42 protein-coding genes and 1 riboswitch (1 of these 43 running past the window's edge) are annotated in these 57,671 nt (G+C 68.4%); of the genes, 21 read left to right on the top strand and 21 right to left on the bottom strand.

Translation table 11 applies throughout. The annotated features are described in order from the left end of the window. From F3J18_RS12915 to F3J18_RS12900, 4 genes are all read right to left on the bottom strand, one after another. Positions 1 to 8,389, bottom strand: part of the annotated coding region (locus F3J18_RS12915) for a non-ribosomal peptide synthetase (RefSeq protein ID WP_166913025.1) (this coding region is incomplete at its 3' end). 5,195 nt of the annotated region lie to the left of the window's left edge; 8,389 of its 13,584 annotated nt are in view. Between the two features lie 753 nt (positions 8,390 to 9,142). Further along, positions 9,143 to 9,394: a hypothetical protein gene (locus tag F3J18_RS12910; RefSeq protein WP_166913024.1), complete on the bottom strand. Its 252-nt coding sequence runs from the start codon at positions 9,392 to 9,394 to the stop codon at positions 9,143 to 9,145. A 63-nt stretch (positions 9,395 to 9,457) separates the two neighbouring features. Then, complete coding sequence (locus F3J18_RS12905) at positions 9,458 to 9,832, bottom strand: DUF4148 domain-containing protein (protein WP_166913023.1); 375 nt, start codon at positions 9,830 to 9,832, stop codon at positions 9,458 to 9,460. Positions 9,833 to 9,849: 17 nt separating this feature from the next. Then, complete coding sequence (locus F3J18_RS12900; protein WP_166913001.1) at positions 9,850 to 10,080, bottom strand: hypothetical protein; 231 nt, start codon at positions 10,078 to 10,080, stop codon at positions 9,850 to 9,852. Between the two features lie 240 nt (positions 10,081 to 10,320). Between F3J18_RS12900 and F3J18_RS12895 the strand changes: the two genes are divergently transcribed. Beyond that, positions 10,321 to 10,593 (top strand): DUF4148 domain-containing protein, encoded by a 273-nt coding sequence (locus tag F3J18_RS12895; RefSeq protein ID WP_025100856.1) that lies wholly within the window; start codon positions 10,321 to 10,323, stop codon positions 10,591 to 10,593. A gap of 39 nt (positions 10,594 to 10,632) precedes the next feature. Here F3J18_RS12895 and F3J18_RS12890 read toward each other — a convergent pair whose 3' ends face one another. Together F3J18_RS12890 and irlR are read right to left on the bottom strand one after the other, a co-directional pair. Further along, positions 10,633 to 12,057 (bottom strand): heavy metal sensor histidine kinase, encoded by a 1,425-nt coding sequence (locus F3J18_RS12890; RefSeq protein WP_166913022.1) that lies wholly within the window; start codon positions 12,055 to 12,057, stop codon positions 10,633 to 10,635. Next, entirely contained in the window at positions 12,054 to 12,737 is a 684-nt protein-coding gene (irlR, locus tag F3J18_RS12885; RefSeq protein ID WP_025100854.1) for a heavy metal response regulator transcription factor IrlR, read from the bottom strand. Before irlR ends, F3J18_RS12890 begins: the two co-directional genes overlap by 4 nt. A 220-nt stretch (positions 12,738 to 12,957) precedes the next feature. Between irlR and F3J18_RS12880 the strand changes: the two genes are divergently transcribed. The 6 genes from F3J18_RS12880 to F3J18_RS12855 all read left to right on the top strand — a co-directional run bounded on the left by F3J18_RS12880 (position 12,958) and on the right by F3J18_RS12855 (position 22,219). Beyond that, positions 12,958 to 14,229, top strand: a complete 1,272-nt coding sequence (locus tag F3J18_RS12880) for a TolC family protein (protein WP_166913021.1) — start codon at positions 12,958 to 12,960, stop codon at positions 14,227 to 14,229. Positions 14,230 to 14,239: 10 nt separating this feature from the next. Continuing rightward, positions 14,240 to 15,700 (top strand): efflux RND transporter periplasmic adaptor subunit, encoded by a 1,461-nt coding sequence (locus F3J18_RS12875; protein WP_240154637.1) that lies wholly within the window; start codon positions 14,240 to 14,242, stop codon positions 15,698 to 15,700. Between the two features lie 40 nt (positions 15,701 to 15,740). Continuing rightward, on the top strand, positions 15,741 to 19,004 hold the full coding sequence (locus F3J18_RS12870; RefSeq protein ID WP_166913019.1) for a CusA/CzcA family heavy metal efflux RND transporter: 3,264 nt from the start codon (positions 15,741 to 15,743) through the stop codon (positions 19,002 to 19,004). A 207-nt stretch (positions 19,005 to 19,211) separates the two neighbouring features. Further along, positions 19,212 to 19,520, top strand: a complete 309-nt coding sequence (locus F3J18_RS12865) for a helix-turn-helix transcriptional regulator (RefSeq protein WP_017919460.1) — start codon at positions 19,212 to 19,214, stop codon at positions 19,518 to 19,520. 71 nt (positions 19,521 to 19,591) lie between these two features. Then, positions 19,592 to 20,653, top strand: a complete 1,062-nt coding sequence (locus F3J18_RS12860; protein WP_025100850.1) for an alkene reductase — start codon at positions 19,592 to 19,594, stop codon at positions 20,651 to 20,653. Positions 20,654 to 20,878: 225 nt separating this feature from the next. Beyond that, complete coding sequence (locus F3J18_RS12855; protein ID WP_166913018.1) at positions 20,879 to 22,219, top strand: carotenoid oxygenase family protein; 1,341 nt, start codon at positions 20,879 to 20,881, stop codon at positions 22,217 to 22,219. Positions 22,220 to 22,327: 108 nt separating this feature from the next. Here F3J18_RS12855 and F3J18_RS12850 read toward each other — a convergent pair whose 3' ends face one another. Next, entirely contained in the window at positions 22,328 to 24,613 is a 2,286-nt protein-coding gene (locus tag F3J18_RS12850; protein ID WP_166913017.1) for an NADP-dependent malic enzyme, read from the bottom strand. Between the two features lie 144 nt (positions 24,614 to 24,757). On the opposite strand from F3J18_RS12850, the gene F3J18_RS12845 reads away from it, so the two are divergent. Both F3J18_RS12845 and F3J18_RS12840 read left to right on the top strand, forming a co-directional pair. Further along, positions 24,758 to 25,759 carry a LysR substrate-binding domain-containing protein gene (locus tag F3J18_RS12845; protein WP_043217010.1) on the top strand — a complete coding sequence of 334 codons (1,002 nt, stop codon included), beginning with the start codon at positions 24,758 to 24,760 and terminating at the stop codon, positions 25,757 to 25,759. Positions 25,760 to 25,852: 93 nt separating this feature from the next. Then, entirely contained in the window at positions 25,853 to 26,272 is a 420-nt protein-coding gene (locus tag F3J18_RS12840) for a cupin domain-containing protein (RefSeq protein ID WP_025100846.1), read from the top strand. Between the two features lie 106 nt (positions 26,273 to 26,378). Here F3J18_RS12840 and F3J18_RS12835 read toward each other — a convergent pair whose 3' ends face one another. After that, the gene (locus tag F3J18_RS12835) at positions 26,379 to 26,513 is read right to left on the bottom strand and encodes an entericidin A/B family lipoprotein (RefSeq protein ID WP_025100845.1); all 135 of its coding nucleotides are present in this window, start codon (positions 26,511 to 26,513) and stop codon (positions 26,379 to 26,381) included. 251 nt (positions 26,514 to 26,764) lie between these two features. On the opposite strand from F3J18_RS12835, the gene F3J18_RS12830 reads away from it, so the two are divergent. The 8 genes from F3J18_RS12830 to tssF all read left to right on the top strand — a co-directional run bounded on the left by F3J18_RS12830 (position 26,765) and on the right by tssF (position 39,539). Further along, positions 26,765 to 28,057 carry an aspartate carbamoyltransferase gene (locus tag F3J18_RS12830; protein WP_098182729.1) on the top strand — a complete coding sequence of 431 codons (1,293 nt, stop codon included), beginning with the start codon at positions 26,765 to 26,767 and terminating at the stop codon, positions 28,055 to 28,057. A 244-nt stretch (positions 28,058 to 28,301) separates the two neighbouring features. Continuing rightward, positions 28,302 to 30,173, top strand: a complete 1,872-nt coding sequence (locus tag F3J18_RS12825; protein WP_166913016.1) for a penicillin-binding protein 2 — start codon at positions 28,302 to 28,304, stop codon at positions 30,171 to 30,173. Between the two features lie 295 nt (positions 30,174 to 30,468). Continuing rightward, positions 30,469 to 32,925 carry a type VI secretion system Vgr family protein gene (locus F3J18_RS12820; RefSeq protein WP_166913015.1) on the top strand — a complete coding sequence of 819 codons (2,457 nt, stop codon included), beginning with the start codon at positions 30,469 to 30,471 and terminating at the stop codon, positions 32,923 to 32,925. Between the two features lie 13 nt (positions 32,926 to 32,938). After that, positions 32,939 to 33,682, top strand: a complete 744-nt coding sequence (locus tag F3J18_RS12815; protein WP_166913014.1) for a DUF4123 domain-containing protein — start codon at positions 32,939 to 32,941, stop codon at positions 33,680 to 33,682. Between the two features lie 42 nt (positions 33,683 to 33,724). Beyond that, positions 33,725 to 36,292 carry a T6SS effector BTH_I2691 family protein gene (locus F3J18_RS12810; RefSeq protein ID WP_166913013.1) on the top strand — a complete coding sequence of 856 codons (2,568 nt, stop codon included), beginning with the start codon at positions 33,725 to 33,727 and terminating at the stop codon, positions 36,290 to 36,292. Positions 36,293 to 36,296: 4 nt separating this feature from the next. Further along, complete coding sequence (locus tag F3J18_RS12805; protein WP_166913012.1) at positions 36,297 to 37,391, top strand: DUF6708 domain-containing protein; 1,095 nt, start codon at positions 36,297 to 36,299, stop codon at positions 37,389 to 37,391. Beyond that, positions 37,388 to 37,648: a PAAR domain-containing protein gene (locus tag F3J18_RS12800; protein WP_166913011.1), complete on the top strand. Its 261-nt coding sequence runs from the start codon at positions 37,388 to 37,390 to the stop codon at positions 37,646 to 37,648. Before F3J18_RS12805 ends, F3J18_RS12800 begins: the two co-directional genes overlap by 4 nt. Before the next feature lie 4 nt (positions 37,649 to 37,652). Continuing rightward, a complete protein-coding gene (gene tssF, locus F3J18_RS12795) occupies positions 37,653 to 39,539 on the top strand; it encodes a type VI secretion system baseplate subunit TssF (protein WP_166913010.1) in 1,887 nt (628 codons plus the stop codon). A 120-nt stretch (positions 39,540 to 39,659) separates the two neighbouring features. Here tssF and F3J18_RS12790 read toward each other — a convergent pair whose 3' ends face one another. The 3 genes from F3J18_RS12790 to F3J18_RS12780 form a co-directional block, all read right to left on the bottom strand. Next, positions 39,660 to 41,393: a cation:proton antiporter gene (locus F3J18_RS12790; protein WP_166913009.1), complete on the bottom strand. Its 1,734-nt coding sequence runs from the start codon at positions 41,391 to 41,393 to the stop codon at positions 39,660 to 39,662. Between the two features lie 124 nt (positions 41,394 to 41,517). After that, entirely contained in the window at positions 41,518 to 42,417 is a 900-nt protein-coding gene (locus tag F3J18_RS12785; protein WP_240154653.1) for an alpha/beta hydrolase, read from the bottom strand. Positions 42,418 to 42,470: 53 nt separating this feature from the next. Further along, a complete protein-coding gene (locus tag F3J18_RS12780; RefSeq protein WP_166913000.1) occupies positions 42,471 to 42,725 on the bottom strand; it encodes a hypothetical protein in 255 nt (84 codons plus the stop codon). A gap of 162 nt (positions 42,726 to 42,887) precedes the next feature. On the opposite strand from F3J18_RS12780, the gene F3J18_RS12775 reads away from it, so the two are divergent. Further along, positions 42,888 to 43,769 carry an alpha/beta hydrolase gene (locus F3J18_RS12775; protein WP_205195416.1) on the top strand — a complete coding sequence of 294 codons (882 nt, stop codon included), beginning with the start codon at positions 42,888 to 42,890 and terminating at the stop codon, positions 43,767 to 43,769. Then, positions 43,759 to 44,436 carry a DUF2878 domain-containing protein gene (locus tag F3J18_RS12770; RefSeq protein ID WP_166913007.1) on the top strand — a complete coding sequence of 226 codons (678 nt, stop codon included), beginning with the start codon at positions 43,759 to 43,761 and terminating at the stop codon, positions 44,434 to 44,436. The genes F3J18_RS12775 and F3J18_RS12770 overlap by 11 nt, the downstream gene beginning before the upstream one ends. 31 nt (positions 44,437 to 44,467) lie before the next feature. Here F3J18_RS12770 and F3J18_RS12765 read toward each other — a convergent pair whose 3' ends face one another. From F3J18_RS12765 to F3J18_RS12745, 5 genes are all read right to left on the bottom strand, one after another. Next, positions 44,468 to 45,451 (bottom strand): iron ABC transporter permease, encoded by a 984-nt coding sequence (locus tag F3J18_RS12765; RefSeq protein WP_166913027.1) that lies wholly within the window; start codon positions 45,449 to 45,451, stop codon positions 44,468 to 44,470. A gap of 212 nt (positions 45,452 to 45,663) precedes the next feature. Next, entirely contained in the window at positions 45,664 to 46,689 is a 1,026-nt protein-coding gene (locus F3J18_RS12760) for an ABC transporter substrate-binding protein (protein ID WP_166913006.1), read from the bottom strand. Positions 46,690 to 46,698: 9 nt separating this feature from the next. Then, positions 46,699 to 47,487, bottom strand: coding sequence for an ABC transporter ATP-binding protein (locus F3J18_RS12755; RefSeq protein ID WP_166913005.1), 789 nt, complete (start codon positions 47,485 to 47,487; stop codon positions 46,699 to 46,701). A 13-nt stretch (positions 47,488 to 47,500) separates the two neighbouring features. Continuing rightward, positions 47,501 to 49,783, bottom strand: a complete 2,283-nt coding sequence (locus F3J18_RS12750) for a TonB-dependent receptor (protein WP_166913004.1) — start codon at positions 49,781 to 49,783, stop codon at positions 47,501 to 47,503. Between the two features lie 125 nt (positions 49,784 to 49,908). After that, entirely contained in the window at positions 49,909 to 50,058 is a 150-nt protein-coding gene (locus F3J18_RS12745) for a hypothetical protein (RefSeq protein WP_166913003.1), read from the bottom strand. A gap of 63 nt (positions 50,059 to 50,121) precedes the next feature. After that, a riboswitch (cobalamin riboswitch) is annotated at positions 50,122 to 50,200 on the bottom strand. 290 nt (positions 50,201 to 50,490) lie between these two features. Between F3J18_RS12745 and F3J18_RS12740 the strand changes: the two genes are divergently transcribed. Next, complete coding sequence (locus F3J18_RS12740) at positions 50,491 to 52,578, top strand: EAL domain-containing protein (RefSeq protein ID WP_025102182.1); 2,088 nt, start codon at positions 50,491 to 50,493, stop codon at positions 52,576 to 52,578. Positions 52,579 to 52,619: 41 nt separating this feature from the next. Here F3J18_RS12740 and F3J18_RS12735 read toward each other — a convergent pair whose 3' ends face one another. The 4 genes from F3J18_RS12735 to F3J18_RS12720 all read right to left on the bottom strand — a co-directional run bounded on the left by F3J18_RS12735 (position 52,620) and on the right by F3J18_RS12720 (position 54,692). Next, on the bottom strand, positions 52,620 to 53,039 hold the full coding sequence (locus F3J18_RS12735; RefSeq protein ID WP_025102183.1) for a VOC family protein: 420 nt from the start codon (positions 53,037 to 53,039) through the stop codon (positions 52,620 to 52,622). 296 nt (positions 53,040 to 53,335) lie between these two features. Beyond that, positions 53,336 to 53,680: a hypothetical protein gene (locus tag F3J18_RS12730; protein ID WP_013689825.1), complete on the bottom strand. Its 345-nt coding sequence runs from the start codon at positions 53,678 to 53,680 to the stop codon at positions 53,336 to 53,338. A gap of 104 nt (positions 53,681 to 53,784) precedes the next feature. Next, complete coding sequence (locus tag F3J18_RS12725) at positions 53,785 to 54,279, bottom strand: hypothetical protein (RefSeq protein WP_025102184.1); 495 nt, start codon at positions 54,277 to 54,279, stop codon at positions 53,785 to 53,787. Positions 54,280 to 54,284: 5 nt separating this feature from the next. Further along, complete coding sequence (locus F3J18_RS12720; RefSeq protein ID WP_013689823.1) at positions 54,285 to 54,692, bottom strand: hypothetical protein; 408 nt, start codon at positions 54,690 to 54,692, stop codon at positions 54,285 to 54,287. Positions 54,693 to 55,056: 364 nt separating this feature from the next. On the opposite strand from F3J18_RS12720, the gene F3J18_RS12715 reads away from it, so the two are divergent. Continuing rightward, entirely contained in the window at positions 55,057 to 56,235 is a 1,179-nt protein-coding gene (locus tag F3J18_RS12715; RefSeq protein WP_166913002.1) for an iron-containing alcohol dehydrogenase, read from the top strand. Between the two features lie 77 nt (positions 56,236 to 56,312). Here F3J18_RS12715 and F3J18_RS12710 read toward each other — a convergent pair. Further along, the coding region (locus tag F3J18_RS12710) for a cytochrome c (RefSeq protein ID WP_240156394.1) at positions 56,313 to 57,671 on the bottom strand (1,359 nt) is incomplete at its 5' end.

Raw genomic sequence — 57,671 nt, 5'->3', positions numbered from 1 at the left:
CATAGGCCAGGCTGCGCGCGTCGAGCCCGGCGATCTGCGGATCCGCATCGGGATAAGCGTCGAGGTCCTCCGCATCGATCCTCATGACGGGAGAGGGCGCCTGCCCCACCAGGCCCTGCGTTGCAGCGTGGACGAGGATCGCCGCCGGGGCGCTGTCCTCCAGCATGTAGGCGAGCCGCTGCGCCGGATAGCCGGGATCGACCGGCACGTAGGCGGCGCCCGACTTGAGGATCGCCAGCAGGCCCACCACCATGTCGAGGCTGCGCTCGACACAGATCGCCACGCGATCCTCGGGCCGGATGCCCTGCTCGACCAGGCGATGCGCGAGCCGGTTGGCGCGCGCGTTCAGCTCGGCGTAGCTCAGCGTTTGCGCTTCGTGGCACACCGCCGTCGCGTGCGGCGTGCTGCGCACCTGCGCCTCGAACCACGCATGCAGCGTCGCCTCCTCCCGCGCATGGCTCGCCGCCGTCGCGTTGAAGCTTTCGAGCAGTTGCGCGCGCTCGGTCGACGGCAGGATCGACAGCTCATGCAGGGGTGCTTCGGGTCGATGTTCGAGCGCATCGACGAGCTGCTCCAGCGCCGTATGCGCGTAAGCCGCGACGCGCCGCGCGTCGACGCTCGACACCGCCTGCACCGTCAGCACGAAGCCTTCGCCGAGATCGTCGACGCTCAGGCACAGCGGATAGTTGGTGCGCTCCAGGACATCCAGCACCTCGATTCCGCTCCAGGAGGCACTTGCCCGATCACGCTGCATCGATTCGGCGCTGCTGTGACGATAATTCAGCAGCGCGCTGAACAAGGGCGCCGGCGCGGCCACGCCGCTGCAACGCTGGGCCAGCGCCAGCGAGGCATGCTCGTGGCCGAGCAGCGCGGCCAGCCGCGCATGCGTGGCACGCACGCCGTCCCTGGCGCCCTGCCCGCCGACATCGACGCGCAGCGGCAGCGTATTGATGAACATCCCCAGCGCGCGATCCGCGCCCGTGCCGCCTTGCAGGCGCCCCAGCAGCACCGTGCCGAACACGACATCCTCGCGCCCGGCAAGCTCGCCGACCACTCGCGCCCAGGCCAGGTGCGCGAGGCTCGCGGCGCTCACGCCGAGCAGGCGCGCCTGCGCGCGGATCCGGCCGGCCAGCGCGGCATCGACATCGCGCCGCGCTTCCTCGATGCCGTGGCCGTCGCCCTGCACGTCCACCAGCCCGAACGGCAGGCAAGGCTGGTCCACCGTCGCCAGCATCTCGCGGAAGAAGGCCTCGTGCGCCGCCTGGCTCACCCCCAGGCGCGTCTGGGCGACATAGTTGCGATACGGCTGCGGCGCGGGCAGGCTCGCGCTCGCCTCGCCGCCTTCCAGGCAGGCCAGCATCTCCTGCTGCATCACGTCGAGCGCGGTGTGATCGAGCGTCATGTGGTGGATCAGCAGCACCAGCAGCCAGCGATCGTTCGCCTCGTCGCGCGCGTAGGCGACCCGCATCAAGGGCGCCTGCCGCAGGTCGAGCCGGTAATGGCGCGGATCGAAGCGCGCCTGCAACTGCCGGCCGATATCGCCCTGCCGCGCATCCAGCACGAGTTCGCTCGCCGCCAGCGGCGCCTGCCGGCAGACCACCTGCAAGGCTTCGTCGAGGCCGGTCCAGACGATGCGCGTGCGCAGGATGTCGTGCCGGTCGATCACCTGCTGGAACGCATCGAGGAAGCCCGCCACGCGCTCGCGGCTCGGCAGGCTGAACAGCGCCTGCAGCAGGTAGGGATCGCCCTCGCTGGTCGACACGTGGTGATAGAGGATGCCTTCCTGCAGCGGCGCGAGCGGATAGATGTCCTGCACGTTGCGCGCGCCGCCCGGCACGCCGGCCACGGCCGCGTCGATCTGTTCCTGCGTGAGCATCGCGAGCGGCAGCATCGAGGGCGTGATCCGCTCGCAATCGGCCGGGATCGCGTTGGCCGGCGCCGCCACCTCGGCCCGGCCGCTCGCGGCGGCCGCCAGCGCGGCCAGCGTCGGCTGGCCGAACAGCACGCGGATATCGGCATCGAGCCCGGCCCGGCGCATCCGCTCCACCAGCTTCATGGCCAGCAGCGAATGGCCGCCCAGCTCGAAGAAATGATCCTGGCGGCCCACCCGCGCCACGCCCAGCAGGTCCTGCCAGATCGCCGCCAGGGCTTGCTCGGCCTCGCCGACCGGCGCCTCGTAGCGCCGGCTCACCAGCGCCTGCGCATCGGGCTCGGGTAGCGCGCGGCGGTCCAGCTTGCCGTTCGGCGTGAGCGGCAGCGCCGCCAGGTGCATGTAGCGCCCCGGCACCATGTAGTCGGGCAGGCTCGCTTGCAGCGCCGCGTGCAGCGCGTCGGCCGCGATCGCCTCGCCCGTGTAGTAAGCCACCAGCCGCCGCCCGCCCGCCGCGTCCTCGCGCGCCACCACGGCCGCGTCCTTCACGCCCTCGAGCTGCTCGAGCTTCGCCTCGATCTCGCCCGGCTCGACACGGAAGCCGCGGATCTTGATCTGCTGGTCGTTGCGGCCGAGGTATTCGATGCTGCCGTCGGCCAGCCAGCGGCCCAGGTCGCCGGTGCGATAGACGCTCGCCCGCGGCTCGCCGCCGAACGGATCGTCGAGGAAGCGCTCGGCCGTCAAATCCGGCCGGTTCAGGTAGGCGCGCGCCACGCCCGCGCCGCCGATCCAGATCTCGCCGGCCACGCCTTGCGGCACCGGGCGGCCTTGCTCGTCCACCAGATAGACCCGCGTGTTGGCGATCGGCCGGCCGATCGGCGGCAGCGTGCTCCAGGCCTCGACCGACTCGGGCAGCGAGAAGGCGATCGTCACGTGGGTTTCCGAAGGCCCGTAATGGTTGTAGAGACGCGCCGGCCTCAGGCGAGCGAAGAAGCTGCGGATCTCGTCGGTGATGCGCAACTGTTCGCCGGCCGTGATCACCTCGCGCAGGGCGCAGCCCGACAGCGCCGCCCCGCTGCCGACCACCGCTTCCGCCAGCCCCTGCAAGGCGATGTACGGCAGGTAGATGCGCTCGATGCCGCGCGCGCGGATGTGCTCGAACAGGCGCGCGAAATCGAAGCGCAGCGATTCGGGGATCAGCTCCAGCGTGGCGCCCGTGCAGAGCGTGCTGAAGATTTCCTGGAACGCCACGTCGAAGCCGAGCGCCGCGAATTGCAGGGTCCGGCCGCCGCGATAGCCCTGGCGCTGGCTGTCGCTCGCCTGCCAGTGCAGCAGGTTCACCAGCGCCCGATGCGGCATGGCCACGCCCTTGGGCCGGCCGGTGGAACCGGAGGTGTAGATCACATAGGCCAGCGACGCGGCATCGGCCGCCTCGGCTCGCGGCGGCGGCGCTTCGTCATCGGCATCATCCGGAGCCGTCTCGATGTCGATGGCGATCTCGGGCACGCCGGTGTCGCCGGCCACGCCGGCCGTCGGCGCGTGCGTGAGCACCGCCAGCGGCGCGCTGTCGGCCAGCATCCAGGCCAGGCGATCGGCCGGGTAACCCGGGTCGAGCGGCACATAGGCCGCGCCCGACTTCAGGATGCCGAGCAGCCCGACCACCATCTCCAGGCTGCGGCCCACGCAGATCGCCACGCGCGCATCGCGGCCCGCGCCGCGCCGCGCCAGTTGCCGGGCCAGACGCTCGGCGCGCTGGTCGAGCTCGCGGTAGCCGAGCTGCCTGCCCTCGAACACCGCCGCCACCGCCTCGGGCGTGCGCCGCGCCTGCGCCTCGAACAGGGCGTGGACCGTGGCCTGGTCCGGCCAGTCGGCCTGGGTCGCGTTGAAGCCATCGAGCAGGCGCGAGCGCTCCTGCGGCGGCAGGATCGTGAGGCTTTGCAGCGGCGCCTCGGGCCGCTGCTCCAAGGCTTCCACCAGTTGCTCGAGCGCCGTGTGCATGTAGGCGCAGATCCGCGCCGCGTCCACCTGCTCGACAGCCTGCACCGCCAGCCCGAAATCCTCGCCGCGATCGTCGACCGACAGCATCAGCGGATAGTTGCTGCGCTCCTCGCCGCCCAGCACCGTCACCTCGCGCCAGGCATCCGCGCTGGCCTGCTCGGCGCCGGCCTGCACGGCATCGTGCCGGTAGTTCAGCAGCGCGCTGAACAGCGGCGCGGGCGCCGCCACGCCGCTGCAGCGTTGCGCCAGCGACAGCGACGCATGCTCGTGCTCGAGCAGCGCGCTCAGGCGCTGGTGCATCCGCACCACCGCGGCACGCGCGCCGGTCGCGCCCAGTTCGGCGCGCAGCGGCAAGGTGTTGATGAACATGCCCAGCGAGCGCGCCGCGCCGGCGCTGCCTTGCAGGCGCCCCATCAGCACCGTGCCGAACACCACGTCCTCGCGGCCCGAGACGGCGCCCACCACCTGCGCCCAGGCCAGGTGATGCAGGCTCGCGGCGCTCACGCCGAGGCGCCGCGCCTGCGCGCGAAGCCGCGCCGACACGGCCGGCGCCACGCCCAGGCGCGCCTCGCGCAGCTCGGCCTCGCTGCTCAGCACGTCCACCAGCCCGAACGGCAGCGTCGGCTCGTCGACACCTTGCAGCATTTCGCGGAAGAAGGCTTCCTGCGCCGCGCGATCCGCGCCCAGGCGCGTGCGGGCCACGTAGTTGCGGTACGGCACCTGCTCGGGCAGCGCCTGCGCCTGCCCACGCAGCAGCGCGTCCACCTCGATGCCCATGTAGCGCAGCGAGGTGGCATCGTCGATCAGGTGATGGAACAGCAGCAGCGCGACATGGCGCTGGTTGGCCGGGTCCTCGGCGTGGACCAGGCGCATCATCGGCGCGCGCCCGAGATCGAGCCGCGCGCCGCGGAAATCGTGACGCTCGCGCAGTTGGGCTGCGATATCGCCTTGCACGGCGTCGAGACGGACTTCCTCGACCGGCAGCCGGGCCTCGCGCCACACCACCTGCATCGGCTCGTCGAGCCCTTCCCATCTCACCGCGGTGCGCAGGATGTCGTGGCGATCCACCACGCCCTGCAGCGCGGCCGCGAAGGCGTCGAGCCGTGCCCGGTCGGGCAGGCTGAACAGCGCCTGCAGCACATAGGGATCGCCCCGGCTCGCCGACAGATGGTGATAGAGGATCCCTTCCTGCAGCGTGGCGAGCGGATAGATGTCCTGGATGTTGCGCATGCCGCCCGGCACGCCGGCCGCGATCGTCTCGATCTGCGCCTGGCTCAGCGTCGCCAGCGGCAGCATGTCGGGCGTGATCCGCCCGCAATCGGCCGGAATCCGGTTGGGCGGCACCGTGAAGGACTCGCCCTCGCCGCCCTGCGCCGCCAACGCCAGGGCCGACAAGATCGGCTGGCCGAACAGCACTCGCACGTCCGCGCGCAGCCCCGCCTCGCGCATCTGCTCGACCAGCTTCACGGCCAGCAGCGAATGGCCGCCCAGCTCGAAGAAATGATCGTGGCGGCCGACGCGCTCGATGCCGAGCAGCGCCTGCCAGAGCCGCGCGAGGGTCTGCTCCACCTCGCCTTGCGGCGCCGCGTAGGCGCGGCTCGCATAGGCCTGCGCCTGCGGCGCCGGCAGCGCGCGGCGGTCGAGCTTGCCGTTGGCGGTCAGGGGCAGCGCGTCCAGGTGCACGAAGGCGGCCGGCACCATGTAGTCCGGCAGCCGCGCCTGCAACGCGGCGCGCAAGGCTTCCGCCGCCTGCTCCTCGCCCGTGTAGTAGGCCGCGAGGCGCTTGTCGCCGGGCACGTCCTCGCGCGCCAGCACGACCGCGGCCTCGATGCCCTCGATCGCCGCCAGCCGCGCCTCGATTTCCCCCAGCTCGATACGGAAGCCGCGGATCTTCACCTGGTCGTCGTTGCGGCCCAGGTAGTCGAGCGTGCCGTCGGGCTGCCAGCGCCCGAGGTCGCCGGTGCGATACAGCCGCGCGTGAGGATCGTCGCTGAACGGGTCGCGCACGAAGCGCTCGGCGCTCAGCTCGGGGCGGTTCAGGTAACCACGCGCCACGCCCGCGCCGCCGACGTACATCTCGCCGGTCACCCCGGCCGGCACCGGCTGGCCCCAGCGGTCGAGCACATGCACTCGCAGGTCCGGGATCGGCACGCCGATCGGGCTTCGGCCGCCATGCCGCGCATCCTCCGCGCCCAGCGCGCGATAGGTGACGTGCACCGTGGTTTCGGTGATGCCGTACATGTTGACGAGCTGCGTGTGCGCATTGCCGGCGCGCGCATACCAGGGCTGCAGCATGCTCGGCTCCAGCGCCTCGCCGCCGAAGATCACCTGCCGCAGGCGATGCGCGCCGGCATCGTCGCCCTGCGCCGCGATCAGTTGCTGGAACGCACTTGGCGTCTGGTTCAAGATCGTCACGCCCTGCTCGCGCAGCAGCGCGTAGAAGGCTCGCGGCGAGCGGCTGACCGGCGCCGGCACCACCACCAGGCGGCCGCCGTGCAGCAGCGCGCCCCAGATCTCCCAGACCGAGAAGTCGAAGGCGAAGGAATGGAACAGCGTCCACACATCCTGCTCGTCGAAGCCGAACCAGGGCGCGGTGGCCTCGAACAGGCGCGGCACGTTGCGATGCTCGACCATCACGCCCTTGGGCAGGCCGGTCGAGCCCGAGGTGTAGATCACGTAGGCGAGATGATGCGGCTGCAGATCGGCGCGCGCGGGGTTGCCGGTCGGCTGCCCGGCCCAGGCGCTCTCGTCGAGTTCGATGACAGGGACCGACCGGGCGCTCGCCGCCGCCACCTCACGGCCGGCGCCTTGAACGAGGATCGCCACCGGCGCGCTGTCGCCCAGCATGTGATCGAGCCGCTCGGCCGGATAGGCCGGGTCCATCGGCACGTAACCCGCGCCCGCCTTCAGCACCGCGAGCACGGCAACCAGCATCTCCAGCCCGCGCTCGGCGCAGATCGCCACGCGCTGGTCGGGCTGCACGCCCATTCCGATCAGGCGATGCGCGAGCTGGTTGGCGCGCGCGTTCAGTTCGCCGTAGCTCAGTTGCCGACCCTCATGCACCACCGCGATCGCATCGGGCGCGCGCGCGGCCTGCGCCTCGAATCGCTCGTGGATCGTGCGCTCCCGCGCCGTCTCGACGCCGGCCGCGCCCCAGCGGGCGATTCGCGCGCTTTCCTCGGGCGTGGCGATCGCCAGGCGATGCACGGGCGTGTGCACCGCGTCGAGCACCTGGTCCAGCAGGTGGCGGAAGCGCTGCTCCAGCGCCTCGATCTCCGTGCCGTCGAAATAGGCCTGGTTGTGGATGAAGTGGATCCAGACCTGCTCGTCGTAGCGGTTCTCGCGCACGTAGATGGCCAGCGGCGTCTGCTCGTGGTTGTTGGAGCGCTTGACCGCGCGCGCCGGCCAGTCGCCGAAGCGCAGGTTGTTGTCGTTGCGCTCGTAGGACAGCGAGATGTCGAACACCTGGGCACGCTGCGCGCGCCACAGGCCCAGCTCGCGATTGAGCTCGCTGATGGGGAAGCGCTGGTAGCGATAGTCCTGCTTGAGCATCGCGCCCAGCGCCTTCACCAGTTCGTCGAACGGCAGTTCCTGGTCGAAGCGCAGGCGCATCGCGCTGACGCCGGCGAACATGCCGAGCGTGGCCTTGAACCCGGCATTGGCGCGGTTCAGGATCGGCAGGCCGATGCTCAGGTCCTCGCGCTGGGCCGTCCTCGCGAAGTAGACGTAGAGGATCGCGAGGATCACGTGGAACGGCGTGGCATCACAGGCGCCGGCGAGCGCGACGATGCGCTCGTAATGGCTGCGCGGCAGGCTGAACTGGTGATTGCGGCTGGGCACCACGGCATCGCCGAAACGCGCCTTGAAACGCGGGCTGAACAGCGGCTCCGGCACCTCGCGGAACTTGTCGAGCCAGTAGGCGCGATGCTGCTCGAACTTCGGCGACTGGCGATACAAGCGATCCTGCTCGACGAAGTCGAGGTAGGAAGGCGCATCGAGCCCGGGCGCCTGCCCGGCTTCGAGCTGCCCATAGATCCTGCCCAGCGATTCGAGCATCAGGCCGATCGCCCAGCCGTCGACGATCAGGTGATGCAGGACCAGCACCAGGTCGAAACAGGCCTCGCCCAGCTTCAGCAGCTCGAAGCGATAGAGGGGAGCGCCGCGCAGCACGAAGGGCGTTTCGAGTTGGCGATCGACATGCGCGAGGGCCGCGGCTTCGGGATCGTCGCTAGCGGAAAGATCGTGCAACGGCAGCACGAAGGGCTCGGCCGGCCCGATTTCCTGCCGCGGCACGCCTTCCTCGTCCTGCTCCCGCGACAGCACGATGCGCAAGCCGTCGTGCCCGCGGATCAGCAGTTCGAGCGCGCGTGCCAGCAGCGCCGCGTCGACGCGGCCCGAGATCCGCACATAACCGCCGATGTTGTAGACCGGCGCCTCGCCATGCATTTCCTGGTCGAACCAGATCTCGCGCTGCGAACTCGTCAGGCCGTGGTGCTCTTGATGCGAAGTGGGATTGTTCATGGCTTTGGGCAGCGAATCGAACGGCCGGGCGCTCTCGTCGGGACATCCCGTCACGCGATTCGACATGGAATGGATGAGCCAGGTGCCGGCGGCGGCCCGCGCATGCGCGATGCCCGTCGCGGCGCCTGGAGGGTCAGGCGCCGGATGCCCGTTCAGGCTCGGGGGAGCAGGCGACGGCGGTCGATAAAGGAGGGAGGGTTTGCGCCCGGCACGAGCCGCCCTCGCCCATCGCCGCGCGAGGCGGCGGAATGTGGCGGAATCGGCATGGCCCTCGCGCAGCGGCGTGTCTCGGAGGCGCTGGTCTCAGCACGTTTCTCTCGCTTTGGCGTCGCCGGCCCGGGCGTTGCGGCCAGGCCGGCGGCTTGTTCTGGTATGGCCGCCGCAACGACAGATGAGTCGAATTCAGCAGGCCCAGTCCGCCCGAGCGTAGTCAGGCCGCTTCAGCGTGGCAATAAAAAAATAAAGATGGGGATCGCGAAACTCGCGCTGTCGAACATGAATTCGTAATCGTGTCGAACGAGCCTGCGCGGCGAGTAAGAAATACGCTGGCGTGGCGGGCGGGATCGGTCAAAAAAGCGAGGCGACGGGACCGGGATGCGTGGATTCGTGGCAATGATGCAGGGCCGATTATTGCACGCCATGCAGGCATCGAATCACATAGTGGGAAAGTATCGGGCAGGCGCGATTACGACGCAAGCCGATCGGCGCGGGAGTCTTCCCGGCACGCGCCGGGAAGAAGCTTCGACGCGTATATCACGGAAGCGGCGGGCTCGCCGGCGCGCCGGATCGCGACAGGCTCTGCGTGACGGTGATCGACGAATCGCCGGGGACCGGAACGGGTTCCCGCTTCGCCTGCCGCTCCGGCACGGCCTGGTCGCCCGCCTTGGCATCCAGGTTTCGCCAATGCGTCGGCTCGTGATCGATCCAGCGCTCCGGCCAGCCCCCCGCCATCGCGCTCATCGACACGGCCAGCATCGACAGGCTCATCCACTTCGACATGCGCATGCTCGACTCCTGAGTGATTCGGTACGTCGCCCGCCATCGCGGGTCCATTCGCGCTTGCATCGCTCATTGCGCGGGCTGGGCCGCCGGATCGCGCGTATCGTGCTCGTCGAACCGCGGCGAGCTTTCGCCGCGATGGATCGTGAGGCGATGCAATTGCCGGCTTCGCGCCACCATCGACGCATCGGGCGGGAAATTCGTGCGTCGATTGGGAAGGTAGCCGTCGTGCTTGGCCTGCAGGAGCTCCTGCCGGACTTCGGCGCGAGTCTTCGCTTGGGCCATCGCCTGCCCGCCCAGGCACAGGCCGGCCAGCGCAATGCCCATGCCGAGCAAAAGGCGCAATGCGTTCTTCATTCCTCGTGTTTCCGGTTCGGTATCGATGGCTTGATTCTGGCCGCGCGCTGCTGCGCGGGCGTGATCCGAACATGAGAATTCCGTCATGTCGGCCTCGCTCCAGGCTAGGGACGCGGGAAGACACAAGGGTGGATCTTGACGTAGGCATAAGGGCTGCCGCAGCGATGCCCGGCGTAGTCCACCTGCTGGTTCGGCATCCCCTGCCGCTCGCGGTATTCACCGCCGCTTCCCTGCGCCGGCCCGCCTGCGCTCGACGCGCATCCGGCCATCGAGAGCAGGGCAATCGGGACAAGCAGAGTAAGCAGGACAAGGCAGCGAAAATCGATTCGGGACATGATCCGTATCCGGGAGATGGGCGATTCGGGTCGCGTGGATTCGCGGGCAGGCGCCCCGCCACACGGCATGAGGCTGGATTGTCGACTTCCGCTCCGGCATGGACATGAGCCCCGCATGAGATTTTCCTCATCGCCGCTTCATGACGCATTTCTCATGTTCGAATCACGATCACGCACGGCTGCCTGCCCATACTGGCCACACGACTCGCCACCCGGCGAGCCCATCCCAAGGAGCCAGTCATGAAGTCGATTCGTTATGCAGTCCTGTTCGTCACCGCCGCCATGTCGATCGGCGCGGCCAGCCAAGCCGCGCAGGCACAAGGCAAATCGCGCACGGACGTCGTCGACGAGCTGAAGGTCGCGCAACACGAGGGCGCCGTGCCGGCGGGCAAGACGCAATATCCGCCGAGCACGGACATGGTCGAGCGCAACAAGGACCTGCACGGCATGACCGTGCATCCCCGCGAATCCGATCCGAAGGTGGACGCGCACGACAAGCTCGGCTCGCGTTGAGCGCCGCCCCGCGGGGGACGCTCGCGACATCGCCCGGCCTCAGGCCGGGCGGCCCGGGCCCGAGGCGGCCTCGCCCGTCGCGCCGGGAAAACGAAGCCAGAAGGTGGTGAGCGTTCCCGGCAGGCTGTCCACGCCGCATTCGCCGCCGTGGTTGTCCATGATCGATTTCACGATCGCCAGCCCCAGCCCCGTGCCCGAGGCGGAATTCTGCCGCGAGGGATCGATGCGGTAGAAGCGCTCGAAGATCCGCGCGAGATGCCGCGGATGAATGCCCTCCCCCAGGTCCGAAACCTCGATCAGCGCCGCCTCGCCTTGCTGCCGGCATTCGATCGTGATCGCGCTGCCGCGCGGCGCGTATTTCAAGGCGTTCGACAGCAGGTTGCTGAGCGCGCGCTGATACAGGCTCAGGTCCGCCTCGACGCTTGCCCGGCCCCGCACCACGATCGACACCCCCGCATCCTCCGCGAGCGCCTCGTAATAGCCGGCCACGCGTTCGGCCTCGTCCGCCGCATCGAGCCGGCGGATATCGAGCGACTGCCCGGCCTGCTCGGCGCGCGCGATGAACAGCATGTCCTCGATCATGTGCGACAGGCGCTGGTATTCGTCGATGCTCGACTCGATCACGGCCTGGTATTCGTCCGCGCTGCGCGGCTGCGAGAGCGCCACCTGCGCGGCGGCCTGCAGGTTGGTGAGCGGCGTGCGCATGTCGTGCGCCAGGTTCGACGAGAACTGGCCCAGCCGCGTGAACGACTCGTCGAGCCGCGCCAGCATGCCGTTGAAGGCATGTTCCAGTTCCCGAAGCTCGCCCGACACATGCAGCTCCTGCACGGGATGCGCGAGCCGGCTGGTCGACATCTGCTCGGCGCGCACCGCGAAGCGGCGCAGGGGGTTCAGGCCGAGGCCGGCGATGCCGTAGGCGAGCACGGCGGCCAGCACCACGCCGCAGACTTCGATCACGACGATCGTGTAGGCATGCGCGCGCAGGGTCGACAGGTCCTCGGCGCGATCGTATTGCACCACGACGCGAACCACCGGCGCGCCGGGGCCGGCCAGCCGGACCGTGGAAATCGAATAACGCAGGCTGGAGCGAGCCGGTTCGACGCTGACGGCCGCCGAGGCAGTGGCCGCGGACAGCAGCGAGGCGTCGAAGCGCAAGCCCTTCGTGCCGACCAGCACGTTGCCGGTCGAATCGAGGATGGCCAGATCCATGTCCGAATGCCCGTGAAGCTGGTCGATCCAGAGGTCCCGGTTCAGCCGCACATCGGTGAGGGTTCCGACCTTGGCCAGGTGCTGGCGCAAGGCGGCCGTGATGCCGTCGATCTGCTCGGCGGCCGAGGATTCGATGCGGCTGCGCAGGGCCTCGTAGAGCGCGAGGCCGCTCAAGGCCAGGATCACCGAGGTCGACAGGATGATGAGGACCGTCAGGCGCCCGCGCAGGGTGTGAGGGACGACGCGCTGCATCATCGCGAAACCGGGTCGCGCACTTCGAGCACGTAACCCATGCCGCGCACGGTGTGGATCAGCTTCGGTTGGTAGGCGTCGTCGATCTTGGAGCGCAGGCGCCGGATCGCCGAATCCACCACGTTGGTATCGCTGTTGAAGTTCATGTCCCAGACCTGCGAGGCGATGGTGGCGCGCGGCAGGATCTCCCCCTCGCGTCGCATCAGCAGCCACAACAGCGCGAACTCCTTGGCGGTGAGCAGGATCGTATCCGCGTGTCGCGTCGCCTTCCGGCGCGTCAGGTCGAGTTCGAGATCGGCGACCTTCAGGGTATTCGTCTCGCGCGCCTGGCCGCGTCGCAGGATCGACTTGATGCGCGCGGTCAGCTCGACGAAATCGAAGGGCTTCGCCAGGTAGTCGTCGGCGCCGAGCTCGAGCCCCTTCACGCGGTCCCCCACGTCGTCGCGCGCGGTGAGAAACAGCACCGGGGTCGACTTGCTGCGCCGCAGGTTCTGCAGCAGGGTCCAGCCGTCCTGCCCGGGCAGCATCACGTCGAGCACCAGCAGGTCGTAATCCTCGGTTTCGGCCTGGTGCTGGCCGGTGGTTCCGTCCTGCACCCAGTCGACCACGTAGCCCGCCTCCGTCAGCCCCTTGCGCAGATAGGCGCCGGTCTTGGGCTCGTCCTCGACGATGAGAATACGCATGATTCCTTTCCTTGCAAGGTTCGGGTGGAGACGCGCCGGCCAGCGTCGGCGCAGTCGATCCGGCCCGGATGATCGCGCCCGGCGCGATCGGGATTGCGCCAAGCATCGCACGAGAAACGCCCCCTGGCGGCAAGATGACGGAATTCTCATGTTTCGCGCATGTTTGCGCTGCAACAGGCATCTAGCATGGTGGCCAAGCTACTCGATGCCTCTTTCACTCATGCGTCTCGAACCCCTGGCCATCCTCGCCGTCGCCCTGCTGCTTCCCAATCTCGCCGGCGCGCAGCAGAACGACACGGCACCGCCGCCCGCCCCGCCGCTGTCGCTGGGCGAGGCATTGCGCATCGCCAACGCGAACAGCCCGCTGCTGACCAGCGCCCGCGCATCGGCCAATGCCGCCGCCGGTGCCCAGTTGCAGGCCGGCATGCGCCCCAATCCCGACCTGTCGTTCCTGCAGGAAAGCTTCAAGCGCTATGACCGCACCAGCACCGCGATGATCAGCCAGCGCATCGAGACGGCCGGCAAGCGCGGCTATCGCGTCGACGTCGCCGCCTACGGCCGCGAGGCTTCGCTGGCGGCGATGGACGCCCAGTCCGCCGCCGTGCGCGGCAGCGTCGTCCAGGCATTCTACGGACTCCTGTCCGCCCAGCGCACGCTCGCCGTCAGCGAGGAATCGGCCGCGATCGCCGAGCGCTCGACCGAGCTGGTCGCCAAGCGCGTCAGTGCGGGCAAGGTGTCGCCGGTCGAGGAGACCAAGGCGCGCGTCGCGCTGGTGGCCACCCAGATCGCGCTCACGCGCGCCGCGGCGGACCTGAGCGCCGCGCGCGCCCGGCTTGCCGGCGCGCTGGGCGGCGGCTGGCCGGGCGGCGGCGCCAGCGAGGACGGCTTCGAAAGCCTGCCGGAGATGCCCGCGCTGCCGGCGCTCGACGCCCGCCTGGAGGACGCGCCGCTCACGCGCGAGGCGATGGCCCGGGTCAGGCAATCGAATGCCCGCATCTCGCTGGAGCGCGCGCGGCGCATCCCCGACCTCACGATCAGCGCCGGCTACAAGCGCGTGACGACAGGCGGCATCGCCGACAACCAGGCGGTGGTCGGCATCTCGATCCCGCTGCCGATCTTCGACACCAATCGCGGCGCCATCGACGAAGCCACCCACTCGTCGGAACAGGCCAGCGCCGATCTCGACGGCACGCGCCTGGCGCAGCGGCAGGCGCTGGCGCAACGCTACGCGGACTATCGCAGCTCGGCGCTGGAGGCCGAGCGCCTGAAGCGCGACGTGCTGCCGGCGGCCCGCTCGGCGCTGGAGGCCATGTCGCGCGGTTATGCGCTCGGCAAGTTCCAGTTCCTGGACGTGCTGGACGCGCAACGCACGCTGTTCGACAACCAGACCCGCTACATCCGCGCGCTGACCGACGCGCATCTCGCCGATGCGGATCTCGGCCGCCTGCTCGGCACCCCGCTCGACGCCGCGGCCCCGACCGTCCAACCCTGAGGAACCCCTTATGCCGAGCCAACCGAAGCGCGTCGCCCTGGCGATCGCGCTGGCCTGCGGGCTTGCCGTCGCCGCGGCGCTTGCCTTCGCCGCGCTGCGCACCACCGCGAGCACGCCAGCCGATGCCGCCACGTCGGCGCCCGCCGCGGTACGCGGCGGCACCGTGCTGACCGACGGCGCCTACGCGCTGGAAATCGTGCAGGGCGAACGCGACGGCCAGGCCACGCTGGCCGTCTATCCCTCGCTGCGAGGCAAGCCGGTCAAGCCCGCCGGCAACACGCTCACGGCCACCATCGAGCGCTACGACGGCACGCGCGGCCCGTTGGCGCTGCTGCCCGGCGCGGACGGCTACCGCAGCGCCGCCGCGATCCCGAAACCGCATGTCTTCGAGGTGAAGCTCGACTGGCAGGCTGAAGGCGCGACGCGGACCTTCGACTATCGCCAGAACCAGCATGCCGTGCCCCTGGACGACCAGCAACTGGCCGAGGCGAGGATCGGCGTCGATCCGGCCGGGCCGGCGGCGATCGCCGATTCGTTCCAGCTTCCCGGCGAGATCCGCTTCAACGCCGATCGCACCGCGCAGGTCGTGCCGCGCGTGGCCGGCGTGGTGGAGAAGGTGGCCGTGTCGCTCGGCCAGCAGGTGAAACGCGGCGAGCTGCTCGCCGTGCTGGCCAGCCCGGAGCTGTCCGACCGGCGCAGCGAGCTGCTGACCGCTCAGCGCAGGCTGGTCGGCGCGCGCCAGGTGTACGAGCGCGAGCGCAGGCTGTGGCAGGAGCGCATCTCCGCGGAACAGGATTACCAGGCCGCCCAGGTGCAACTGCGCGAGGCGGAAATCGCCGTGCAGAACGCGCGGCAGAAGCTGTCCGCCATCGACGCGTCCGCCGGCGGCACGCTCAATCGCTACGAGCTGCGCGCGCCGTTCGACGGCTCGATCGTCGAGAAGCGCGTCACGCCGGGCGAGGCCGTGGCGGCCGACACGAGCATCTTCGTGCTGTCCGACCTGTCGAGCGTGTGGGCCGAAATGGCCGTGCCCGCCCAGCGCCTCAAGGAGGTGTATGTCGGCAAGCAGGCCAGCGTGTCCGCGACGGCATTCGACTCGCAGGCGCGCGGACAGGTCGCCTATGTCGGCGCCCTGCTCGGCGCCCAGACCCGCACGGCACCCGCGCGCATCGTGCTGCCCAATCCGGGCGGCACCTGGCGGCCGGGCATGTTCGTCAACGTCACGGTCGATACCAGCGCGCACACCGTGCCGCTCGCGGTCAGGACCGACGCGCTGCAGACCGTCGACGGCGCGCCGGCGGTGTTCGTGGCATCGAAATGGGGGTTCGTCGCGCAACCCCTCAAGACCGGCATTCGCGATGCCCGGTTCACCGAGGTGCTGGACGGGCTGAAGCCCGGCCAGCGATACGCGGCGAGCAACAGCTTCGTGCTCAAGTCGCAGCTGGAAAACAGCGCGGCCGACAGCGATTGATCCCACCCGTGCCCGCCCGCCGCTCAATCTGGACTCCTCCATGTTCGATCGCCTGATCCGCTCCTCCATTGCCCATCGCTGGCTCGTCCTGCTCGCGATCCTCGCGCTGGCCGCGCTCGGCATCTACAGCTACCAACGGCTGCCGATCGATGCCGTGCCCGACATCACCAACGTGCAGGTGCAGATCAACACGCCCGCGCCGGGCTACTCGCCGCTCGAGGTCGAGCAGCGCGTCACCTATCCGCTCGAGACCGCGATGGCGGGCCTGCCGCACCTGGAGCAGACGCGCTCGACCTCGCGCTACGGCATCTCGCAGATCACGGTGATCTTCAAGGACGGCACCGACATCTACTTCGCGCGCCAGCTCGTCAACGAGCGCCTGCAGCAGGCCAGGGACCGGCTGCCCGAAGGCGTGGCGCCAATCATGGGGCCGACCTCGACCGGGCTCGGCGAGATCTACATGTGGACGGTCGAGGCCGATGCCGGCGCGCGCAGGCCCGATGGCGGCGCCTACACGCCGACCGACCTGCGCGAGCTGCAGGACTGGGTGATCCGCACGCAATTGCGCAACGTGCCGAGCGTGACCGAGGTGAACTCGATCGGCGGCTACGTGAAGGAGTATCAGATCGCGCCCGATCCGGCCAAGCTGATGTCCTACGGGCTGTCGCTGGCGGACGTGGTGCGCGCGGTGCAGTCGAACAACGACAACGTCGGCGCGGGCTACATCGAGAAGCGCGGCGAGCAGTACCTGGTGCGCGTGCCGGGGCAGGCGCGCTCGCTCGACGACCTGGCCAACATCGTGCTCGCCAACGCGGGCGGCGTGCCGGTGCGCATGCAGGACATCGGCCAGGTGCAGATCGGCCGCGAGCTGCGCACCGGCGCGGCCACCGAGAACGGCCGCGAGGTGGTGCTGGGTACCGTCTTCATGCTGATCGGCGAGAACAGCCGCACGGTGGCCGAGGCGGTGGCCGCCAGGATGAAGGACGTCAACCGCTCGCTGCCGCCGGGCGTGCGCGCGGTGCCGGTCTACGATCGAACGGTGCTGGTCGAGAAGGCCATCGCGACGGTCAAGAAGAACCTGCTGGAAGGCGCGCTGTTCGTGATCGCGATCCTGTTCCTGTTCCTCGGCAACCTGCGCGCGGCCCTGATCACCGCGCTGGTGATCCCGCTGGCGATGCTGATGACCTTCACCGGCATGGTGAACCTGAAGGTCAGCGCCAACCTGATGAGCCTGGGCGCGCTCGATTTCGGCATCATCATCGACGGCGCGGTGGTGATCGTCGAGAACTGCGTGCGGCGCCTCGCGCATGCGCAGGCGGCGGCGGGCCGCCCGCTCACGCGCGAGGAACGCCATGCCGAGGTCTACCAGGCATCCCAGGAAGCGCGGCGCGCGCTGATCTTCGGGCAGGTGATCATCATGGTGGTGTATTTGCCGATCCTGGCGCTCTCGGGCGTGGAGGGCAAGATGTTCCATCCGATGGCGATCACGGTGGTGCTCGCGCTCGCCGCGGCGATGGTCCTCACCGTCACCTTCATCCCCGCCGCGGTGGCGCTGTTCATCGGCGAGAAGGTCGAGGAGAAGGAGAACCGCCTGATGTCGTGGGCGCGCTCGCTCTACGCGGTGCTGCTCGATCGCTGCCTGCGCCGCCCCGGCCCCGTGCTGGCCGGCGCCACGCTGGCGGTGGCGGCCACCCTGCTGATCGCCACCCGGCTCGGCAGCGAATTCATCCCCAGCCTCAACGAGGGCGATTTCTCGATCTCCGCGCTGCGCATCCCGGGCACCAGCCTCACGCAATCGCTCGAGATGCAGCGGCAGATCGAGGCCACGCTCAAGGCGCGCATCCCCGAGATCGAGCGCGTGTTCGCGCGCACCGGCACGGCCGAGGTGGCCACCGACCTGATGCCGCCGAACCAGTCCGATGCCTACATCATGCTGAAGCCGGCCAGGGACTGGCCCGAGCCGAGCAAGCCGCGCGAGCAGTTGCGCGACGAGATCGAGGCGGTGCTCGCCGCGATACCGGGCAGCGTCTACGAGTTCTCGCAGCCGATCCAGTTGCGCTTCAACGAACTGATCTCCGGCGTGCGCAGCGACGTGGCGGTCAAGCTGTTCGGCGACGACATGGGCACGCTCGAGGCCACCGCCAGGCGGATCGCCGACGCGTTGCAGCAGGTGCCGGGCGCGATCGAGGTCAAGGTCGAGCAGACCGCCGGCCTGCCCGTGCTGAGCATCGATCCCGACCGCGAGAAGCTGGCCCGCTACGGCATCAATATCGCCGACGTGCAGGCCCCGGTGGCCGCGGCGCTCGGCGGGAAGACCGCCAGCACGCTGTTCCAGGGCGATCGCCGCTTCGACATCGTGGTGCGCCTGCCCGAGACGCTGCGCTCGGACATCGACGCGATCCGGCGCCTGCCGATCGCGCTGCCCGTCACGGCGGCTCCAGGTGCCCTCGCCCCCGCCGCCGCGGCAACGCCATCGCCGGCTGCCAGCGGCGCGAACCCGGCGGGCGCCGCCTTCGTGCCGCTTTCCGAGCTGGCGAACATCGAGCTGGCGCCGGGGCCGAACCAGATCAGCCGCGAGGACGGCAAGCGCCGCATCGTGGTCAGCGCGAACGTGCGCGGGCGCGACGTCGGCTCCTTCGTCGCCGATGCGCAGGCGAAACTGCAGGCCGAGGTCGCCATCCCGCCCGGCTACTGGCTCACCTGGGGCGGCCAGTTCGAGCAGTTGCAGAGCGCGACGGCGCGCCTGAAGCTGGTCGTGCCGCTGGCGCTGCTGCTGGTGTTCGTGCTGCTGTTCATGATGTTCAACAATGCCAAGGACGGCCTGCTGGTGTTCACCGGCATCCCGTTCGCGCTGTCGGGCGGCATCCTGTTCCTGTGGCTGCGCGGCATTCCGCTGTCGATCTCGGCGGCGGTGGGCTTCATCGCGCTGTCCGGCGTGGCGGTGCTCAACGGGCTGGTGATGATCTCCTTCATCCGCAACCTGCGCGAGGCCGGCAGCCCGCTGGCCGAGGCGGTGCGCGAGGGCGCGCTGACCCGGCTGCGCCCGGTGCTGATGACGGCGCTGGTCGCCTCGCTCGGCTTCGTGCCGATGGCGATCGCCACCGGCACCGGCGCCGAGGTCCAACGCCCGCTGGCGACGGTGGTGATCGGCGGCATCCTGTCCTCGACGATGCTGACCCTGCTGGTGCTGCCGGTGCTTTACCGGCTCGTCTACAGCGGATCGCCGCGCACAACGCCGGCAGACCTGGCAGGCGCGGCGAGCCGGCTGCTCGACCGGCTGCCCTTCCGGCGCGGGCGGGGCTGACCCCGGCCCCCCCTCCCGAACCCCAAACCTCCGACGATTGCCGGCGCGAAAACCGCGCCGGCATCGCCGCGTCATGGCGCCCTTTATTACCGCATCGTTATTAACCCGCCTTCCCACAAGGTTAATTCTATATATCGCGATATTCCGATATATGCTTCGTCCGACGACGTTACAATCGGGTCCCGCCGTTCCACCGATTCATCACCCATGACGCTCGACATCGACGCGATTCACAAGGCCCTGGCCAACCCTGTCCGGCGCGAGATCCTCGCCTGGCTCAAGGAGCCCGAGCACCACTTTCCGGACCAGGCCCTGCATGCCTCGTTCCAGGAAGGCGTGTGCGCCGGCCAGATCGACTCGCGTTGCGGCCTGTCGCAGTCGACCGTGTCGGCCCACCTCGCCACCCTGCAGCGCGCGGGGCTGGTGCAGAGCTCGCGGGTCGGCCAGTGGGTGTTCTTTCGGCGCAACGAAACGGTGATCCGGGCCTTCGTCGATCAATTGCAAACCAGCCTGTAGCGTCGATATCGCCGCCGCGAGGCTTGCCGGGTTCTTGCCCGGCCCAACTCATTCGATAAGGAGTCCCTGCCATGCCAACCCTGTTCGATCCGCTGGTCGTCGGCGACCTGACGCTGCCGAACCGTATCGTGATGGCCCCGCTCACGCGTGCCCGCTCGGGCGACGAGCGCGTGCCGAACGCGCTGATGGCGCGCTACTACGCCGAGCGCGCCTCCGCCGGCCTGATCCTGACCGAGGCCACCTCGGTCACGCCGCAGGGCGTGGGCTACGCCAAGACGCCGGGCATCTGGTCCGACGAGCAGGTCGAGGGCTGGAAGCTGGTGACCCAGGCCGTGCACGAGGCGGGCGGCAAGATCTTCATGCAGCTCTGGCACGTGGGCCGCATCTCGGACCCGATCTTCCTGGACGGCCAACTGCCGGTGGCGCCGAGCGCGATCGCGGCCGGCGGCCACGTCAGCCTGGTGCGCCCGGAGCGCGCCTTCGTGACGCCGCGCGCGCTCGAACTCGACGAGATCCCCGGCATCATCGCGGCCTATCGCAAGGGCGCCGAGAACGCCAAGCTGGCCGGCTTCGACGGCGTGGAAATCCACGGCGCGAACGGCTACCTGCCCGACCAGTTCCTGCAGGACAGCACCAACCATCGCACCGACGCCTACGGCGGCTCGATCGAGAACCGCGCGCGCTTCCTGCTCGAGGCGGTGGATGCGGCCATCGAGGTATGGGGCGCCGAGCGCGTCGGCGTGCACCTGGCACCGCGCGGCGATGCGCACACGATGGGCGATTCGAACCCGGCGGCCACCTTCGGCTACGTCGCGCGCGAACTCGGCCGCCGCAAGATCGCCTTCATCTTCGCGCGCGAAAGCGAAGGCGATAACCGCCTCGGCCCGCAACTGAAGGCAGCCTTCGGCGGCCCCTACATCGCCAACGAAGCGTTCACGCTCGACAGCGCGCAAGCCGTGCTGGCCAAGGGCGAGGCCGATGCGGTGGCGTGGGGCAAGCTGTTCATCGCCAATCCGGACCTGCCGCGCCGCTTCCAGCTCAACAGCGAGCTGAACGCGCCGGTGCCGTCGACCTTCTACGCCGAGGGCGAGACGGGCTACACCGACTATCCGTCGCTCGAAAACGTCGCCTGACGACCGGGCGGGCGCTTGCCCGTCCTCGCGGCCGCCGCTCGCGCCCGATGCGTGAGCGGCGGCCGTTTTGCTTTCGGGCGCCCGAAAACGGGATCGGATCGATTCGCGGCACCACGCGCCGAGGAACCGGCGCCCTATTTATACCCGGATGATATTGACGATCGATTTACATCCGGGTATAAATTCGCTCCTTGTCCACAACGGCCCCCTTGCCTGCCCCGAATCATGTCTTCCGCCATCGACCTCAATGCCGGCGCGCTCGCCCCGGTAGCCCGCGAATCCGACCTGGGCGCCTTGCCCGTGAGCGGCACCTTGCCGCCGGAGCTGGACGGCTGGCTGGTGCGCAATGGCCCGAATCCCGTGACTGGCCGCTTCGCCGGCCAGGACCTGCTGTCCTGGTGGCCCGAGGCCGCGATGCTGCATGCGGTCGGCTTCGCCGACGGCCGCGCGAGCGGCTATCGCAATCGCTGGCTGCGCACGCGCCGCTGGGCCGAGCACCACGCGCCCGAACAGTTCGAGGCGATGCCGGACACCAATCCCAACATCAACGTGATCCGCCATGCGGGCAGCACGCTGGCGCTGGCCGAGGGCGGCATGCCGCTGGAAATCTCGCCCGGCCTCGACACGCTCGGCCCGGCACACCACCTGCCCGCCTTCGCGCAGGGCATGGGCGGGCATCCGAAGGTCGATCCGGAAACGGCGGAGCTGGTCGGGTTTCGCGCGCACTGGATGCAGCCCTACCTGCGCTACATGGTGGCCGCGCCCGACGGCACCACGCGCGTGGACCTGCCGATCGAGCTGCCGCGCCCGTCGATGATCCACGACCTCGCGATCACGGCCAGCCACAGCCTGCTGCCGGACCTGAACGTAATCTACGATTTCTCGATGCTCAAGCGCGGCCATCGCATGCCGCTGCGCTGGGAGGCGGACCGGCCGGCGCGCATCGGCGTGCTGCCGCGCCATGCCGGCGACGCCGACGCCCTGCGCTGGTTCGAGATCACCCCCTGCTTCATCCAGCACGTGATCAACGCCTGGGACGCGGATGCCTCGACCATCGTGCTCGACGTGATCCGCTATCCCTGGTTCCTGCGCCTGTCGCCGGACGGCCAGGCCTTCGAGCCGAACCCGGTCGGCACGCCGTGGCGCTACCGCTTCGATCTCGAGGCCGGCACGGTCGAGGAAGGAGCGCTGTCGGACCTGGCGCTGGAGCTGCCGCGCATCGACGAGCGCCGCACCGGCCGCGCCTATCGCTATTGCTACGCGGCCGAGCAGCCGGGCCTGGACGAGATGCGCGGCATCGTTCGCCTCGATGTCCTCACAGGCGAGGTGATGCGCCACGCGGTGCCGCCCGGCGACCAGAACAGCGAACCGGTGTTCGTGCCGCGCGCGGGATCGAGCGAGGACGACGACGGCTGGGTGCTCGCCTGCGTGTACCGCGCGGCCACCGACACCAGCGACGTGGTGGTGCTCGACGCGCGCCGGCTCGATGCCGAACCGGTGGCGACCGTGCATCTGCCGGTGCGGATCCCGGCGGGCTTTCACGGTGCCTGGTTGCCGCGCGACTGAAGCCGCGGCGCCGCGCAAGCAAAAAAAGGCACGTCGGGCGGCGTGCTTGCACACACCGCCCGACGTGCCTGTCAGCCGGCCATCAACCGGCCATCAGCCGGCGGGGGTTCAGTCCCGATTCGCCTGCAGCACCGTGAGGGCCGTCATGTTGACGATCCGGCGCACGGTCGAGCTGGAGGTCAGCACGTTGACCGGCGCGTTGACGCCGAGCAGGAACGGCCCGACCGCCACGTTGCTGCCCGCGCTGGTCTTCAGCAGGTTGTAGGCGATGTTGCCGGCGTCCACGTTCGGGCAGACCAGCAGGTTGGCCTCGCCCTTGAGCCGCGAATGCGGCAGGATGCGCTGGCGCAGCGCCTCGTCGAGCGCGCAGTCGCCGTGCATCTCGCCCTCGATCTCGAGATCGGGCGCGCGCTCGCGCACCAGCTCCAGCACCTCGCGCATCTTCGCCCCCGAGGCCGAGCTGCCCGAGCCGAAGTTCGAGCGCGACAGCAGCGCCACCTTCGGCTGCAGGTTCAGCCAGGCCATCTGCGAGGCGGCCGAGACCGTGAATTCGGCGATCTGCTCGGCGTTCGGGTTGTCGTTGACGTGGGTGTCGACCAGGGCCACCGTGCGCTTGTCGAGCAGCAGGATGTTCATCGCCGCGTAGGTGCGCGCGCCGCGCTGCTTGCCGATCGCCTCGTCGACGAAGCGCAGGTGGTCGTGATAGGCGCCCACCGTACCGCAGATCATCCCGTCCGCATCGCCGAGCCGCACCATCATCGCGCCGATCAGGGTCAGGCGGCGGCGCATCTCGACGCGCGCCATCTCCTTGGTGATGCCGTCGCGGCAGCGCAGCTCCCAGTAGGTGGTCCAGTATTGATGGAAGCGCTCGTCGTACTCGGGGTTGGTGACTTCCACGTCCTCGCCCAGGCGCAGGCGCAGGCCGAACTTCTCGATGCGCGCCAGCAGCACCTCGGGCCGGCCGATCAGGATCGGCCGCGCCAGCTTCTCGTCGACGATCACCTGCACGGCGCGCAGCACGCGCTCCTCCTCGCCTTCCGCGAACACGATGCGGGTCTTCGCGCCGTCGCGCACGAACTGCTTGGCCGCCGCGAACAGCGGCTTCATGAAGGCGCCCGAGTGATAGACGAACTGCTGGAGCTGGTCGGTGTAGGCCGCGAAATCGGTGATCGGGCGCGTGGCCACGCCGTCCTCGATGGCAGCGCGGGCCACCGCCGGCGCGATGCGCAGGATCAGGCGCGAGTCGAAGGGTTTGGGAATCAGGTACTTCGGCCCGAACGACAGGTCGTAGGCGCCGTAGGCGGCCGCCACCGCGTCGTTCGCCTCTTCCTGGGCGAGGCCGGCGATCGCGTGCACCGCCGCGATCTCCATGCGCCGCGTGATGGTGGTGGCGCCCACGTCGAGCGCGCCGCGGAAGATATACGGGAAGCACAGCACGTTGTTGACCTGGTTCGGGAAGTCCGAACGGCCGGTGGCGATCACCACGTCCTCGCGCGTGGCGTGGGCGAGCTCGGGGAAGATTTCCGGCGTCGGGTTCGCGAGCGCCAGGATCAGCGGGCTGGCGGCCATCTTCTTGAGCATCGCGGCGCTCAGCACGCCGCCGGCCGACAGGCCGAGGAACACGTCGGCGCCCTCGATCACCTCGTCGAGCGTGCGCGCCGAGGTGTCCTGCGCGAAGCGCGCCTTGTCCGGGTCCATCAGCGTGGTGCGGCCCTGGTAGACCACGCCCTCGATGTCGGTGGCCCAGACGTTCTCGATCGGCAGGCCCAGGTCGACCATCAGGTCCAGGCAGGCCAGCGCCGCGGCGCCCGCGCCGGAGGTGACCACCTTGACCTGCTTGATGTCCTTGCCGACCACCTTCAGGCCGTTGATGAAGGCCGCGCTCACCGTGATCGCGGTGCCGTGCTGGTCGTCGTGGAAGACCGGGATCTTCATGCGCTCGCGCAGCTTGCGCTCGACCGTGAAGCACTCGGGCGCCTTGATGTCCTCGAGATTGATACCGCCGAAGGTGGCCTCCAGGCTGGCGATGATGTCGACCAGCTTGTCCGGGTCGGATTCGGTGATCTCGATGTCGAACACGTCGATCCCGGCGAACTTCTTGAACAGCACCGCCTTGCCTTCCATCACCGGCTTGGAGGCCAGCGCGCCGATGTTGCCCAGGCCGAGCACCGCGCTGCCGTTGGTGATCACGCCCACCAGGTTGCCGCGGCTGGTGTAGTTGAAGGCGTTGGCGGGATCGGCGGCGATCTCCTCGCAGGCCGCCGCCACGCCCGGCGTGTAGGCCAGCGCCAGGTCGCGCTGCGTGACCAGCGGCTTGCTCGCGGTCACGGAAATCTTCCCCGGGGTCGGGAACTGGTGGTATTCCAGGGCGGCCTGGCGGTCGGTCTTGTTCATCGTCTCCACTCGCTGTGTTGGCGCCGGGCCTGTCCCGGCGGCTTGGGCATATCGAGGAAGCGATTCTAGGCAGCCGCAATCGGCGCCCTATTTTGAATTAGTATGGGCGCATCACGTTTTCATAATGACCAGGAAGCCGGCACCGTGGCCTTCGATACGGAAGAGGTGATCCGGCGGCTCAGCAGCCGCCTGAAGATCCGCCATCTGATCCTGCTGCTGCAGATCCGCCAGCACGGCTCGCTCACGCGCGTGGCCGAGCAGATGGCCAGCAGCCAGCCGGCCGTCACCAATGCGCTGGCCGAGCTGGAGGGCATGTTCGGCGGGCCGCTATTCGAGCGCAGCTCGCGCGGCATGACGCCCACCGCGCTCGGCAAGGTAGTGCTGGCGCGCGCCCAGGCCATGCTGCACGACCTCGACCACCTGACGCGCGATATCGAGGCGGTGGTGGCCGGGCATGCCACCCGCATCCATATCGGCGTGATTCCCTTCATCTCGGGCAGGACCCTGGCCGCGGCGATCCGCCAGACCCAGGCCGAGGTGCCGCAGCGCCTGACCATGACGATCCACGAAGGCACCAGCGAGCAGTTGATCGCGCAGTTGCGCGAGCACCAGCTCGACGTGGTGATCGCGCGCGCCACCTCCACCGTGGATCTGTCCGAGCTGCATTTCGAGGTGGTCCACCAGCAGAAGCCGCGCCTGATCGCCAGCCGCCGGCTGGCCGCCCGGCTCGCGCGCAACAAGCTCAACTGGCAGAAGCTGGTGGAGCTGGACTGGATCCTCGGCGCGCCGCACACGCCGATCCGCGAGCAGATCTCCGACCTGTTCCTGCGCGCCGGCGTGGCGCCGCCGGTGCCGATCGTCGAAAGCTATTCGTCACGCCTGATCGGCGAGATCCTCGCCTCCAACGAGAACGCCGTCTCGATCGTGCCGGCCGATATCGCCGAGGAACTGGTGCATATCGCCGGCGTGGCGATCGTCCCCTACACGCTCGACTGGACCCTGCCGCCGGTCGCGATCCTCACGCGCGACGGCGCACCGCGCGAGGTGGACACGCTGCTCGCCCGCGCCCTGCGCGCGCTCTACCAGGAGCCCGAGGCCGGCAAGCCGGCGGCGGCCGAGGCGCTGGCGCGCCGCGAGGAAGACTGAAGCCGCGGCCGCCGCGCGCTTCAATTATTTACAAGCGGCGCGCGCGATCCGGGCTTAAGCTGGGTTTCCCCATCCCAACCACAGGAACCCGGCATGAGCTCGTATGCCACCGGCGACAGCCCCAAGCATCCCGCCGCCACGCGCGGCCAATCCGTCACGATCCCGCTGCTCGACAAGGCCGGCCGCGTCGACGGCCACTGGCAGCCGCGCGTGATCGCGGAAATGAACGACTACCAGTTCAAGGTGGCGAAGCTGTTCGGCGACTTCGTCTGGCACAGCCACGCCGATACCGACGAGACCTTCCTGGTGCTGGACGGCGAGCTGCGCATCGCCCTGCGCGACGGCGAGATCGTGCTGCGCGCCGGCGAGATGGCGGTGGTGCCGCGCGGCGTCGAGCACAAGCCGTATGCGGCCGCCGAGGTGCGGGTGCTGCTGATCGAGCCGCGCGGCGTGGTCAATACCGGCGACGGCGACAAGCTCGAGCGCACCGCGCCGAACGACGTCTGGATCTGAGCACGCTCCGGGCACGCGGCGGCGCCCCAAGTAAAACGGGCTGCCCGCAGGCAGCCCGTCGATGATCGCGCTGCGCGCCTCACGGCGCGCGATGCTTATTTGGCCCTTATTTGGCTTTTTCGGCCGTGTTCGAGATGGCATTGCCGCCACTCGAAATATCCTGGCCGGCGCCGGCGATCGTGTTGCAGCCGGCGAGCGCGGCGGTCAGGATCAGCAGAACTGCAGCAATCGAACGAGTCATCGTGATTCTCCTTGGAAGTCGAGCCCGAGCGTAGCGGGCACATCACACCTTGTCGAACGGCCGCCACCCCTGACGGGGCGGGGACTGGTCCCGATTATACAAATGCCGCGAAACGCCGCCAGCAAATGATTGGCGGGCGTGGCGACCGAGGCACAGCACATGCTAGCCCGGAACCGCTCCGCCATGGTGCTTGACTTTGATGAACGGCGCACTATTATACGCATCGCGTATATTTTGAGATCGAGCCCGCCATGACCGTTCCCCAGCAAGCCTTCCTGCGCGACGCCATGCGCCGCCTCAACATGACCCGCGAAGCCTTCGCGAACCGCATCGGCGTGAGCCGCCGGGCGCTGGATACCTGGCTGCTGCCCGACGATTCGCAGGAATCGCGCTCGATGCCGGAGATCGTCGAGCGCTATGTGAGCGAGATCGTCGAACGGGCTGGGGATGAAGCCAACCATACGCAGAGCGTAGATAAGAACTCGCTGAGCAGCCAGATCCTGTTCGAGGGCCGCCCGCAGTTGCTGTCGGTCGACCAGTTCTCGCGCGATTCGGTCGAGGCGCTGTTCCGGGTGGCCGACGTGATGCAGCCGATCGCGCGCCGCCGCAAGATCTCGCGGGTGCTGGAGGGCGCCGTGCTCGGCAACCTGTTCTTCGAGGCCAGCACGCGCACGCGCGTGTCGTTCGGCGCGGCCTTCTGCCGGCTCGGCGGCTCGGTCTGCGACACCACCGGCTTCACCTTTTCCTCGATGGCCAAGGGCGAATCGATCCACGACACCAGCCGCGTGATGGCCGGCTACGTGGACGCGCTGGTGATCCGCCATCCCGAGCAGGGCTCGGTGGCCGAGTTCGCGCGCGCCATCAACCTGCCGGTGATCAACGGCGGCGACGGCCCCGGCGAGCATCCCAGCCAGGCCCTGCTCGACCTCTACACGATCCAGCGCGAGTTCTCGCGGCTAGGCAAGATCGTCGACGGCTCGCACATCGCCTTCGTCGGCGATCTCAAGTACGGCCGCACGGTGCATTCGCTGGTCAAGCTGCTGGCGCTCTATCGCGGCATTCGCTTCACCCTGGTGGCGCCGCCCACGCTGGAGATGCCGCGCTACATCGTCGAGCAGATCTCGCGCAACGGCCATGTGATCGAGGAAACCTCCGAGCTCGCCAAGGGGCTGGCCGGCGCCGACGTGGTGTATGCCACGCGGATCCAGAAGGAGCGCTTCACCGACGAATCCTTCGAGGGCTACACGCCCGACTTCCAGATCAACCAGGCGCTGATGGATACCGTCTGCGGGCGCGACACGCTGATCATGCACCCGCTGCCGCGCGACAGCCGGCCCGGCGCGAACGACCTGTCGATCGACCTGAACCGCGATCCGCGGCTGGCGATCTTCCGCCAGACCGACAACGGGATCCCGGTGCGCATGGCGATCTTCGCGGTGCTGCTCGGCGTCGATCACCTGGTGCAGCACTCGATGCGCGACGCGACCTGGCGGCCGCCGGTCTATCTCGGGCCGGAGGATGCGGTGTTCCACGGGATCGATTGAGGGGAAATGGTGGGCGGCGCCTCGGGCGAGGCGCCGGCTTGCGACCCGGGCCGACGGCAGCGCCGCATCCCGCGCAAGCCAAGGTCCTTATCAAAAGAAAAAAGCCCCTCGATTCCTGCCTCGCCCGCCCTCCTCCCCCACACCAAAAAACCACGCTTCCCCCGCTTTTCTCGCGCCCCACCTCGACATTCATTACAATTCGCCTATCATTTCTTTCAATTTCGAAATCGCCGCCGCGCCGCCCATGACGCAGAAAAATCAGTCGAAGCACGCCGATCCCTATCTCGCCGTCGCGCGCAGCCCGATGCTCGGGTCGAGCCTGCCGATGTGGCGATCGAAATTCGTCGTGATCCTGATCTTTCTGGCGTTCGCCGCGCTGATCGCGCGGGCCTTCTGGGTGCAGGTGGCGAACCAGGACTTCTATCTCGGCCAGGGCGAGAAGCGCTACCAGCGCACCATCGAGCTCGACGCGATGCGCGGCCGGATCGTCGACCGCAACGGCGCGATGCTGGCCGTCAGCCTCAACACCTACGAAATCTGGGCCAATCCCAAACAGGTCGATTCGGCCGCCTACGGCCCGCTCGCCAAGCTGCTCGAGATGCCGGCGGCCGAGGTCAAAAGGCGCTTGTCGGTCGACAAGCAGTTCGTGCTGCTCAAGCGGCAGATCGATCCCGAAACCGCCGCGCGCCTCGACAAGCTCGACCTCGCCGGCATCACCCAGATCGCCGATTCCAAGCGCTTCTACCCGGAAGGCGAATCGGCCGCCCACGTGGTGGGCTTCACGAATATCGAGGATCGCGGCCAGGAAGGCGTGGAGCTGGCCGCCAACGGCCTGCTGCTGGGCACCGCCGGCCAGCGCGAGGTGATCCGCGACCGGCTCGGCCGGATCATCTCCGACACGCGCCCGCAGGTGCCGGCGCGGCACGGCGCCACCGTCGAGCTGACCATCGACCGCCGCGTGCAGCAGCTCGCCAATGCGCAACTGAAGGCGGCGGTGCTCGCCAATCACGCGCAGGCCGGCAGCGTGGTGGTGCTCGACGCGCGCTCGGGCGAGATCCTCGCGCTCGCCAACTACCCCACCTTCGATCCCAACGACCGCAGCCGCCTGACCGGCGCGCAGTTGCGCAACCGTGCCGTGATCGACACCTTCGAGCCGGGCTCGACGGTCAAGCCGCTGGTGGTGGCGCTGTCGATCGACGAAGGCAAGGTGCGCCCGCAAAGCCTGGTCAACACGTCGCCGGGCACCTGGAAGATCGGCCCCGCCGTGATCCACGACACCTCGAACCACGGCACGCTGACGGTTGCCCAGGCACTGCAGAAGTCGAGCAACGTCGCGCTCGCCAAGCTGTCGCTGAACCTGTCCGCGCAGACCATCTGGGACAAGTACCAGGAATACGGCATCGGCCATGCGCCGGACCTGACCTTCCCCGGCGTCGCCTCGGGTCGGCTGCGCCCCTACCAGCGCTGGCGCCCGATCGAGCAGGCCACCATGGCCTATGGCTATGGGCTGTCGATGTCGCTGCTGCAGATCGCGCAGATGTACACCGCCTACGCCGGCGACGGCACGCTCCACCCGGTACGCCTGCTGCGCGACGACCAGGCTCCCGCCCTGCAGGGGCATCGCGTGACGCGGCCGGAAACGGCCGCCGCGATCCGCTCGATGCTGGAGATGGCGGTGGGCGAAGGCGGCACCGGGCGCGCGGCGCGCGTCGACGGTTATCGCGTCGGCGGCAAGACCGGCACCGCGCGCAAGCAGGTCGGCGCCTCCTATGCGCAGGGCAAGTACCGCGCGCTGTTCGCCGGCATGGCGCCGATGAGCGATCCGCGCGTGATCGTCGCCGTGATGATCGACGAGCCCGGCGGCAGGGGGTATTACGGCGGCACCGTGGCCGGGCCGGTGTTCTCCTCGGTGATGGGCGGCACGCTGCAGTTGCTCGGGGTGCCGCCGGATGCGCCGGTCAAGCCGGACGCGGTGAAGCAAGCCAGCGGCGCGCGGCCGGCCGCGCCGGGCAAGCCGGCGGCACGGCCCGCGGTGCGTCCCGCGCCGGCCATGGTGACGCAGCGCGTGATCAACTCCGTGGCCAGCCAGGAAAAAACAGCCGCGCCGCGATCCTGAAAGCCTGAACCGGGTTCATTCCTACCCGGTCGATTGCATGCCTCGATTGCCTATCCAAAATAAAATCAACCCGGCATTGATCGCGCAATCAAAATCCGCATTCTGATTATTCATATATCGGCGATTCTCGCTTCCTGATAAAGCCGGGCATTTTCTGATATTTCGATATCCGATCGATACGATCGGCCGCATGGCATTGCCTGCTCGCCATGGCTATATTTCCTCGCACATCAAGCTCATGACGCTGCCGTAGCGTTTATCGAAGCTCCGGCTCGAGGGACTGGCCATTATCCTTATGTCGAATTCCAAGCACGACCTGACAAGACTGGCGCTCGATTTCCAGCATAATCGTCTGTTGCGATTCGAATTCGACGGCGAAGCGCCTTATCCGCTTTTGCTGGCGAATCGCATCGACGGCACGGAATCGTTATCGCGCGACTTTCAATTCACGATCGAAATCCTTTCCGATCATGCCGCACTGCCCGCCCGGGATTTCATCGGCAGGAAGCTCACGCTCAGCCTGCTGCGCGGCGACGGCAGCCAGCGTTATTTCAACGGTTATGTCTTTTCGTTCCGGCAACTCGGCAGCGACGGCGCCTGTGCCTGCTACGAAGCGGTGATCGGGCCGTGGCTGCGCTACCTGCGATACGGCCGGCACAACCGTCTGTTTCTCGACCGCAACCTGCAGGCGCAAACCGAAGCCGTATTCCACGATTACGGCGCCCTGCCCGATTGGGCCTGGCATGTCGGCGAGGACGATCCGCCGGTGAAGATGGCCTGCCAGTTCGGCGAACCCGATCACAACTACGTGCATCGGCGCTGGGAACAGGCGGGGTTGCGCTACTGGTACGAGCACCGCGAGAACGGGCATAGGCTGATCGTCGCCGACCCGGGCAGCCCCGCGCCGCCGATCGACGGCGATACCCACGAGATCCGCCTTCACAGCGGCATGGGCGCGCAGGAAGCGGACAGCATCCTGAGCTGGTCGCCATGCCAGCAAACCACCTCCACGCACGCGGAACTGTCCCGCTTCGACTTCAAATCCCCGATTCCCGCCCACGTCCGGACCAGCCTGCAGACGGATGCCGCCCTGCCCATCCTCGAATGGAACGAATACGCGGGCGCGCATGGCTATCGCAACATGGAGCACGGCTATCAGCTCGTGAATCGTCGGATCGAGGAAATCGGCGCGACCATCCAGCGCGTCGAGGCTAGCGGCAACAACCGCTTCGTGATGCCGGGCCGCTGGTTCCAGCTGACCGACCACCATGGCCTGGCACTGAGCCGCCATCGTCAGGACGACGAATACCTGATCGTGTCGGTGCGACACCTCGCGACCAACAACTACCTGCAAGGCACCGGCCAACCCGCGGAATATCGCAACGAATTCATCTGCGTGAGCAAGACCACGCCGTGGCGGCCGGGGCGCGGCTTCAACAGCGTCGATACCCGGATCCTCGCGCCGCAGACCGCCACCGTCGTCGGTCCATCCGGCACCAGCATTCATACGGACGAGCACGGGCGCGTGCTGATCCGCTTTCATTGGGATCGCGAAGGCAAATACACGGCCTGGGTGCGCGTGGCCAGCGCCTGGGCGGGCGGTGCCCAGGGGCTCGCGGCCCTGCCGCGCATCGGCTCCGAGGTGATCGTGCAATGGCTGGACGGCAACCCGGATCACCCGATCGTCACCGGGCGCGTGATGAATGCGCACAATCCGCCCGCCTGGAAGCTGCCGGAACAGCAGGCGCTGATGGGTATTCGCAGCCGCGAACTCGATGGCGCCGACGGCAATGCCTCGATGGGCCGCAGCAATCACCTGGTTTTCGACGATACCGCCCAGGCGCTTCAGGCGCAGCTTCGCTCCGACCACGCCGCCAGCCAGTTGTCGCTCGGCAAGCTCACGCGGATCGAGGACTGGCATGGGCGGCAGGACGCCCGCGGCGAAGGGTTCGAGCTGCGCACCGACGAAGTGGGCGCCATCCGCAGCGGCAAGGGCATGCTGATCAGCACGGAGATGCGGCCGCAAGCGCAAGGGCATCTGTCCGACGTCAGCGAGCCGGCTTCACGCTTGACGAAGGCGCGGACGCTGCAGGGTCGATTGGGCGGGCTCGCGAGGCAGCACGAGGCGCAGGACGGCGATGCCGATCAGGCGAAGGTGGCCGATGCGCTCGAGTCGCAGGTGCAGGGCATTCGTGGCGCGGGATCGCCCGGCAACGGCGACTTTCCCGAACTGGACGACGCACAGTTGCTGCTGGCGGGCGCCGCCGGCATCGCCGTCACCACGCCGGGGACGGCTCATGTCGCGGCGGGGCGGCACGTGGCGATAACGGCCGGCGACACGATGGCCGTTGCCGCCGGCAAATCGCTCCTGGCGAGTGTTTCGGACAGGTTCTCGATGTTCGTTCATCGCATGGGCATGAGGCTGGTCGCCGCCAGCGGCCAGGTACGGATCGAGGCGCAGAACGACGATCTCGAGTTGCTGGCCAGGAAGGTGGTCGCGATCGTCAGCACGACGGACTGGATCACCCTCACCGCGAAGCAGGGCATTCGCTTGACGGCGGGAGGTAGCCAGCTGGAAGTCAGCGCGAAGGGGATTGTCGGTTATACGGCCGGCGAGAACCTGATCCACGCAGGGAGCCACGATACGGCCGCCGGGCAAAACATCCCGGCGCGGTTTCCCGGCAAGGACCTGTGCGCGCATCTCGCCGTTGACGCAGGTCGCGCAGGCTCGTCCTCCATCGTGCTGACTTGATGGGAGCATGGATATGAACCCTCCTCTCATGCAGCCGGTAAGCGATCTCGCGAACGGGCCCACGCGCGGGTTTCTGTTGATCGACCCCAGCACCTGCGGCCATGCGCCGGACATCGCCGCACTCGACGGACATGCCTGCACGCCACGCATCCTGGCTCACCGCGAAGAGTGGATGCCGAAGCTGGTGGATCTCGCCACATTGAACGACGAGGTCCGGACGCTGGCGGGTCGCTACCTGCTTGGGCGGCTCCATGCCGACCAGCCGCCCGCAATCTGCGCGTGGCTCGACAGCGAAGCGTCTGTCGACGTGATCGCCCGGCATATCGCGCATCACCTCGTCGGGCCGGGCATCGGCGGCCAATCCGTTTTCTGGCGCTTCCACGATCCGCGTGTGTTCAGCCTGGCGCTCGCGATACTCGACACGGCACAACGACGGGCGCTACTCGGGCCGGTGAAATCGTGGACGTTTCCATGGGCAGGCCATGGCTGGCGCGTCGGGGCCGGCCAGTTCGTTCATGAATCCGTCGACAGCCCAGGCGGCTGGCCCCGGCCGGATCAGTGGCCTCGTATCGATCGCAGCGAAATGGCCGATGAAGTCTGCTATCGGCTCGCCGGCCTGGGCAGCGCTCAGGCCGCCCGCTTGCCTGCCATCGTGGATGAGCTCTTTCAAGAAGCGTTGAATCAAGGTCTCGTCGCGTCACACGAGTTCGTGACGTTCGCGCTTCAGCGCCTGCCACACGATTTCAAGCTCGCTTGAGCCCTGCCATGCCTTTCGAAACCACGCCCGAGGACCATTTCCATGCCCACGCTTAGCGGCTGCCCGCTGTGCGACCGACAGTCGCTTCTCATCTACCCCGTTCGTTATGCGATCGCATGCCCGCGCGGCGCCTCCAAAGCGCCGGCCTTGGCCGGACATTTCCGAATCGACGAGCGCGCGCCGCAATCCGTTTCCACAGCCAAGTACACCTTGCGCGCATTGCGCGCCGGCTATCTCTACACCTACGACGAGAAACGCAAGCTCCTGCGTGCCTACATGGTGATCGAAAACGGCATGCTCTGGCGTTTCCCTCCCGGCATCGCGCCGCCGGCCGGCGATGCTCCGGAGCGCTTCATTGAACAGGCTTGCCCGGCGAGCGACACGGCTTATGAATCGTATGGCCGCTGCGTGGATGTGCTGCATACCCCGGGCAGCGACGAAGCGACCAAGCTCTGGATCGGCTGGTCCAACGTGCGTTGGACACGAGAGCTCGTCTTCAAGAAGATCGAGAGCGAGGCGTGGCGCATGCAGCACATGCAATGCATCGATATCCCGGCCATGCTCGCCGGCAATGCGGATGACACGGGCGAGTTCCAGGCGTCGCACCGGCAGATCGCGCATTTCGCGATGGACGACCAGGCGATGACCGAGGCTTTCGCCTTCAGCAATCAGCCTGTCAAGTACGAGACGCTCGCGCGCCGCAGCCAGGTGGCCAAACGTATCGGCGACGCGATGGCGGAATCGCCGAACAAGAAAGGTTTCGTGATCGCGGTCAATGATCCGGTCGGCATCACCAACGATCTCGCGGAATTGACGGTTCCCAGCCTGCATAACGGCTTCGACGAACAGATCTACTGGAAATCCATCTCGGCACGGCTGCTGGAGCGCGCGGAAGCCGGCATTCGCGCCAATGCGCGAGCTACGGCCGGCTTGACGTATGGCGTGTCAGAAGCGATCGCGGAGGCCAACGCCGTCAACACGAAGATCGGACGTCCCGTATCGGCGGATGCAATGGGAGCTTTTCACGTGCTGCGCCGGTGGATCAAGACAGGAAGCCTCGATAAGGCCGTGAAAGACGAGACGAAGAAAGCGAGCGATATTCCCACAACCCAGGAGGATGCGGCCAACGAAGCTTGGGAGGAGGCTTCGACCAGGGTTGGCGCGGACGGCAAGCGAGTCAGCGTGCTCGATTCAGAGGCCCTGAAGCGCTTCCCGCGGGAATATCAACAAGCGCTCGATGCGTTCAGGCCGACATGGGAAGCCCTCGTGCAGGCTCATGCCAATTGGTTGAAATCGCTGCTGCTGGCCGAATGGATGGCAGGCAACCATGACGTGAAGGACTTGCGCAGCGGTTATGCCTACAGCGAATCCTGCGCGCAGGCGATCGGCGCCGCTGCAGGTACCGAAGCCTGCAAGAAGGTGCTCGACGACTGGTTGAACGGCCAGGCTTCGGATATCAGGAATCTGTATGCGCGGGCCTTGATGTTCAATCATGAGCAGTTGATGAAGGCGGCGGACGCGCATGTCCATGCCTCGGATATTCCGTACGAAAACTTCCTGAATATCTACAAACTGGCCTTCGATCAGATCAAGGACCTGAGCCAGGCCGACAACTTGCGTGACAGGCTCGTGATCACGACGGCCAATCAGGTCGTGGACGTATTGACGAAAGCGGCGCGTAGTTCCGCGGTGGGTTTCATCACGATTCGCCTGGCGATGCAAGCGGGTGTTCGGATCAAGCGATCGGCAGCCAGCAAGCTCGCGATACGTGATTGGACGCTGGAACAGGTCAAGACGCTGGGGGTGAAGCTCGATGGCGATCGGACCAGCCAAAGGGCAGCCGCCACGCAAATCGGCAAGCAGGTTCTGAGAACGGCGCCTGCGACGGATATGAATATCGTCGCCTACGAGATGGACGTCGATACGTTGGTGAAGAACGGGAAACTCGAGGCCGGCGCGATCAAGGCGATCAGGGTGCCTGGGGCGGATGCGACGAAGAGGTGGCTGGGGTCGTCCACGGATTTCAATCTCGGCATCGTGACGATGATCTTCCAGCTTGCGACGCTGCGCTTCGCGACCAAGGAATGGGAGGGGCGTGATCAGTTCAATCACGACGAGGCGGAATTGAAGCTTGCTGCCGCTGTTGTGTCGATTCTTGGAACGGTTATCGAAACGGCTTCGATAACGCTTATAAAAGCGCCTGCTCATCCGCTATCGACGTTCATTATGAAGCAGTGGGCGGGGGCCAGCGAGTGGGCTGGAACTGGAATTCGATTGGGACGGGGATTGGGCACCCTCGGCGGCCTCATCTTTGCCGGCCAAGACCTCATGACAAACGTACCCGAGTCGTACCGAAATGAAGACCACATATTAACCAGCCTCTACTCCGCAAGCGGAGTTTTCGGCTCGTATATTGCAGCCGCACCGCTTTTCAACCTCCCATTTTTCTGGCCCGTCCTTGTCGCATCGATATTATCCACACTCTCAATCGCAGTCTATAAGTCATCTGCCATCAAGGACTGGCTATCACGATGCAAGCTCAGCAAAGGAGAGCATTACCGCTCATTGGACAACGAGATAAAAGCATTCAATTCCGCAATAGGAGGCTGAACTCATGGATGAACGCGTGATGAAACAATACATCGGCAAGCCCATACCTGAATGGGACGCCGCTCATCGTTTGAAAGTCGATCAGCAATTAAGCTCGAAAATTCAAGACTTCGGGACGATCTTCCGAATCAACTCCACATACATGGATATAACCGAACCATCCTTCCTGGAAAAACAATGGTTCATCACAGGAGTTGCACTTTCCTTCATATTCATAGGAATCGGACCATACATATACATCCTCACGCACGGGAACCCAACCCCCAAATTCTGGGCGCTGGTATATAACTGCCTAGCCATTGCGCCGATGATCGCATTCGGATCGATAGTATGGAAACTTGGGCGCGGCTTGTTCTTCGGCCTGCGGCATCGACCAGTTCGACTTCATCGCCAGACTCGCAAACTCTACGCAATCCGTTCTCGACGCTATTTCGCCAAATACGGCGACGGTGACATTGCATGGGAAATTCCCTGGTCCACCGAATCAATCTTCTGCCTACACCGAGAACACACCTCGTTCGGCACCATTTTCCACATCCGACACTACACGCTCGACGAAAACGGTAACGTCGCACGCGTGTTCTCGATCGGCCGCGAGTGGACGGGCTACGGTCAAATCGGGATGGCTCTCGCCCAATGGAACTACTGGTGCGCCTACATGAACGATGGCCCTGGCGATCTACCCAAGCCCATGTTGTTCCACACCCAACAAGAAACACTGCGCGAAGCCTTCCTGTTCTCGCTCTACAGCTTCGGCTTGCGCGCCCCAGCCATCGTCCGGCTGCTGATGATGCCGCACATCCTGGTCTTCACCGTCATGCGCGTGCTCGCCAACGCGACCTGCCGCGATCCCATCTGGCCCGAATCAATCGAACGCATCTCGCAGATCGCCCCCGACGACCCTTATGCCGAACCCCGCCCCGGCACCCCCGTCGGCTGGGGCGACACCATCCTCGCCCAACAACGCGGCGAATACCCCGACAACCCCCAAGCCCCCGTCAAGGACTGGAAGGGCGAAATGGACGAGCAAAAAAACGCCGCGGTCTGGCTCGAAAACCCCGCCGCCGCAGCCCGCCGAGCCGCACGAGGTCGACCATGAAAGACGAAAACGGACGAGGCGTCATCCGCCTGCACGACCGAACCACCCACGGCGGCCAAGTCATCACCGCCCGCAGGGACCTGCGCGTCTTGGGCCTTCCCGTCGCGCTGGCGAACGATCTCACCGAATGTCCGATCTGCCACGGCCAGTTCCGGATCCTGCCGGAAAACAGCACTCGCCGGCATCACGGCATCGCCGTCGCGTTCGACAACGACCCGACCGAATGCGGTGCCCGTCTGATCTCCTCGCTCGCCTAGCCGAATGGACCATCACCTGCTGCCGCACTTCGAACACGAGCGGGCCCTGTTCGCTCGGGCATTGACGGACTTCGCAAACCGTTACCCGAAAATCGCGACGCGCCTCGGCATTCACGGCGGCCATACCGACGATCCCTACCTTGAGCGCTTGATCCAGAAGTTTTCACTGCTTGCGGCTCGTCTCGATTCGAAGCTGGCGGACCACTACCCGGAATTCACCGAGGCCCTCCTCAGCCTTGTCCATCCACACCACCTGCGTTCGGTGCCATCCTGCGCGATCGCCCGCTTCGACCCGCGTGCCATGGTCGGACAATTGAGCGAGCCGCGGATCGTCAGGCATGGCGCGATGCTGAACATGTCCGAGGCGCCGGTCAGATTCAGGTCGATCTACGATGTCACGCTCACGCCACTGCAAATCCGGGACGCTAGATACACGCCTGCCACCCACGCGCCGACGTCCGTGGTCCTGCCAGCCAAGGCCACCGGCATCGTCTCGATCACCTTCGGCTCGGCGGCCGGCCCGCTCGCCAGCCCCATCTTCCACGATCCGGTCCGCATCCACCTCCGCGGCGAGCGTCCCTTGCTTGCCGCGACGCTCGATGCCTTGTTGCTGCACGCAACCAAGGCCTATGTCGAAGTGGATCAAGGCCGCAAATGGACCTCGCTATCGAAGGTCCCCTTCTCCTGCGTGGGATTCGGCGACACTGAGCGCCTGCTGCCGCCCGGCGAGACGCATGCCGGCAGCGCCAAGGCACTTCGCTACCTGCTGGAATATTTCGCGTTCCCCGAGCTGTTCGACTTCGTCGATCTCGACCTCGGCTACGTCAGCCGCGCCGCGAGGGCACCCGAAGCGCGATTGCTGAGCTTGCACGTCGTGCTGCGCGAAACGCCCGCCGAGTCGCCGGCCGCGCAAGCGCTCGCCTCGCTGGACGTCGACACCTTCGAGCTGTTCTGCACGCCGCTCGTCAACCTGTTCAAGCGGCCGGCGATACCGATCACCCTGCAACAAGATCTCGCCTATCCCGTCACGCCCGTTCCGCTGGAAAAACGCGCACCGCTGGCCGTGTACTCGATCGATACCGTCCATCTCGGCGAACCCACCATCAACGAGAACGCAAAGCCGAAAACAGCAGCGGCGGACGACCCGCCGCGAGTTCTCACCCCGGCCGCGCCCTACCAGGCATTCAGCCATGGCCGGGAACCCGATCCCTCCCACGTCTACTGGATCGCGTTTCGCGCGCACGCCCCCGGGCGAGCCGACTTTCCGGTAACGATGCTGTCGCTGGTGGATCTCGACGGCCATCCCGCGCATCCGAAGCTCCGGCAGGTCGACGTGATGACGACCGCCACCAATCACGACTTGCCCTCGCGAATCCCGATCGACAAAGCCTCGGGAGACCTGCGGCTCGAGGACGAGCCGCAGGGCTGCCCGATCCGGCTGATCACGCGCCCCACGCCGCCATCTGCCTTGCCGCGTGAAGACGACGCCCCATGGCAGCTGCTGTCCGCCCTGTCGCCGCATCCGATCGACCTGACTCGCGACGGCCTGCCCGCGCTGAAGGCGCTCCTGAAGCTGCACGCCTCCCGCTCGAATGCCTTCGCGCAGCGCTGCATCGAGGCGATCGCGAACCTGGATCACAAGCCCGCCTCGCGATGCCTGTCGCTCGCCCGACAAAGCGCATCGCTCGTGCGCGGCATCGAGATCAGGCTCGCGCTCGACGAGACGGCATTGCGCGGCACCAGCCTCGTCGTCTTCACGCGGCTGCTCGCGCGATTCTTCGCGCTCTACGCTCCGGCCGGCAGCTACGTGCAGCTCGTGGTGCATGCCGCCGAAACCGGGAAGGAACTGATCCGCGGCGAAGCGCTGCAAGGCAGCCAGCCGCTGCTCTGACGCCGCGCCCGCCAGACTCGCCGGCGCAAAAAAAATGGCGCCGCGATTCCGCCGGCGCCTCAAGTACCCCCCACCCTCTCATTACCCGTCATCCGCGCACGCGCCCGGGGCGCGCCGCGTTCAATGCGATGCCGATGCCGATGCCGCCGCCGGCTGGGTTGCCCCCATCCTGGCGAGCACATGCTCGGTCATCCCGCGCGCGAGCTCGGTCTCGCTGATGAACACCGTGCCAACGCCCTCGCTGGTCAGCAGCGCCGCCTCGTCGCCGCTGTTGGTGCATAGCGCGATCTCGATACCGGGATTGAGCGTGCGCGAGATCTCCACGATCTGCCGCACGTCGAAGGTATCGGGCAGCGTCACCACCAGCATGCCGGCCCGCGCGATATGCGCCTGCACCAGCACGATCGGCTCGATCGCGTCGCCGCTCACGGCGGCCACGCCGTTCTCGCGCAGCTTCTCGACCGTCTCGCGGTTCTGCTCCACCACCACGTAGGGAATCCGGCGCTCGTCGAGCGCCACCGCGATGCGCGTGCCGACCCGGCCATAACCGACGATCACGACCTGCCCGGTCAGATGCGTCTGCGGCGTCGACATCGGCAGCGCGGCGAGCGGATCGTCGCGCGACTCGAGGCGGCGCGCAAAGGCCGAATGCTTGCGGATCCACACCAGGGCCGGCTCGATCGCGGCGAACAGGAAGGTGTTCATGGCGATCGAGATCAGCGCGACGGCCAGGATCAGGCTCTGCCCCTCGGCCGACAGCAGCCCGAGCGAACGGCCCAGCCCGGCCAGGATGAAGGAGAACTCGCCGATCTGCGCGAGGCCGGCACCGACCGTCAGCGCGGTATTGAGCGGATAGCGGAAGGCCAGCACCAGCGCCACGGCCGCCAGCGTCTTGCCGATCACCACGATCAGCGCGACCTCCAGCACGTGCAGCGGCTGCTCGATCAGGATGCGCGGATCGAACAGCATGCCCACCGAGATGAAGAACAGCACCGAGAAGGCGTCGCGCAGCGGCAGGGTCTCGTCGGCGGCGCGCCGGCTGAACTCGGATTCGCGCATCATCATGCCGGCGAAGAAGGCGCCCAGCGCGAACGACACGTCGAACAGCTTGGCCGCGCCGAAGGCCACGCCCACCGCGGCGGCGATCATGCACAGCGTGAACAGCTCGCGCGAGCCGGTGCGCGCCACCAGCCAGAGGATGCGCGGGAACACCCGCTTGCCGACCACCAGCATCAGCGCGATGAAGGCGGACACCTTCAGGAAGGTGATGCCGAGCGTGCCCCACAGGTTGCCGTCCGGCGCGGCGCCGTGGCCCTCGGGCGAGCCGCCGAGCAACGCCGCCAGCGGCGGCAGCAGCACCAGCACGAGCACCATCACCAGGTCCTCGACCACCAGCCAGCCCACCGCGATACGCCCGTTGACCGATTCCACCAGCCCGCGCCCTTCCAGCGCCCGCAGCAGCACCACCGTGCTCGCCACCGACAGCGCCAGGCCGAACACCAGCGCCGCGCCGATGTTCCAGCCCCAGGCCAGCGCCAGGCCGCCGCCCAGCACGGTGGCCACCGCGATCTGCACGATCGCCCCGGGCAGCGCGATCTTGCGCACCGCGAGCAGGTCGCCCAGCGAGAAATGCAGGCCGACGCCGAACATCAGCAGCATCACCCCGATCTCGGCCAATTGCTGCGCGAGCGCGAGATCGGCGACGAAACCGGGCGTGCCGGGGCCGATCACGATGCCGGCCAGCAGGTAACCGACCAGCGGCGGCATCTTCAGCAGCGAAGCGAGATAGCCGAACACCATCGCGAGGCCGAAACCGGCTGCAAGCAAAGCGATCAGACTGACGTCATGCGGCATCCGCCCTCCATACGATGTAAAGGTTTCGAAAGCTTATCAGGATAAGGGAACATCGCCTCGAATGGGGGAGCCGTCGCAAAAAAAAGCGGGGTCAAGTCGGCGGCCGCGCGTGCCTGGCTCGGCGCTAGCGCGCAGGCAGGTGCAGGACTTCGCGGATCGCGGCCTCGAGAATCGGCCAGACCGGGGAATCGAGCACGGCTTCGTCCAGGTGGCCGGCACCGGGCACCACCACGGCGCGGGCCGGGTCGCCGGCGGCTCGCGCCCGATCGACGTATCGAGCCGCCAGTTCGGGGGGCGCCACCGCATCGAGCTCGCCCGTGATGGCGATGACCGAGGTGCCATTCGGCAGCATGGACGCGGCCGAGGTGTCCAGGAAAACGTCGGGGCGATTGTCGTCCGGCAAGCCCGTCAACGCGGCGACATCCACGCCGCACGCCCGGCGGATGGCTTGCGCATCGTGTTCCAGGTCCGGCAGGCCGCCGAGGCTCACGACATCGGGAATCGCCAGGGCATGCGCGACGGACAACACGCTGGCTCGCGGCAGCCGTGCTCGCGCGGCGGCCCACAGCGCCAGTTGCGCGCCGGCCGAATGACCGACCGCCACGACGCGGCGCGTATCGAGACGAAGCGCGGTCGCGCGCGACGCCAGCCAATCGATGGCCGTCCCCACGTCCTGATACGTGCCGGGATAGCCGCCCCCGGGTTCGTCGAGCCGCCGGTACTCGACATTCCAGGCCGCGATGCCCTGCGCCGCCAGGCGGGCGCCGATCGCGCGGAATTGCGGCAGGCCGCCGTAGCGGCTTTGCCAGCATCCGCCGTGAATCAGGATCGCCACGGGAAACGGACCGCGACCGGCCGGCCTGAACAACTCGACGACCTGCGAGGGTGCGGGGCCATAGTGGAACACCAGGTCCGCGGCCGGCCCGCGTATCGCCAGGTACGCGGCGAGCGTGATCGGCTGCGCGCACGCGGTGGCGGCCATGCCCGGCAGCAGAACCGTCCAGCCGAGCAGGCACGCGGCCATGCGCATCGCCGCGAGGCGCGTCGACCCGCGCCGATCGCGCCCCGAGGCCGCCATTACTGGCCCTTCGGTGTAGCGGCGGCCGTGGATGCCGCCGGATCGTGTTCGGCGCGACCCGCCGCGCCTTGTGTCGAATACGCCATCTTCGACTTCGGCGGCAAGGGGCTGGTGGGGCCGGCCACGGGGTCCCCGTGGTAGGTCATGCCGGCGGTCGCCGCGCCGTGCGCGTTGCCTGCACCCTGTCCAGCCTGGCTTGCGGTAATGCACGCCGCCCCCATCGCGATTGCGGCGATCGTCATCCGGATCTTCATGTTCGGCTCCTGTTTGCGCCTGGCCGAAACGGCTGGGCAAGCCTGGACAATACGGCCGAGGTTCCACGCCGGATGCATCCGCGATGCCGGCCTGGCCGTATTCAAGGCAATGTCGCGCCCGATCACGCGCTCCCGGCCACTTTCGTCAAGACGGAACCGTGCATGAGAAAACAGTCCCTGCGCCTGTTGGCCGGTGCCGGCATCCTGGCAACCGGCCTCGGCTGGGCATACCTCCACCCACTGGCCTGGCTCAACGCGATGGTGCCGCGCACCGGCCATACCCGATTCTCCCAGCTCGCCTACGGAGCCGACCCGCGGCAGGGCATCGACATATACGTGCCGACCGCGAGCCCGACGGCCCGGCGCCCGATGGTCGTGTTCTTCTACGGCGGCAGTTGGCAAGGCGGCCTGCGCGCCGATTACCGCTTCGTCGGCGAAGCGCTGTCCTCGCGCGGCATGGTGGTGGCCATTCCCGACTATCGCGTATTCCCCCAGGTCACGTTTCCCGGCTTCGTGGAGGATGCCGCCGCGGCCGTGCGCTGGGCCAGGGACCACGCGGCGGTCTACGGCGCCGATCCGGATCGCCTGTTTCTGGCAGGCCATTCGGCCGGCGCGCAGATCGCGCTGCTGCTGGCGACCGATCGGTCATGGCTGGCCCGCGCCGGCTTGCCGTCGCATGCCCTGGCCGGCGTGATCGGCCTGGCCGGCCCATACGATTTCCTGCCCTTGCGGGACAGCACGCTGGAGCGCATTTTTCCGGCCTCGCAGCGCACCGCGAGCCAGCCCATCGATTTCGTCCGGGGCGGTGAACCTCCCATCCTGCTCGGCGTGGGCATGCGCGACGATATCGTCGATCCGGGCAACACCGAGCGGATGGCTGCACGCCTGCGCGCGCACGGCGATGCGGTCCAGGTGCGCCGCTACCCGAGGCTGACGCACGAAATGATGGTGGGCAGCCTGGCCACGCCCCTGATCGCCCTGAAGCGCCTGATCCCGGTCGGCCCGGTGCTCGACGACGTCACGGACTTCGTCGATGCGCACTGATACGGACGGTCGGGCGGCCCGATGCCTGCGCCGTCACTTCGTCGCCTGTCGGCTGTCACGCCGCCGAGAGCATCGCCCGACTTCGATCCTGGCCGCGTCGCGCAAGCCTCCTCGCCCCGTCGCGCATCCCGTCGCGCTCTATTGGGTGGTGGGCCAGGCAGCCTGGCTGGCGGCCGTGCATGGGGGCGCGCACGCCGATCCGGTTCCCGGCTGGCTCTGCGCCGCCGGCATGGCGAGCTGGCACCTGTCACGCGCCGCCCGGCCATCGGTGGAAGCCAGCTCGATCCTCGCGGTGACCCTGCTCGGCTGGTGCTGGGACAGCGTCCTGGCCGGAACCGGCTGGCTCGTCTATCCGGGTCATCCGGCCGGCTCCCTGGGCGCGCCGGCCTGGATCGTCGCGCTCTGGGCGATCTTCGCGATCCAGCTCAATGTCGTCTTCGTCCGGCTGCGCGGCCGGCCCTGGCTCGCGGCGATGCTGGGCGCGCTCGCCGGGCCGCTGTCGTTTCGCGCGGGCGCGGCGCTCGGCGCGGTAAGCTTCGCGCCTCCCGCGGCGGCCTTCGCCGCCTTGGCCGCGGGCTGGGCCGTGCTCCTGCCGGCCGCGGTGCAGGTGGCTCGGTATCGCGACGGCATGACGCCCTTGCCAAGGCAAGCCGGCGAGGAGCAGTGAGCATCCTCGGCACCGGCCTCGAGGCGTTCCGCTAGCCGCGCCGCACCAGCCCCACCAGCATGACCCCGCCGATCAGGGCGGTGATCACGCCGATCGGCAGGTCGTCGGGCGCGATCAGGATGCGCGCCAGCACGTCGGCCCAGACCAGGGCCAGCGCGCCGCCGAGCGCCGCCATCGGCAGCAGGGCGCCATGCTCGGCGCCGAACAGCCGCCGGCAGACGTGCGGCACCACCAGCCCGACGAAGCCGATCGCGCCGCTGACGGCCACCGCCGCCGCCGTCAGCAGCGAGCAGACCACGAACAGCTCGCGGCGCCGCGCCGAGACGTCCACGCCCAGCGCCGCGGCGGCCACGTCGCCGCTGGTCAGCGCATTGAGCTCGCGGCGGCGGCCCATCAGCAGCAGGCCGCCGGCGGCCAGGCACAGCGCCGGCACCGGCAGCAGGGACCAGCGCGCCAGCCCCAGCCCACCGAGCATCCAGAACAGCACCGACTGCGCCGCGCGCGGATCGCCGAGGTAGATCAGCAAGTTGGCCAGCGCCATCATCGCGAACGAGACGGCCACGCCCGACAGCAACAGCCGCGAGGAATCGAGCCGCCCCGCGCGCACGCCGAGCAGGATCACCAGCGCGGTGGCGCCGAGCGCGCCGGCGAAGGCGAATGCCGACAGCGTCAGCCAGCCGAAGGCGGCGCCGAACCAGACGGTGGCCGCCACCGCGCCGAGCGAGGCGCCCGAGCTGACGCCGAGCAGGTGCGGGTCGACCATGCGATTGCCGGTGGCCGCCTGCAGGGCCACGCCGACCATCGCCAGGGTGGCGCCGACCAGCGCGCCGAGCAGCACGCGCGGCAGGCGGATCAGCCAGACGATGGTGTCGATGCCGGGCGCCACGCGCGGCGCCGCGTGCCCGCCGAGATGCGCGAACAGCACGCGCGCCACCGTGCCCGGCGCGATGGCCACCGGGCCGAGACCGGTGGCGACCAGCATCGAGGCGAGCAGCAGCACGGCACCGAGCCAGATCGCGCGGCGTGCGCGTCGGTTGGCGGGCCGCGATGCCGATCGCGTGGCATGGGAAGTCGGGGCGACCGGGGCGGCGGCAACCGTCACCGCCTCCGAGCCTGAAGCCGAGCCCAAAGCAGAGTCAGCAGCGCAATCCGAACCCGCGCTCAAAACCGAGCCCGAATCCACCCTCCCCGACTCGCCCGCCGCATCCCCAACGCCCCGCCTCGCGCTCACTTCCCGCCCTCGCCTGCAGCAAACGCCGCGGGATGCAGCCCGCGCGCAATCGCCTCCACCGCCTCGGCATTGCGCACGCCCGGCGTCGCCTCGTCGTAGGGAATCACGATGAAGCGCCGCTCGCGCACCGCGGCGAGCCCCGCCAGCGCGGGATTGGTGCTCAGGTAGCGGATCTTCTGCGCGGCCGTCTCGGCGCCGTAGTCGACGATCACGATCGCCTGCGGATCGCGCGCCACCACGCTCTCCCAGCCGACCGCCGCCCAGCTCTGCGCGAGATCGTCCATCACGTTGACACCGCCCGCCGCGCGGATCAACGCATCCGGCATCGCATAACGGCCCGCGGTAAACGGCTTGTCGCCGCCGCTGTCGTAGACGAAGGTGCGCACCGGCACCCGCTTCGGCCCGAGCGCGCGCCGCACCGCCTCGACCCGCGCGCGCATCGCCGCGATCAGCGCGTCGGCGCGCGGCGCGACGTCGAAGATCGCGCCGAGGTTGCGCAGGTCCGCATAGACATCGTCGAACGAGGCCGGCGGGCGCGGCATCACGTGCGAGCAGGATTCCGTCAGCTCGTAGGCGGCGATGCCGAAGCGCGCCAGCGTATCGGGCGTGACAGGCCCGCCCACGCGCATGCCGTAGTTCCAGCCGGCCACGTAGAGATCGGCATCGGCCGCCACCAGCGTCTCCATCGCCGGATACTGGCGCGCCAGCTCGGGCAGGCCGGCCAGTTGCGCGCGCAGGGCCGGCGTGGCGGTCTTCCAGCCGCCCACGCCGGTATAACCGGCCATGCGATCGCGCAGCCCCAGCGCGAGCATCATCTCGGTCAGGTTCACGTCGTTGCTGACGGCACGCGCGGGCGCGCGCTCGAAGCTCACCGAGCGATTGCAGCTGTGGACCGTGACGGGATAGTGGCCGGCGGCCAGCGAGGGCACGGCCGGCAGCAGCGCGCCGGCGCACACGGCGAACGCCGCCGCGCGGCGCGCCGGCAAGAAGGCAATACGGGAGCTCGGGTTGGACGGCTTCATGCGGATCGCTCAGGCCTCGTCGATGATCAGGGTGATGCGCGGATAGGCGCCGCCGGGATGCCGGTCGACGATCGCCTCGACGCCGTAGACGGCTCTCAGCAGCTCGGTCGTCAGCACCTCGTCGGGCGTGCCGCTCGCGACGATCTCGCCGTCGGCGAGCACGAACAGCCGATCGCAGAACGCGGCGGCGAGATTGAGATCGTGGATGGTCGCGAGCGTGGTGATGCGCAGCCGTTTCACCAGCGCCAGCAAGGCGATCTGGTGGCGTGGATCGAGATGGTTGGTGGGCTCGTCGAGCATCAGCAGCTCGGGCGCCTGCACCAGCGCGCGGGCCAGCAGCGCGCGCTGCCGCTCGCCGCCCGACAGCGTCGCGAAGGCGCGCGCCTCGGTGCCGGCCAGGCCCACGTCGCTCAGCGCCCGCTCGATGCGCGCGAGATCCTCGGCGGTCTCGCCCTCGAGCATGCGCTTGTGCGGCGTGCGCCCCATCGCCACCACCTGCCCGACCGTCAACCCGAACTCGTCGGGCGGATCCTGCAGCACCACCGCGATGCGCTGCGCGGCACGCCGCGGCGACAAGGCCCAGACTTCCTCGCCGCCGATCTCGATCGCGCCTGCCCGCGGACGCTCATAGCGAAACGCGCAGCGCAGCAGGCTGGTCTTGCCGCTGCCGTTCGGGCCGATCAGCCCGACGAACTCGCCGGGCCGCGCCTCCAGCGCGACGCGGCTGAGCAGCGCGCGCGCGGCGCGCGGCCGGTCGGCGGGCGACCAGTCGAGCGAGCTGATGCGGAAGTGGCTCATCGCGCGGCGCGGCTCAGAACTTCAGCGTCGCCGTCACGCCGCCCGAACGCGGCGCGCCGAGCAGCCACTCGCTGCCGCTGTTCTGGCTGGTCTCGACATAGACGCGGTTGGTCAGGTTGTGCAGGTAGAGCGACAAGGTCAGGTCCTTGGTGGCGCGCCACGAGGCCGACGCGTCGAGCAGCGTATAGGAAGCCAGGGACACCGTGTTGGCGGTATCGCCGTAGCTGCGGCCGACATAACGCAGCCCCGCGCCGGCGCGCCAGCCCGGTGCGAAGGCCCAGTCGAGCCACAGGTTGGCGGTCTGCTGCGGGATGTTGATCGGCACCTTGCCGGCACGCGACACGCTCACGCCGTCCACCGATTCGTTGAAGTCGTCGTAGCGCGCGCGCAGGAAGGCCGCGTTCGCGTCGATCGAGATGCCGTGGCCGAGCTTGAAGGCGCCGGTCCACTCGACGCCGCGCGAGGACTGCTTGCCGACCTGGATGGTCTGGCCGGGGTTCAGCGGATCGACGCTGAGGAGGTTGCGCTTGACGATCTGGTAGAACGCCAGCGTCCACGCGCCGCGCCCGCCCGCGAAGGCCTGCTTGAAGCCCGCTTCCCATTGATCGCCGGTCGAGAGATTGAAGGCGCTGCTGCTCTTGGACAGCGTGATCAGCGAACCCACGCCGTCGGTGCCGGTGGTGTACTGGCCATACAGGGAAATATCGGGCGTCAGCGAGAACACCAGCCCGGTGCGCCAACTGGTGTGCGCGAAGGTCTTGCTGAACGACGAGGCGGGCGAGCTCGGCGTGGCGAAGGTATCGCGCTGGTAGTCGATGTAGTCGTAGCGCAGGCCCGAGATCCACGACAGCCGATCGCTCAGCTCGATGCGGTCCTCGGCGAACACGCCGGCCTGGCGCGTGTGGGTGCGGTACACCGGCACGGTCGCGTCAGGGCTGGAGAACGAGCCGGGATCGAAGCCGAAGGCCGGCACCACCGACTGCCCGTCGAAGGGCGTGTTGCTGGTATCGACGAAGCTCACGTCGTTGAATTCGGCCCCCACCACCAGCCGGTTCTGGCGGCCCAGCAGATGGCCGTCGAAAGTGGTGTCGAGCCGGTCGCCGACCTGCCGCTCGTGATGGCGGATCTCAATGTAGTCGCTGCGCAGCACGCTGCCGTCGCCCTGCAGCGCATAACTTTCCGAATCGCGCCAATGGCGATCGGTCAGCATGCCGTAGAACTGGTTGCGCACCGTGATGCCGGGCGCGGCGCGCCAGGTGGTGTTCAGGCGCGCCCAGCGATCGTAATAGGCGATCGAGGCGTCGCCGACGTTGTAGTTCTGCCGCGCCATGGCGGGATTGAGCACGCCGTCGATCACCGGCACGCCGAAATAGGTCATCGGCTTCTGCCGCGCGAAATCGTAGTCGAGCGTGAACGACAGCGAGGGATTCACGTCGAGCTTCAGCGCGCCGCCCACCGAGGTCAAATGCGACTCGCCGCGCGGCACCCAGCCGTTCTGCCGGTCGTCGTTCACATAGAAGCGATACGAGAGCATCGGCCCGAGCGCGCCGGTGGTGTCGAGCGCGACGCGCTTCTGGCCGTAGCTGCCGGCGCCCACCAGCAAGCTGGTCTCGCGCTCGCGCTGCGGCGCCTTGGGCACCACGTTGATCACGCCGCCCAGCCCGCCCTCGCCGTACAGCACCGAAGCTGGCCCGCGCAGCACCTCGATGCGCTCGACCGACCAGGTGTCGACCGGGAAGGTCACCGTGCCCGCGCCCACCAGCATGCGCGTGCCGTCATACAGCGTGGTGATCGATTCGGGACCGCTGAAGCCGCGCACCGATACCGAGGTGCCGCCGTTACCGGGTGCCGCGTTGGCCGCGAAGCCGGTCGCGCGCGTGACGGCATCGAGCACGCTGGTGTCGCCGCGCTCGCGGATCCGCTCGCCGTCGAGCGTCTCGACGCTGGCCGGCGTGTCGAGGCTCGACAGGCCGAGCCGGCTGCCGGTACCGGCCGGCTTGCTGAGATTGCCCGCGTCGGCGGCAGCGCGCCCGGCGCCCACCGAGATGGCCGGCAGCGCCTGGGCCGCGCCGCCGCTGCCGGCGGCTTTCGCGGAGCCAGCGGAGCCGGTGGAGCCAGCCGCGCCGGTAGCACCGGCGGGCGCCGCGTCGGACGTCGATTTCGAAGGCGGCGCGTCGTCGGCCAGCGCCAGGCGCGGCACGCCGAGCAGAGAGGCGATGGCGACCACGCTCGCGCAGGCGCGACGAGGGGCCGTGCGCGGCACGCGCGGAAAGACGGAATGGTGATGGCGTTTCATGTCCTTGCCTGGATTGGCGTGTGGCAGGTGCACCGCGGGCGCGGCGCATGATCCGGCGTGCCGCATCGGCGGCGGCTCGGATCGCGGAAGTCGTGGCGAGCGAGCGCGCGAGAACGCGCGGCGGCTCAGGCCAGACAATCCGGCGGCGAAGTCGAGTCGGGCGATGCGGCGGCGCCCATCGAGCCAATCAAGGCGGCAATGAAAAAATCGAGGGAAAAATCGACACGGCGCGCGCCAGCACGGCACGCGTCGCGGAATCGGACGGCATGAATCACACGGAGTCTCCTGGGGTTTCGCGCCCCGTTGGAACAAAACGGCAAGGACCAGACGAAGCTCAGGTCTGACTTCCGGCCTGGCCGTCGGGGGACGGCGATCCGGTCACAGTGGCGCGACCGCGCGGGATTTGCACCCGCTTCCGAGCTTGGCGGGCGCCATTCTAGCGTGGTTCGAAATACGCACGGAAAGAATTCGAAATCACTTCCGGATTGGCGACAAGCCTTCGGAACAGCTTTCCAATCTCCGGGAATATGTGCGGCCGTCACGATTGCCGCCGATTTGCCCCGCGCTGGGGCTATGATGCTGGGCCCGCGGCCGCGCGCTGCGGGCGACGTTCCCGCCCCGTTTGCCTCGAGTCGCCGCTCGCGCGCCGGATGGGGCGGCCGCGTGCCGCCGATGCTCGCGCACGCCCCTGCTTCCGTTTTCTCGACATGCACGGCTCGTACAATTTCCTCCTGGTGGTGGTCTCGTTCGTGGTGGCGACGCTGGCCTCGTACACCGCGCTCGACCTGACGAGCCGCATCGCCCTGCTCGGCCGTTCGCGGCAGCGTCATGCCTGGCTGGCCGGCGGCGCGGTGGCGATGGGCACCGGCATCTGGTCGATGCACTTCATCGCGATGCTGGCCTTCTCGCTGCCAATCCCGCTCGGCTACGACGTGCTCGACACCGGCTATTCGCTGGCGCTGGCGATCGTGGTGTCCTGCTTCGCGCTGTTCTTCACCACGCGCGCGCTGGCCACCCGCACCCACCTGGCCATCAGCGGCACGCTGATGGGCTGCGGCATCGCCGGCATGCACTACACCGGCATGGCGGCCATGAAGATGGCGCCCGGCATCGACTACCAGCCCGGCTGGCTGGCCGCCTCGCTGGCGATCGCGATCGCCGCCTCGATCGCCGCGCTGTCGATCGCGCGCCGCCTGCGCGACGAGCAGCGCCGCTCGGTGGTGCGCGCGCGCATCGCGGCCGCCTTCGTGATGGCCATGGCGATCAGCGGCATGCACTACGCCGGCATGGCCGCCGCCGACTTCCTGCCCGGCAGCGTCTGCGGCGCGGCGAAAGGCGTCGACTCGGCCTGGCTGGCCACCACCGTCACGCTGTTCACCCTCGCGATCCTGATCGTCACCCTGCTGCTGTCGCGCATCGACATGCGCAACAGCCGGCTGGCGCGCGCGGTGTCGAGCCTGAACGGCGAGATCGTGCGGCTCGCCACGCTCGACACGCTGACCGGCCTGCCCAACCGCGGCACGCTCAATGCGCGCATGGTCGAGGCGATCGACCGCGCGCGGCGCCGGCAGACCGGCTTCGCGGTGCTGTTCATGGATCTCGACGGCTTCAAGGCGATCAACGATTCGCTCGGCCATTCGGTCGGCGACCAGGTGCTGGTGAGCTTCGCGCAGCGCCTGCGCGGCTGCGTGCGGGCCGCCGACACGGTGGCGCGCCTGGGCGGCGACGAATTCGTGGTGCTGGTGGAGCCGCTCGGCGCGCCGCAGGATGCGCGGCTGGTGGCGGAAAAGGTGCTGGAGCGCACCCGCGACGGCGCCTGGAGCGCCGACACGCCGCTGCCCGTCACGCCGAGCATCGGCATCGCGCTCTACCCGCGCGACGGCGAGACCGTCGACACCCTGCTCAAGCACGCCGACGCGGCGATGTACGAGGCCAAGCGCGGCGGCCGCGGCACCTACCGCTTCTTCGAGGTCGGCATGAACGATGCCGCGCTGCGCACCCTGCAGATCCAGCAGGCGCTGCACGAGGCGCTCGCCAACGGCTATTTCAGCCTGCACTTCCAGCCGAAGTTCCGCGGCGACACCCAGGCGCTGACCGGCGCCGAGGCGCTGATCCGCCTGCAGCATCCCAAGCTCGGCGCGCTGGCCCCGCTCGACTTCATCCCGATCGCCGAGCGCTCGGGGCAGATCGTGCCGATCGGTTATTGGGTGGTGCGCGAGACCTGCCGGCAGATCCGCGCCTGGCGCGAGGCGGGCCTGCCGAACATGAAGGTGGCCGTCAACCTGTCGACGCGCCAGCTCGCGCAGCCGGGGCTGGCGGACGCGATGCTGGAGATCGTCGAGGCGCAGCAGGTGGCGCCGCGGCAGATCATCTTCGAGATCACCGAAACCATGGCGATGCAGGATGCCGAGCGCACCATCGTGGCGATCCGCGATTTCCAGCAAGCCGGCTTCGAGATCGCGATCGACGATTTCGGCACCGGCTATTCGAGCCTGGCCTACCTGCAGCGCTTTCGCGTCAAGCAGCTCAAGATCGACCGCTTCTTCACCAGCGGGCTGGACCGGCACGGCAAGGAAGGCGCGGCGATCGTGTCGGCCATCATCGCGCTGGCGCATTCGCTGGGCATGGACGTGGTGGCCGAGGGCGTCGAGACCGCCACCCAGCTCGACAAGCTCAACGCGCTGATGTGCGACGAGATGCAGGGTTTCCTGCTCGGCCAGCCGCTGACGGCCGAGGCCTTCGAGCAGTTGATCCGCGAGCGCGCCGGCGCCGGGACCGACCCGGCGCTCGCCTGAGCGGGCCGGCAGCCCGCCGCCCGGGCTTCATCCAGCCGGGTTCAGGCCGGCTTGCTGGTGTCGTGGTCGAACTCGAGGCGGATGCCGCCCGGTTCGTAGATCATCGTGTGGCGCTTGGGGCCCTTGCCGAGCGGCTCCGGCGCGAACTCGACGCGCACGCCGGGCCATGCCGAGGCGCGCTGGTGGACCTCGTCGAGCGCCGCCTCGCTGGCCACGCGCAAGGCCAGGTGATGCAGGCCGACATTGCGCTTGCGGTCGAACTCGACCGGCGCCTCGCTTTCCTTGAGCTGCCAGAGCGTGAGCACCAGGTGGCCGTCCGAGACGAAGGCGGCCGGATAGTCGGGCCGCTCGCCGACCAGCTTCCAGCCCAGGCACTGCACGAAGAAGTCGCGGGTCTGGGCCAGGTCGCGAACGGTCAGGCCGAGGTGATCGATGCCGCAGGTGAGCGCGCTATCTGACATCGCCGGGTTCCTTGCAAGAGAGTCTGATGTGGGGGGGAGCGCGCAAGCGAATCGCAAGCCGGGTGGCGCGTGGCTGGCGATCGACGGCGGCGCGCCGCTCACTATATGCCGGCTGCGTGAATCCTGCCGGCCGCGCCCGGCGCGGGATGCGAAGCGCGCCGCGCGCGGCCGAACGCTTCCGGCGCCGCGCGAGGCGCGCCGCGAACAAGGCGGGAGATCGGGGGAAGCAGCGAAGGAGGGAAACGGCGGTCGGCCCGGGATGCCGACGCGAAGCGGTCAGGCGCGTTCCGCGCCCCTTACAGCGCTTCCTGGCAGAGCACCATCATCCGCTGCACCATGGTGGACGCCTCGTTGAGTTCCATCTCGCTGGTGAACAGCGCCGGCACGCTCGACAGCCGCACCGCGATGCCGGCGCCGAGCAGGTCGCGGCTGGCGATCTTCAGCGCCAGTTGGCCGATGCGCACGCGATCGAGCCAGTCCATCGTGACGCGCTGCTTGTCGAGCCAGCCGCGGCAGCAACTGACCACGTGGTCGACGCGCCATTCCTGCGTGAGCGCATAGGAGGCGGCGGCGATCGCGACCAGGTAGCACAACAGGTCCGGTCTCGCGCTCGCCGTGTCGGTGAATTCAGGTTTCGTCATGCGGTCCGCCTTCGGTGTATTGCTGAACGTCGGCGGTAAGTATGAACGAATGCCGGAAAAACAACCCGGGAATTCGAGGCCGGCGCCAGCGCGCCGCGCGGCGTTCAGCTACCGGGCTTGACCCGTTGTTCGTCGCCGCGCAGCAAGGTGAAGCGATTCTGATCGAACAGATAATAGTAGGTTCCGTTGCCGGTTTCGTTACGGCTGCCATGCACGATCACCAGCTTGCTGTTGCGCCGGAATTCGATCGGCTGGTCGATGTCGACGTCCCAGCAGCAGACCGTAAACGGCAGCCAGACGGTCTCGCCCGTCCTCGCGTCGACCGCCACCGTCATGGTGCAGGACGCGCCGCAGCCCCAACTGCTCAGCGCGTAATGGCCGGCGAAGTTCGGTTTTTTGCCCGACAGTTCGCGCAGCCGCGCGGCGAACCTGTGGTCCTGCTCGGACTGGATCGTGGTGGCGGCCACCTTGCCGTGCCAGGCCGGCGCCGGGAAGTTGTCGAATTGCGGCACCGGCGCGGGCGCCGGGCTGGCGGCCAGCGCCAGGTTCGCCGCGATACCGAAAACGATCGATGCGACAGCGAAACGAAGACCTTTCATTGCGTTCAATACCAGTGATGTTTTTCCCAGAATTTACGGGCATGCTGCGCGCTGTGATAGCGGCCGTAAATATATCGAAGCCCGCCCTGCGCTTCCTCGACGGCATTACCGAAGGATTTCTCGCCATTCGGATTCAGCGCGTACTGGGCGCGCAACAACTGGAACAGGCCGCGCGCCGTGGAATTCGGATTATGCGAGTTCACCACCCCGCTCGATTCCTGCGCCATGATCCACAACAGGTCGGCATAATCGGTGACGGGCGCCTTCTCGAGCGCGATCGCGTCGCGCAGCGCCTTCTGCGAGGCGGGCGGCACCACCGAGGGATCGATCGCGACCCAGCCCTGCTTCTTGGGCGGGCGCGGATGGTTCGAATGCGATTTCGACTTCGACTGCGTCGACTGAGTAGCGGTCATGGTGGTTTTCCTGGTATCGCGGCACTCGGCCCGACTCGCCCCCGAAGCCTGTCGAGTCGGCCGACGGCGACTATAAACGCAATGACCATCCAGGTAAATGAAACAGCGCGAAACGGCGTCGATCGAATTCGATTAATCGGTCGAATGCCGCCGTATTTAGTAAAAATTTCCGTCGATTTAATGGCGAATTGATTGATCGGTAATTTTCACTGCATTTAAATCGATCGCGCAGCGGCGGATCGATCGGCGGGCCGGCGCCCGCGGCCGGCCGTAACGAAAACCGCGCGCGCCGGTATCATGACCGGCACACGCGAGCGAGCGGCGCCGCCCATCGCGCCCCACGAAAACAGCCGGAGACGCCCCCATGCAATCGTTTTCGTTTCAGACCGTCCCCCACATCGTGCTCGAGGCGGGGCTGGCGCGCCGGCTCGGCGAGCTGCTGCGCGAGCGCCATGCCGGCCGCCGCGCCTGCGTGCTCACCGACGCCTTCCTGCATCGCGGCGGCACGCTCGCGCCGGCGCTGGCCAGCCTCGCGCGGGCCGGCTGGGAAGTGCTGGTGATCGACGAGGTGGTGGCCGACCCGCCCGAGGAGGTGGTGCGCGACGCGGCCCGGCGCGCGCGCGAATTCGGCGCCGAGCTGGTGATCGGGCTGGGCGGCGGCTCCTCGATGGACGTCGCCAAGCTGGTGGCCGCGCTGTGCGCGAGCGAGCAGCCGCTGGCGCAGATGTACGGCGTGAACCGCGTCGAGCACGGCCGCCTGCCGCTGGTGCAGGTCCCGACCACGGCCGGCACCGGCTCCGAGGTCACGCCGATCTCGATCGTGACCACCGGCAAGACCACCAAGAGCGGCGTGGTCTCGCCGCGGCTCTATGCCGATTCGGCCTTGCTGGACCCGGAGCTGACGGTCGGCCTGCCGCCGGCCGCGACCGCCGCCACCGGCATCGACGCGATGGTGCACGCGATCGAGGCCTATACCAGCAAGCGTCTGAAGAATCCGCTGTCGGACCACCTCGCCTGCAAGGCATTGCAATTGCTCACCGCCAACCTGCTGCCGGCCTGCCGCGACGGCCAGGACCTCGCCGCGCGCTCGGCCATGCTGCTCGGCGCGATGCTGGCCGGCCAGGCCTTCGCGAACGCGCCGGTGGGCGGCGTGCATGCGCTGGCCTACCCGATCGGCGGCGTGTTCCATGTGCCGCACGGGCTGTCGAATGCGCTGGTGCTGCCGCATGTGCTGCGCTTCAACGCGCAGGCCGCCGCGCAGCAATATGCCGAGCTCGGGCAGTTGGTGGGGCTGGAGCCGGTCGGCCCGGTCGAGGAGCAGGCCGAGGCCTTCATCGCCTACCTGGTGCGGCTGGCGCGCGACTCGGGGCTGCCGGCCAACCTGCAGGCGGTCGGCATCGACGTCGGCGACCTGGCGGGGCTGGCGGCCGACGCGATGAAGCAGGAGCGGCTGCTGGTCAACAATCCCTGCGAGATCGACGAGGCCAGCGCGCTGGAGATCTACCGGCGCGCGTTCGAGCACGTCTACGACGAGGTGCAATAGCCGCCTCGCCCACCTCCGGAAAGAAAAAACCGCGCGGGACAGCCATCCCGCGCGGTTTTTTTCATGGACCCGGGAGCCTAGTTCGTCAGGCTCGCCGAAGGCCGCGCGAAGTCCGCGCCCGGCGGCGCATCGGGGCGCTTGCCCGGATACGCGCGGCGCAGCTTGGCCACCTGCGCGGCCGTCACCGTCGAGCCGGTATTGCCCCAACTGGTGCGCACGAAGTTCGCGACGTCGGCGACCTCCTGGTCGGACAGGCGCCAGCCGAACGGCGGCATGGTGAAGCTCGACGGCGCCTCGTGCGTGCCGTTCAGCGCCGCGCCTTCCAGCACCACGTGGATCAGCGAGGTGGGATCGGCGCCCTGCACCACCGGGTTGCCGCCCAGCGCCGGGAACACGCGCGTGTAGCCGCGGCCGTCGCTGCGGTGGCAGGCCATGCAGTTGTCGACGTAGACGGACGCGCCCGGCCGCTTCGCGTCGCCGGCGCGCAGCGCCTGGGCGGCCGCGTCGTCGTAGGCGTAGACGGTCTCGCCGCTCGCGCGCGGCGGCAGCGACTTCAGGTAGCGCGCGATGGCGCTCAGGTCGGCGTCGCTGAGGTACTGCATGCTGTGGTCGACCACGTCGCTCATCCCGCCGAACGCGGCCGTGTGCAGGTTGCGCCCGGTCTTCAGGAAACGCACGATCTCCTGCTCGGACCAGGTGCCCAGGCCGGTGCGCGGCTCGCCGCGCAGGCTGGTGGGCACCCAGCCGTCGATCGCCGCGCCGCCGGCCAGGAAATCGCTGCCGTCGGCGTCGCCGAGCGCGCGCTCCTGCATGGTCGGCGCGCGCGGCGTGTGGCAGGCCCCGCAATGGCCGAGCCCCTGCACCAGGTAGGCGCCGCGCGCCAGCACCGGATCGGCGTACGAGGCGGCCTCGAACGGCTTGGGCGCCGGCGCGTACAGCTTGCGCCAGATCGCGAGCGGCCAGCGCATCGACAGCGGCCAGACGATGTCCACCGCGCGATTGGCCTGCTCGACCGGCGCCACGCCCTGGCTGAAGTAGGCGTACATCGCGCGCACGTCTTCCTCGCTCAGGCGCGCGTAGGACGGATACGGCATCGCCGGATAGAGCGTGTCGCCGTTCTTGCGCACGCCGGCGCGCACCGCGCGATCGAAGTCCTCGAAGCGCCAGCCGCCGATGCCGGTCTTCGCGTCGGGCGTGATGTTGGTCGAGTAGATCGCGCCGATCGGCGTGTCGAACTTCAGGCCGCCCGCGAAGGGCTTGCCGTTCGGCGTGCTGTGGCAGGCGATGCAGTCGCCGGCGCGCGCCAGGTATTCGCCGCGCTTGAGCAGGTCGGCCTGCGCCGCGTCGTGGCCGGCGGCCGGCGCCGATGCCGCGAGCGGCGCCGCCGTCACGCCCGACGAAGCCGGCACCGGCTTCACCGCCACCGCGTCCTGGTT

The sequence above is a fragment of the Burkholderia sp. Ax-1720 genome (assembly GCF_011753035.1).
GTDB classification, from domain to species: Bacteria; Pseudomonadota; Gammaproteobacteria; order Burkholderiales; family Burkholderiaceae; genus Burkholderia; species Burkholderia gladioli.
This window is presented reverse-complemented; position numbering and strand designations above follow the sequence as displayed.

Excerpts from the sequence above, each read along its gene's own strand:
- F3J18_RS12740 (WP_025102182.1), top strand. The coding sequence starts at position 50,491 with ATGCACGGCTCGTACAATTTCCTCCTGGTGGTGGTCTCGTTCGTGGTG.
- F3J18_RS12875 (WP_240154637.1), top strand. The coding sequence starts at position 14,240 with ATGCCGAGCCAACCGAAGCGCGTCGCCCTGGCGATCGCGCTGGCCTGC.
- F3J18_RS12820 (WP_166913015.1), top strand. The coding sequence starts at position 30,469 with ATGTCGAATTCCAAGCACGACCTGACAAGACTGGCGCTCGATTTCCAG.
- F3J18_RS12825 (WP_166913016.1), top strand. The coding sequence starts at position 28,302 with ATGACGCAGAAAAATCAGTCGAAGCACGCCGATCCCTATCTCGCCGTC.
- F3J18_RS12890 (WP_166913022.1), bottom strand. The coding sequence starts at position 12,057 with ATGATGCAGCGCGTCGTCCCTCACACCCTGCGCGGGCGCCTGACGGTC.
- F3J18_RS12715 (WP_166913002.1), top strand. The coding sequence starts at position 55,057 with ATGCAATCGTTTTCGTTTCAGACCGTCCCCCACATCGTGCTCGAGGCG.
- F3J18_RS12790 (WP_166913009.1), bottom strand. The coding sequence starts at position 41,393 with ATGCCGCATGACGTCAGTCTGATCGCTTTGCTTGCAGCCGGTTTCGGC.
- F3J18_RS12815 (WP_166913014.1), top strand. The coding sequence starts at position 32,939 with ATGAACCCTCCTCTCATGCAGCCGGTAAGCGATCTCGCGAACGGGCCC.
- F3J18_RS12895 (WP_025100856.1), top strand. The coding sequence starts at position 10,321 with ATGAAGTCGATTCGTTATGCAGTCCTGTTCGTCACCGCCGCCATGTCG.
- F3J18_RS12840 (WP_025100846.1), top strand. The coding sequence starts at position 25,853 with ATGAGCTCGTATGCCACCGGCGACAGCCCCAAGCATCCCGCCGCCACG.
- F3J18_RS12905 (WP_166913023.1), bottom strand. The coding sequence starts at position 9,832 with ATGACGGAATTCTCATGTTCGGATCACGCCCGCGCAGCAGCGCGCGGC.
- F3J18_RS12870 (WP_166913019.1), top strand. The coding sequence starts at position 15,741 with ATGTTCGATCGCCTGATCCGCTCCTCCATTGCCCATCGCTGGCTCGTC.
- F3J18_RS12750 (WP_166913004.1), bottom strand. The coding sequence starts at position 49,783 with ATGAAACGCCATCACCATTCCGTCTTTCCGCGCGTGCCGCGCACGGCC.
- F3J18_RS12805 (WP_166913012.1), top strand. The coding sequence starts at position 36,297 with ATGGATGAACGCGTGATGAAACAATACATCGGCAAGCCCATACCTGAA.
- tssF (WP_166913010.1), top strand. The coding sequence starts at position 37,653 with ATGGACCATCACCTGCTGCCGCACTTCGAACACGAGCGGGCCCTGTTC.
- F3J18_RS12770 (WP_166913007.1), top strand. The coding sequence starts at position 43,759 with ATGCGCACTGATACGGACGGTCGGGCGGCCCGATGCCTGCGCCGTCAC.
- F3J18_RS12860 (WP_025100850.1), top strand. The coding sequence starts at position 19,592 with ATGCCAACCCTGTTCGATCCGCTGGTCGTCGGCGACCTGACGCTGCCG.
- F3J18_RS12800 (WP_166913011.1), top strand. The coding sequence starts at position 37,388 with ATGAAAGACGAAAACGGACGAGGCGTCATCCGCCTGCACGACCGAACC.
- F3J18_RS12900 (WP_166913001.1), bottom strand. The coding sequence starts at position 10,080 with ATGTCCCGAATCGATTTTCGCTGCCTTGTCCTGCTTACTCTGCTTGTC.
- F3J18_RS12730 (WP_013689825.1), bottom strand. The coding sequence starts at position 53,680 with ATGACGAAACCTGAATTCACCGACACGGCGAGCGCGAGACCGGACCTG.
- F3J18_RS12735 (WP_025102183.1), bottom strand. The coding sequence starts at position 53,039 with ATGTCAGATAGCGCGCTCACCTGCGGCATCGATCACCTCGGCCTGACC.
- F3J18_RS12780 (WP_166913000.1), bottom strand. The coding sequence starts at position 42,725 with ATGAAGATCCGGATGACGATCGCCGCAATCGCGATGGGGGCGGCGTGC.
- F3J18_RS12865 (WP_017919460.1), top strand. The coding sequence starts at position 19,212 with ATGACGCTCGACATCGACGCGATTCACAAGGCCCTGGCCAACCCTGTC.
- F3J18_RS12835 (WP_025100845.1), bottom strand. The coding sequence starts at position 26,513 with ATGACTCGTTCGATTGCTGCAGTTCTGCTGATCCTGACCGCCGCGCTC.
- F3J18_RS12755 (WP_166913005.1), bottom strand. The coding sequence starts at position 47,487 with ATGAGCCACTTCCGCATCAGCTCGCTCGACTGGTCGCCCGCCGACCGG.
- F3J18_RS12855 (WP_166913018.1), top strand. The coding sequence starts at position 20,879 with ATGTCTTCCGCCATCGACCTCAATGCCGGCGCGCTCGCCCCGGTAGCC.
- F3J18_RS12880 (WP_166913021.1), top strand. The coding sequence starts at position 12,958 with ATGCGTCTCGAACCCCTGGCCATCCTCGCCGTCGCCCTGCTGCTTCCC.
- F3J18_RS12910 (WP_166913024.1), bottom strand. The coding sequence starts at position 9,394 with ATGCGCATGTCGAAGTGGATGAGCCTGTCGATGCTGGCCGTGTCGATG.
- F3J18_RS12720 (WP_013689823.1), bottom strand. The coding sequence starts at position 54,692 with ATGACCGCTACTCAGTCGACGCAGTCGAAGTCGAAATCGCATTCGAAC.
- F3J18_RS12785 (WP_240154653.1), bottom strand. The coding sequence starts at position 42,417 with ATGGCCGCGTGCCTGCTCGGCTGGACGGTTCTGCTGCCGGGCATGGCC.
- irlR (WP_025100854.1), bottom strand. The coding sequence starts at position 12,737 with ATGCGTATTCTCATCGTCGAGGACGAGCCCAAGACCGGCGCCTATCTG.
- F3J18_RS12775 (WP_205195416.1), top strand. The coding sequence starts at position 42,888 with ATGAGAAAACAGTCCCTGCGCCTGTTGGCCGGTGCCGGCATCCTGGCA.
- F3J18_RS12760 (WP_166913006.1), bottom strand. The coding sequence starts at position 46,689 with ATGAAGCCGTCCAACCCGAGCTCCCGTATTGCCTTCTTGCCGGCGCGC.
- F3J18_RS12810 (WP_166913013.1), top strand. The coding sequence starts at position 33,725 with ATGCCCACGCTTAGCGGCTGCCCGCTGTGCGACCGACAGTCGCTTCTC.
- F3J18_RS12830 (WP_098182729.1), top strand. The coding sequence starts at position 26,765 with ATGACCGTTCCCCAGCAAGCCTTCCTGCGCGACGCCATGCGCCGCCTC.
- F3J18_RS12725 (WP_025102184.1), bottom strand. The coding sequence starts at position 54,279 with ATGAAAGGTCTTCGTTTCGCTGTCGCATCGATCGTTTTCGGTATCGCG.
- F3J18_RS12850 (WP_166913017.1), bottom strand. The coding sequence starts at position 24,613 with ATGAACAAGACCGACCGCCAGGCCGCCCTGGAATACCACCAGTTCCCG.